This is a genomic window from Sphingobium mellinum (assembly GCF_037860795.1).
In the GTDB taxonomy this organism is placed as follows: Bacteria; Pseudomonadota; Alphaproteobacteria; order Sphingomonadales; family Sphingomonadaceae; genus Sphingobium; species Sphingobium mellinum.
On the sequence record NZ_JBANRK010000018.1, the window covers coordinates 1 to 56,911 of the forward strand.

The 56,911-nt window shown below is 63.4% G+C and carries 51 protein-coding genes and 1 tRNA gene; 32 read left to right on the top strand and 20 right to left on the bottom strand.

The features are described 5' to 3' along the window. Positions 1-68: 68 nt before the first annotated feature. A complete protein-coding gene (locus tag AAC640_RS15170; RefSeq protein WP_340267732.1) occupies positions 69-1,661 on the bottom strand; it encodes a TonB-dependent receptor in 1,593 nt (530 codons plus the stop codon). Between the two features lie 371 nt (positions 1,662-2,032). Here AAC640_RS15170 and AAC640_RS15175 point away from each other — a divergent pair, with 371 nt between their 5' ends. Further along, positions 2,033-2,959, top strand: coding sequence for an AraC family transcriptional regulator ligand-binding domain-containing protein (locus tag AAC640_RS15175; protein WP_340267734.1), 927 nt, complete (start codon positions 2,033-2,035; stop codon positions 2,957-2,959). 293 nt (positions 2,960-3,252) lie between these two features. Here the strand turns inward: AAC640_RS15175 and AAC640_RS15180 are convergent, their stop codons facing one another. Genes AAC640_RS15180 through ligK form a run of 3 tightly spaced genes read right to left on the bottom strand, consistent with a single transcriptional unit; the run spans position 3,253 to position 5,880 of the window. Continuing rightward, a complete protein-coding gene (locus AAC640_RS15180) occupies positions 3,253-4,158 on the bottom strand; it encodes an amidohydrolase family protein (RefSeq protein WP_340267736.1) in 906 nt (301 codons plus the stop codon). Beyond that, positions 4,155-5,213, bottom strand: coding sequence for a 4-oxalomesaconate tautomerase (locus tag AAC640_RS15185; RefSeq protein WP_340267738.1), 1,059 nt, complete (start codon positions 5,211-5,213; stop codon positions 4,155-4,157). Before AAC640_RS15185 ends, AAC640_RS15180 begins: the two co-directional genes overlap by 4 nt. After that, positions 5,206-5,880, bottom strand: a complete 675-nt coding sequence (gene ligK, locus AAC640_RS15190) for a 4-carboxy-4-hydroxy-2-oxoadipate aldolase/oxaloacetate decarboxylase (RefSeq protein WP_340267740.1) — start codon at positions 5,878-5,880, stop codon at positions 5,206-5,208. Before ligK ends, AAC640_RS15185 begins: the two co-directional genes overlap by 8 nt. A gap of 102 nt (positions 5,881-5,982) precedes the next feature. Here ligK and AAC640_RS15195 point away from each other — a divergent pair, with 102 nt between their 5' ends. From AAC640_RS15195 to AAC640_RS15225, 7 genes are all read left to right on the top strand, one after another. Next, positions 5,983-7,146, top strand: a complete 1,164-nt coding sequence (locus AAC640_RS15195; RefSeq protein ID WP_340267742.1) for a LysR family transcriptional regulator — start codon at positions 5,983-5,985, stop codon at positions 7,144-7,146. A 74-nt stretch (positions 7,147-7,220) separates the two neighbouring features. Further along, positions 7,221-8,093 (top strand): NAD(P)-dependent oxidoreductase, encoded by an 873-nt coding sequence (locus tag AAC640_RS15200; protein WP_340267744.1) that lies wholly within the window; start codon positions 7,221-7,223, stop codon positions 8,091-8,093. Then, complete coding sequence (locus AAC640_RS15205) at positions 8,090-9,112, top strand: amidohydrolase family protein (protein WP_340267746.1); 1,023 nt, start codon at positions 8,090-8,092, stop codon at positions 9,110-9,112. Before AAC640_RS15200 ends, AAC640_RS15205 begins: the two co-directional genes overlap by 4 nt. Beyond that, positions 9,109-9,531 (top strand): protocatechuate 4,5-dioxygenase subunit alpha, encoded by a 423-nt coding sequence (ligA, locus tag AAC640_RS15210; protein ID WP_340267748.1) that lies wholly within the window; start codon positions 9,109-9,111, stop codon positions 9,529-9,531. Before AAC640_RS15205 ends, ligA (AAC640_RS15210) begins: the two co-directional genes overlap by 4 nt. Then, a complete protein-coding gene (locus AAC640_RS15215) occupies positions 9,531-10,376 on the top strand; it encodes a class III extradiol dioxygenase subunit beta (protein ID WP_340267750.1) in 846 nt (281 codons plus the stop codon). Before ligA (AAC640_RS15210) ends, AAC640_RS15215 begins: the two co-directional genes overlap by 1 nt. A gap of 5 nt (positions 10,377-10,381) precedes the next feature. After that, positions 10,382-11,323 carry a Gfo/Idh/MocA family oxidoreductase gene (locus AAC640_RS15220; RefSeq protein WP_340267752.1) on the top strand — a complete coding sequence of 314 codons (942 nt, stop codon included), beginning with the start codon at positions 10,382-10,384 and terminating at the stop codon, positions 11,321-11,323. Beyond that, complete coding sequence (locus AAC640_RS15225; protein ID WP_340267754.1) at positions 11,301-11,603, top strand: FAD-dependent monooxygenase; 303 nt, start codon at positions 11,301-11,303, stop codon at positions 11,601-11,603. The genes AAC640_RS15220 and AAC640_RS15225 overlap by 23 nt, the downstream gene beginning before the upstream one ends. Positions 11,604-11,782: 179 nt before the next feature. Here the strand turns inward: AAC640_RS15225 and AAC640_RS15230 are convergent, their stop codons facing one another. Further along, positions 11,783-13,201: an aldehyde dehydrogenase family protein gene (locus AAC640_RS15230; protein ID WP_340267756.1), complete on the bottom strand. Its 1,419-nt coding sequence runs from the start codon at positions 13,199-13,201 to the stop codon at positions 11,783-11,785. Between the two features lie 122 nt (positions 13,202-13,323). Here AAC640_RS15230 and AAC640_RS15235 point away from each other — a divergent pair, with 122 nt between their 5' ends. The 3 genes from AAC640_RS15235 (at position 13,324) to ligA (AAC640_RS15245) (ending at position 16,508) form a co-directional block, all read left to right on the top strand. After that, positions 13,324-13,788: a MarR family winged helix-turn-helix transcriptional regulator gene (locus AAC640_RS15235; RefSeq protein WP_340267758.1), complete on the top strand. Its 465-nt coding sequence runs from the start codon at positions 13,324-13,326 to the stop codon at positions 13,786-13,788. Positions 13,789-13,951: 163 nt separating this feature from the next. Further along, positions 13,952-16,093, top strand: a complete 2,142-nt coding sequence (locus tag AAC640_RS15240) for an acetate--CoA ligase family protein (protein WP_340267760.1) — start codon at positions 13,952-13,954, stop codon at positions 16,091-16,093. Between the two features lie 10 nt (positions 16,094-16,103). After that, positions 16,104-16,508: a protocatechuate 4,5-dioxygenase subunit alpha gene (gene ligA, locus AAC640_RS15245; RefSeq protein WP_340267762.1), complete on the top strand. Its 405-nt coding sequence runs from the start codon at positions 16,104-16,106 to the stop codon at positions 16,506-16,508. Between the two features lie 57 nt (positions 16,509-16,565). On the opposite strand, the gene AAC640_RS15250 is transcribed toward ligA (AAC640_RS15245), so the two are convergent. After that, positions 16,566-17,411 carry a p-hydroxycinnamoyl CoA hydratase/lyase gene (locus tag AAC640_RS15250; RefSeq protein WP_340267764.1) on the bottom strand — a complete coding sequence of 282 codons (846 nt, stop codon included), beginning with the start codon at positions 17,409-17,411 and terminating at the stop codon, positions 16,566-16,568. Between the two features lie 232 nt (positions 17,412-17,643). Between AAC640_RS15250 and AAC640_RS15255 the strand changes: the two genes are divergently transcribed. The 5 genes from AAC640_RS15255 to AAC640_RS15275 all read left to right on the top strand — a co-directional run bounded on the left by AAC640_RS15255 (position 17,644) and on the right by AAC640_RS15275 (position 24,081). Continuing rightward, positions 17,644-18,621 (top strand): AraC family transcriptional regulator, encoded by a 978-nt coding sequence (locus AAC640_RS15255; protein ID WP_340267766.1) that lies wholly within the window; start codon positions 17,644-17,646, stop codon positions 18,619-18,621. A 146-nt stretch (positions 18,622-18,767) separates the two neighbouring features. Then, a complete protein-coding gene (locus AAC640_RS15260; protein WP_340267768.1) occupies positions 18,768-21,377 on the top strand; it encodes a TonB-dependent receptor in 2,610 nt (869 codons plus the stop codon). 75 nt (positions 21,378-21,452) lie between these two features. Next, positions 21,453-22,460: an NAD(P)-dependent alcohol dehydrogenase gene (locus AAC640_RS15265; RefSeq protein ID WP_340267770.1), complete on the top strand. Its 1,008-nt coding sequence runs from the start codon at positions 21,453-21,455 to the stop codon at positions 22,458-22,460. Continuing rightward, complete coding sequence (locus AAC640_RS15270; RefSeq protein WP_340267772.1) at positions 22,457-23,584, top strand: Rieske 2Fe-2S domain-containing protein; 1,128 nt, start codon at positions 22,457-22,459, stop codon at positions 23,582-23,584. Before AAC640_RS15265 ends, AAC640_RS15270 begins: the two co-directional genes overlap by 4 nt. Before the next feature lie 56 nt (positions 23,585-23,640). Continuing rightward, a complete protein-coding gene (locus AAC640_RS15275) occupies positions 23,641-24,081 on the top strand; it encodes an alcohol dehydrogenase catalytic domain-containing protein (RefSeq protein ID WP_340267774.1) in 441 nt (146 codons plus the stop codon). 14 nt (positions 24,082-24,095) lie between these two features. Here the strand turns inward: AAC640_RS15275 and AAC640_RS15280 are convergent, their stop codons facing one another. Both AAC640_RS15280 and AAC640_RS15285 read right to left on the bottom strand, forming a co-directional pair. Next, positions 24,096-24,467, bottom strand: a complete 372-nt coding sequence (locus tag AAC640_RS15280) for a nuclear transport factor 2 family protein (protein WP_340267776.1) — start codon at positions 24,465-24,467, stop codon at positions 24,096-24,098. Then, positions 24,464-25,189: an alpha/beta fold hydrolase gene (locus AAC640_RS15285; protein WP_340267778.1), complete on the bottom strand. Its 726-nt coding sequence runs from the start codon at positions 25,187-25,189 to the stop codon at positions 24,464-24,466. The genes AAC640_RS15280 and AAC640_RS15285 overlap by 4 nt, the downstream gene beginning before the upstream one ends. A gap of 186 nt (positions 25,190-25,375) precedes the next feature. Between AAC640_RS15285 and AAC640_RS15290 the strand changes: the two genes are divergently transcribed. Continuing rightward, complete coding sequence (locus tag AAC640_RS15290) at positions 25,376-26,398, top strand: alpha/beta hydrolase (RefSeq protein ID WP_340267780.1); 1,023 nt, start codon at positions 25,376-25,378, stop codon at positions 26,396-26,398. 189 nt (positions 26,399-26,587) lie between these two features. Here AAC640_RS15290 and AAC640_RS15295 read toward each other — a convergent pair. Continuing rightward, positions 26,588-26,662, bottom strand: a tRNA-Gln gene (locus AAC640_RS15295). Between the two features lie 123 nt (positions 26,663-26,785). Between AAC640_RS15295 and AAC640_RS15300 the strand changes: the two genes are divergently transcribed. After that, positions 26,786-27,307, top strand: a complete 522-nt coding sequence (locus AAC640_RS15300; protein ID WP_340267782.1) for a MarR family winged helix-turn-helix transcriptional regulator — start codon at positions 26,786-26,788, stop codon at positions 27,305-27,307. A gap of 81 nt (positions 27,308-27,388) precedes the next feature. Beyond that, positions 27,389-27,700, top strand: coding sequence for a hypothetical protein (locus AAC640_RS15305; protein WP_340267784.1), 312 nt, complete (start codon positions 27,389-27,391; stop codon positions 27,698-27,700). 49 nt (positions 27,701-27,749) lie between these two features. Here the strand turns inward: AAC640_RS15305 and AAC640_RS15310 are convergent, their stop codons facing one another. Both AAC640_RS15310 and AAC640_RS15315 read right to left on the bottom strand, forming a co-directional pair. Next, positions 27,750-28,754, bottom strand: coding sequence for a TerC family protein (locus AAC640_RS15310; RefSeq protein WP_340267786.1), 1,005 nt, complete (start codon positions 28,752-28,754; stop codon positions 27,750-27,752). Between the two features lie 352 nt (positions 28,755-29,106). Further along, entirely contained in the window at positions 29,107-30,618 is a 1,512-nt protein-coding gene (locus AAC640_RS15315) for a glycerol-3-phosphate dehydrogenase (RefSeq protein ID WP_340267788.1), read from the bottom strand. Positions 30,619-30,685: 67 nt separating this feature from the next. On the opposite strand from AAC640_RS15315, the gene glpK reads away from it, so the two are divergent. Further along, positions 30,686-32,173, top strand: a complete 1,488-nt coding sequence (glpK, locus tag AAC640_RS15320; protein WP_340267790.1) for a glycerol kinase GlpK — start codon at positions 30,686-30,688, stop codon at positions 32,171-32,173. Positions 32,174-32,197: 24 nt separating this feature from the next. Here the strand turns inward: glpK and AAC640_RS15325 are convergent, their stop codons facing one another. Continuing rightward, entirely contained in the window at positions 32,198-33,871 is a 1,674-nt protein-coding gene (locus AAC640_RS15325; RefSeq protein ID WP_340267792.1) for a PAS domain-containing sensor histidine kinase, read from the bottom strand. Positions 33,872-34,029: 158 nt separating this feature from the next. On the opposite strand from AAC640_RS15325, the gene AAC640_RS15330 reads away from it, so the two are divergent. The 5 genes from AAC640_RS15330 to AAC640_RS15350 all read left to right on the top strand — a co-directional run bounded on the left by AAC640_RS15330 (position 34,030) and on the right by AAC640_RS15350 (position 39,393). Beyond that, positions 34,030-34,344, top strand: coding sequence for a hypothetical protein (locus AAC640_RS15330; RefSeq protein ID WP_340267794.1), 315 nt, complete (start codon positions 34,030-34,032; stop codon positions 34,342-34,344). Positions 34,345-34,605: 261 nt separating this feature from the next. After that, complete coding sequence (locus tag AAC640_RS15335) at positions 34,606-35,139, top strand: hypothetical protein (protein WP_340267796.1); 534 nt, start codon at positions 34,606-34,608, stop codon at positions 35,137-35,139. Positions 35,140-35,217: 78 nt separating this feature from the next. Continuing rightward, the gene (gene ppc / locus AAC640_RS15340; protein WP_340267798.1) at positions 35,218-37,917 is read left to right on the top strand and encodes a phosphoenolpyruvate carboxylase; all 2,700 of its coding nucleotides are present in this window, start codon (positions 35,218-35,220) and stop codon (positions 37,915-37,917) included. A 223-nt stretch (positions 37,918-38,140) separates the two neighbouring features. After that, positions 38,141-38,734, top strand: coding sequence for a hypothetical protein (locus AAC640_RS15345; RefSeq protein ID WP_340267800.1), 594 nt, complete (start codon positions 38,141-38,143; stop codon positions 38,732-38,734). Beyond that, complete coding sequence (locus tag AAC640_RS15350; RefSeq protein ID WP_340267802.1) at positions 38,734-39,393, top strand: hypothetical protein; 660 nt, start codon at positions 38,734-38,736, stop codon at positions 39,391-39,393. The genes AAC640_RS15345 and AAC640_RS15350 overlap by 1 nt, the downstream gene beginning before the upstream one ends. A 57-nt stretch (positions 39,394-39,450) precedes the next feature. On the opposite strand, the gene AAC640_RS15355 is transcribed toward AAC640_RS15350, so the two are convergent. After that, complete coding sequence (locus AAC640_RS15355; protein ID WP_340267804.1) at positions 39,451-39,903, bottom strand: peptidylprolyl isomerase; 453 nt, start codon at positions 39,901-39,903, stop codon at positions 39,451-39,453. Positions 39,904-40,057: 154 nt separating this feature from the next. Here AAC640_RS15355 and mgtE point away from each other — a divergent pair, with 154 nt between their 5' ends. Together mgtE and AAC640_RS15365 are read left to right on the top strand one after the other, a co-directional pair. Next, positions 40,058-41,488, top strand: a complete 1,431-nt coding sequence (gene mgtE, locus AAC640_RS15360; protein WP_340267806.1) for a magnesium transporter — start codon at positions 40,058-40,060, stop codon at positions 41,486-41,488. A gap of 41 nt (positions 41,489-41,529) precedes the next feature. Beyond that, complete coding sequence (locus AAC640_RS15365; protein ID WP_340267808.1) at positions 41,530-41,928, top strand: DUF1489 family protein; 399 nt, start codon at positions 41,530-41,532, stop codon at positions 41,926-41,928. Positions 41,929-41,978: 50 nt separating this feature from the next. Here the strand turns inward: AAC640_RS15365 and rpoN are convergent, their stop codons facing one another. Together rpoN and lptB are read right to left on the bottom strand one after the other, a co-directional pair. Then, positions 41,979-43,490, bottom strand: a complete 1,512-nt coding sequence (rpoN, locus tag AAC640_RS15370; RefSeq protein ID WP_340267810.1) for an RNA polymerase factor sigma-54 — start codon at positions 43,488-43,490, stop codon at positions 41,979-41,981. Positions 43,491-43,541: 51 nt separating this feature from the next. Then, a complete protein-coding gene (gene lptB, locus AAC640_RS15375; protein WP_340267812.1) occupies positions 43,542-44,327 on the bottom strand; it encodes an LPS export ABC transporter ATP-binding protein in 786 nt (261 codons plus the stop codon). A gap of 229 nt (positions 44,328-44,556) precedes the next feature. Here lptB and AAC640_RS15380 point away from each other — a divergent pair, with 229 nt between their 5' ends. After that, positions 44,557-45,393 carry a class I SAM-dependent methyltransferase gene (locus tag AAC640_RS15380; RefSeq protein WP_340267814.1) on the top strand — a complete coding sequence of 279 codons (837 nt, stop codon included), beginning with the start codon at positions 44,557-44,559 and terminating at the stop codon, positions 45,391-45,393. Between the two features lie 19 nt (positions 45,394-45,412). Here the strand turns inward: AAC640_RS15380 and AAC640_RS15385 are convergent, their stop codons facing one another. After that, positions 45,413-45,805 (bottom strand): DUF2147 domain-containing protein, encoded by a 393-nt coding sequence (locus AAC640_RS15385; protein WP_340267816.1) that lies wholly within the window; start codon positions 45,803-45,805, stop codon positions 45,413-45,415. A gap of 112 nt (positions 45,806-45,917) precedes the next feature. Between AAC640_RS15385 and AAC640_RS15390 the strand changes: the two genes are divergently transcribed. After that, on the top strand, positions 45,918-46,634 hold the full coding sequence (locus tag AAC640_RS15390; RefSeq protein ID WP_340267818.1) for a methyltransferase domain-containing protein: 717 nt from the start codon (positions 45,918-45,920) through the stop codon (positions 46,632-46,634). On the opposite strand, the gene AAC640_RS15395 is transcribed toward AAC640_RS15390, so the two are convergent. Both AAC640_RS15395 and AAC640_RS15400 read right to left on the bottom strand, forming a co-directional pair. Further along, a complete protein-coding gene (locus AAC640_RS15395; RefSeq protein WP_340267820.1) occupies positions 46,621-47,712 on the bottom strand; it encodes an NAD(P)/FAD-dependent oxidoreductase in 1,092 nt (363 codons plus the stop codon). The genes AAC640_RS15390 and AAC640_RS15395 overlap by 14 nt on opposite strands. Further along, positions 47,712-48,782, bottom strand: a complete 1,071-nt coding sequence (locus AAC640_RS15400) for a type III polyketide synthase (protein WP_340267822.1) — start codon at positions 48,780-48,782, stop codon at positions 47,712-47,714. Before AAC640_RS15400 ends, AAC640_RS15395 begins: the two co-directional genes overlap by 1 nt. Positions 48,783-48,998: 216 nt before the next feature. Here AAC640_RS15400 and AAC640_RS15405 point away from each other — a divergent pair, with 216 nt between their 5' ends. Together AAC640_RS15405 and AAC640_RS15410 are read left to right on the top strand one after the other, a co-directional pair. Beyond that, positions 48,999-49,409: a cupredoxin domain-containing protein gene (locus AAC640_RS15405; protein WP_340267823.1), complete on the top strand. Its 411-nt coding sequence runs from the start codon at positions 48,999-49,001 to the stop codon at positions 49,407-49,409. Between the two features lie 242 nt (positions 49,410-49,651). Continuing rightward, positions 49,652-50,281: a TetR family transcriptional regulator gene (locus tag AAC640_RS15410; protein WP_340267824.1), complete on the top strand. Its 630-nt coding sequence runs from the start codon at positions 49,652-49,654 to the stop codon at positions 50,279-50,281. A gap of 132 nt (positions 50,282-50,413) precedes the next feature. Here AAC640_RS15410 and AAC640_RS15415 read toward each other — a convergent pair whose 3' ends face one another. Then, positions 50,414-51,103: an SDR family NAD(P)-dependent oxidoreductase gene (locus tag AAC640_RS15415; protein ID WP_340267825.1), complete on the bottom strand. Its 690-nt coding sequence runs from the start codon at positions 51,101-51,103 to the stop codon at positions 50,414-50,416. 68 nt (positions 51,104-51,171) lie between these two features. Then, complete coding sequence (locus AAC640_RS15420) at positions 51,172-51,897, bottom strand: Crp/Fnr family transcriptional regulator (protein WP_340267826.1); 726 nt, start codon at positions 51,895-51,897, stop codon at positions 51,172-51,174. Positions 51,898-52,257: 360 nt separating this feature from the next. Here AAC640_RS15420 and gltB point away from each other — a divergent pair, with 360 nt between their 5' ends. Further along, complete coding sequence (gene gltB / locus AAC640_RS15425; RefSeq protein WP_340267828.1) at positions 52,258-56,904, top strand: glutamate synthase large subunit; 4,647 nt, start codon at positions 52,258-52,260, stop codon at positions 56,902-56,904. Positions 56,905-56,911: the final 7 nt, after the last annotated feature.

The window sequence follows — 56,911 nt, forward strand, 5'->3', positions numbered from 1 at the left end:
CATCGCCTCGATCCAACTCTATGCCCGTCGCATCGCAAGATCATGAAATACCAGCTGATAATTTCGAATCAGGCTCTCAGGTCGAAACCGCCCGACTTGAAGCCATGTCGATACGATCCGTAGATCGTGGCGTTGGGAGCCGGCTTATAGGTCAGAGTAATTTCTGGAGAGAAATTCTCGAACGTTCTTTCGCTGGGCGCAAGTATCACGTCATACGCCGTCGGCGCTGAGATGTTTGGATCGACGCCTGCCGCGGCGCGCTTCTTCTCGCGACTGTAGCGTCCACCAGCGGTTAGCTGGACCTTATCGGTGACATCGACGATCGCTTGTCCGAACACCGACCACGCAGTGGTCTTTTGGCTGACATCGCCGGCGAGGAGTATCTGCGGGCTGGGAGGGACGGCAAAGCCGGTAAACAGGCTGGTGTAAAGTGAGTCCGTAAATGTCAGTCCGTTCGCGTTAGCCTTCTCATCCTGATAGAAGGCGCCAACCAAGAAGTTGAACGGAGACGATAAATCTGACGAAAGCCTCAATTCTTGGGTGAACTGCTTATCGTGCAGATCATAGCGCCCGCCAAGATAGGCCTGCCCGCCAAAACTGAAGTTGGACAAATATCTGTTGGTGAGATCATAATAGCCGGTCACCGAACTGAGCGTCATCTGATCGCTTAAATGGAAATTCGTCGCCAGCGAAGCCAGGAACTGGCGATCTTCCACGAATGGCCGACCATTACGGAGCATCGGCGAAAGTGCTGTGACCCCGGCAGGGAAATCGGCGTCATCGACGTAGCGATTGATTCTACAGTCCCTGGATGCGGGTGAATTCAGTAGTTCCGCGTAGAACGGGCCACCGTTGGCGCAAGCGAACAGCTGGTTACCAATCGTCGGGCCGTCCTTCTGATCGCTCCGGGAGTAGCTCATCTTCAGCTTGGCGTCGAAAGCATCGGACGGATCGAAGTTGAGCGTGGCACGGGCGAAATAGTCCTTTGCGCTCGGTCCATGACGGTTGCTCGCTCCGATCTGCGGCGGCGTGGACCCGCCGCCGAGGAAAGCCGGAATTGTCAAGGCGGGAAGCGGCTCAGCGGTATTGATGAACCAGCCTCTGCTATCCGCGAATGCCCCGGTCACGCGGAGGCCCAGCGTGTCCGTCAGCGGAGCGGAAACCATCCCCTCCACATATTTTTTGTGAGCGGCGAATTCATACCCTCCCCGCAGCATCGCTTCGAACTTGCTACCCGGATCCGCCGAGATCAAGGAGATGATGCCACCTGGGCTGTTCTTCCCGAAAAAGAGGGCCTGTGGCCCCTTGAGAACCTCGGTTCGCGCGATATCGAAGACGCCGAGGCGAAGCGCGAAGGCTTTGCTGATCTGCACGCCGTCAATGTTGAGGGAAACGGCCTGGTCAACCATCAGCCCGGTTGCCGGGGACCCGATCCCGCGCAGAGAGATGGTACCGCCAGCAGCGGTGTTGCTGCTGACACCCGCGACAAGCGACGGCACCTGCGCCGCCAGTTGGTTCATCGACTGTGTGCCGTAGCGACTTATGTCCTCGCCCGTCAGCACCGAGATCGCTACTGGCACATCCTGGAGCCGTTCTTCTCGCTTACGAGCGGTGACGATGATGTCTCCGCTATTGACGACCGCTCCATCCTGCTGTTGCATAGCTGATTGAGCCTGGGCATTACTGCCGCATGCTAAAAGGGCATATGCCGTAAACGCTAGAGCCCCGGCCCTAGCAGTGATCGAGTGTGACCCCATGCTGATCCTCCTCCTGATTGATTATCTTTGCTTTTATTGCTGCTCATCAGCCTGATCTGATGAGTTTACTGTGAATATCGACGTGCCTTTGGGAGATGTTGACATCGTTGTTTGACGGCCACCATGATTGCGCGGCTTGCAGGAAATTCCAACGTGGCGGTATAATCCAATCGCGCCATTGTTCATTCCGATCGCGCCATATATTCGAATTAGGAGGGCTGATCGTGCGTATTGCAAATTCCCGGGAGCTCCGCAGCCGGAAGGCGGAACTCTATATGTCGCTGCTGCCGCGTGAAGTCGCACCTGTAACCCCTGATGATATCTCCGACGACCAGGCGTACGCCAGCTATCTGGAAGATGTCGTCCGCCTGGCGCCGGCCGGCTTTGGGTTGGTGGCCGGGGCTCGCCGCCGGTTATCCCAGTTGGGTGTTCTGGGCATTGCTACGTTAAGCTGTGCTACGCTGCGTGAGGTGAGCGAACTGTGGATCGGCTTCGGTCATGGGCTTGCTGAACTTGTGACCACAGAGTCGGGGATCATCGGTGTTGGTGACCGGGCAAAATGGGTGATGCTGCTCAAGCCATCTTCGAAGCTGCCGCGGGCCGTCGCGGAATTCTATGAGGCTGAGCTGTTTGCGGCGACGTTCGCGTTCATAAAAGAACTGGTCAATCGCGATTGCAGTGAATTCCGGGTTGAGCTGACCGCGTTGCGCGACAGATCTGTCAACTACAGCGATGCGTTTCCGGGTCCAGTATCTTTTGGGAATGAACATTCCAGGATCATAGGACCTGCTTCGGCATTTGATTGGCCCGTATCGCACCAGGGGGGATGGGAGTCACAATTCCTTCTCGAGCAAGCAGGAAGTGATCTTACGCGAGCACAGAAAGCGGCTCCCTTAACCTTGCAGATCTACGAATTCTTGATCAACAGGGGAACGGCTCCGCCCACTTTGTTTTCGGCGGCCGCAGCGCTCGGCATAAGCAAACGAACTCTGGTCCGCAAGCTCGCTGTAGAGGAGATGACGTTTGGGATGTTGCTCGATGGATTCCGGCGGGATTATGCTTTAGCCCTCGCTGCCCAAGGAGGACTCAAGGCCAAACAAATTGCTCACCTTGTTGGGCTTCGGTCAGAAAACAGCTTTCGAAGGGCATTCAAGAAATGGACTGGCCTTCCGATCGGTGCTTGGGTGGCTCGCCGACCGTAGAGAGCTAAAAAAGCAGCCATCCCGAGGCAGAAATCCGGGCGAGTTGTCATAGCCGTGCTGTCAAAGCAAATGGCGGAAGGGGGCGGGCAGCTGCTAGCCCGTGTGGATGACGCGCCCCGCCAACCCGTTTCGCTATTTCAATTCATCGCCGGAGGTGAGATGCTGGGAGGCGCCAAGTCAGTCTCGTGCCGTCAGCAAAATTAAGTGTTAACAAGCTTTCCGACCGAAGGTTGCCGTTCCCGTCGGCTTCGTCGAGCAACGGGCCATAGCAGCGACGGCATTTTGACCGCGGGTTACGTCGTTTGCAACTGCTCCTCCGGCCAGTAGAGCTTCATCGGATTGGTCACGAGAAGCTTCTGCTGGAGCTCGGCGGTCACCGCAATACGGGGGATGATGTCAACCAGCGCACCGTCGTCTGGCACCGCGTTCTGCATGTTCGGGTGCGGCCAGTCGGTGCCCCACAGCACGCGATCTGGATAATCCTCGACCAGCGGGCGAACCGCATCGACGAACATATCCCAGGGTGGGCCATTGGGTTCCTCGAGCCGATCGGGGCAGGTGACCTTGGTCCAGATTTCGTCGCGGCTGTCGAGCAGCGCGCGGAATGCCTTCATGTCGGCGCCACCGGAGCCCTGGGTGACGTCGGGGCGGCCCATATGGTCGACGACCATCAGCGTGGGGAGCGCGTCGAGGAAGGGACGCAGCTCTTCGAGGATATCCGCCTCGAAATAGATCACGACATGCCAGCCGAGTTGCTGGATGCGGTGCGCGATCTCGATGAACTTGTCCTTGGGCGCATTGTCAACGAGTCGCTTGAGGAAGTTGAAGCGGACGCCGCGGATGCCGCCGTCGTGCAGCGCTTCCAGCTCCTTGTCGCTGATCGCCGGATCGACCACGGCGACGCCGCGCGCCTTGCCGTTCGATTTGGCGATGCCGTTCAGGGTCGTGGCATTGTCGGTGCCGTGGCAGCTCGCCTGGACGATGACGTTACGCGCGAAGCCGAGCCGGTCGCGCAGGGCGAACAGCATGTCGGGGCCGGCGTCCCCGGGAAGGTACTTCGCCTCCGCGCTGAACGGGAATTCGGCCATCGGGCCGAACACATGGCAATGCGCGTCGACCGCGCCCGGCGGAAGCACGAAGCGTGCCTTGGACGGGTTCGGATGCCAGCTGATGATTCGGTCGCTCACGTTGGCGCTCATGCGAAAACCTCTCCATCCATTAGCTTGCGCGCGGTGCGCAGCATCGCCGCGGTCTTCACCGCGCCGCTTTCGTCTAGTTCCATCACGCAGGTCGTCTCCCCGGTCGGATGTTCGACCGACAGCGTCTTGCGGCTGCCCTCGGGGATCGACGCGACGTCGGCCGCGGGCGATCCCTCGATCAGGCAGGCGGTGGCGACGCTGACCGCGCCGAGCACGCCGATCGAGGCGTGCGCGCGGTGCGGGATGAAGCTGCGCACCGTAACCGCGCCGCCGTTGCGGGGCGGGGCGACGAGCATCATCTTGGGCACCGACTTGTCCTTGACGTCACCCAGGTTCATCCGCTCGCCGACGGCAAGGCGGATCGCCTCGATCCTGTCCTTGAGTTCGGTGGCGTTGTCGAGTTCCTCGCGGCTCTCGTAGCCGGTGACGCCGACATCCTCGGCCTTCATCACCACGCAGGGCATGCCGTTGTCGATCAACGTGACCTTGACGCCATTGACCTCGTCAAAGGCATTGCCGCTTGGCAGCAACGCGCCGCACGACGAGCCGGCGGTGTCGCGAAATTCGAGCGGCACGGGCGCGGCACTTCCCGGCACGCCGTCGATCCGCGCGTTGCCGGCATAGTCGACCACGCCGCCCGGGGTCTGGACGGTCGCGACCGCGATCTGCCCTGTATTCTCCATGAAGATCGAGACGCGGGTCTCGTCGCCCGTCGCAGCGATCAGCCCGCGCTCGATCGCGAAGGGGCCGATGCCGGCGAGGATGTTGCCGCAATTCTGCTGGTCGCTGACGAGCGGCTGATCGACGAAGACCTGGAGGAAGAGATAGTCTACATCGACGCCCTCGCGCGCCGATTTCGAGACCACCGCGACCTTGCTCGTCAGCGGATCGGCACCGCCCATGCCGTCGATCTGGCGCGGATCAGGCGATCCCATCACTCCGAGCAGGAAGGCATCGCGTTCGGCGGTGTCGGCAGGCAAATCGCTCTTGAGGAAATATCCGCCCCTGGACGTGCCGCCGCGCATCCACATGCAGCGGACGCCGCGATCAGGCATATTTGAGGCCCATCTTCTCGAGCTTGCCGCGCAGGTCGTATATGTCGAGGCCGAGTTCGCCCGCGGCCATGCGGGCGCGCTTCGACTCCTCGTTGGCCTCGCGGGCTTGCGCCGCTTCGAGCACCCTGGCGGCGTTCTCGCGCGGGACGATGCAGACGCCGTCATCGTCGGCGATGACGACGTCGCCCGGATTGACCAGCGCGTTGGCACAGACGACCGGAACGTTGACCGAGCCGAGCGTCGCCTTGACCGTGCCCTGCGCATGCACGGCCTTCGACCAGACGGGGAAACCCATCTGTGTCAGGTCGCGCACGTCGCGCACGCCGGCGTCGATGATCATGCCGCGGCAACCGCGTGCCATGGCGGAGGTGGCGAGGAGGTCGCCGAAATATCCGTCGGTGCACGGACTGGTGGGGGCGAGCAGGATGACGTCGCCGGGCTGGAGCTGCTCGATCGCGACATGGATCATCCAGTTGTCGCCGGGCGGGGCGGAGATCGTCACCGCGCTGCCGGCGATGCGCGCGCCCGGATAGATCGGCCGCATATGGGGGGCGAGCAGGCCGATGCGGCCCTGCGCCTCATGCACCGTGGCGACGCCGCAATGGGCGAGGCCGTCGATGACGGCAAGGTCCGCGCGTGCGATGTTCTGGACGACGATACCTGACATGCGATTCCTCTCGGCGTTATTGGCAGCGGGTGATGATCCCGCGCCTCACGGGGCACAAATGCGAATCGTGCGCGCTGCATAAGTTTTTGCTAATGATGTCGAATGGATCCGCTTACCCTTAATAGCCGCCACTTGCGCGCGATGGTCGCGATCGTCGTTACCGGCCGGATCAGCAGCGCGGCGCGTGCCGTCAATCTCACCCAGCCGGCGGTGACCCAGGGCATCGCCAAGCTCGAGGCGCAGATCGGCCTGCCGCTGTTCGATCGTCGACCCGATGGCATGTCGCCGACCGATGCCGGGCTCATCCTCGCGCCACGCGCTGAGGCGGCGTTGCGGCTGATCGGCAGCCGCAACGCGCCGGGGGCGCAAATACGTGCTTTTCTCGCTCTGGCCGACAGGGGTAGCTATGCCGGTGCGGCGGATGCGACGGGGCTGAGCGAGGCCTCGCTCCACCGTGCGGTCGGCGATCTGTCAGTGAGTTTCGCCCAGCGGCTGGTCGAACGGCGCGGGCGCGGGGTGGCGTTGACCGCGCGCGGCGCGGCGGTGGCGCGCAATTTCCGATTGGCGCTGGCCGAACTGCGGTCCGCGCTGGCCGAACTGTCCGCCCTGCAGGGGCGCGAGGTCGGGCGGATCGTGGTGGGCGCCATGCCGCTGTCGCGGGCGCGCCTGCTGCCGCAGGCGATCCGCCAGTTCCATATGCGCCATCCCGATGTCGATCTGTCGATCCTCGAGGGTTCGCACGCCGAACTGGTCGGCCCCTTGCGCGACGGCGAGATCGATCTGCTGGTCGGCGCGCTTCGCCCGCAGGCGCAGGAGGGTATCGCGCAGCGGCCGCTGTTCGACGATCATCCGATCGTCATCGGCCGCGTCGGGCATCCGCTGGCGGGGCCGGGGCAGGTTCCGCCGGCCGATCTGGCACGCTATCCCTGGATCATACCCGCGCCCGGAACCCCCCTGCGCACCCAATGGGCGTCTATGTTCGAGGGTGCCGGAGTCGAGCCGCCGCGAGTGCCGATCGAATGCGGATCGGTGATCATGGTGCGCCAGATCCTCGTCGACAGCGACTTTCTCACCTTGCTGTCGGCCGATCAGGTCAGCGTCGAACTTGAAGCGGGGTGGCTGGTGGCGATCGGTGACGCGCCCGGAGACGTCAGTCGCACCATCGGCATTTCGATCCGCGAGGACTGGCGGCCGACAGCCTTGCAGTCGCGCTTCATCGCGGCGATCTGCGAACAGGTCGAGAAAATCGGCTATGCCGGGATATGATAATTCGCATATTCTAATGGCTATTCTGTCGAATCGATTGGCCGCGCAACGGCAATGACGGCAGAGCGGGCAGCATGGAGAAGATGCTCGGCCTGATCGGCTTCGGTGAAGCCGGATGCACGTTCGCCACCGCAGGTGGTTGGGGCGAGGCTCGTGTCTATGACCGCCTGACCGACGATGTGAGCACTCGCGAAGCCAAGCGCGCCGAATATGCCGCCCTCGGCATGGCCGGTTGCGACAGTCTTGCCGACGCGGTCCATGGCGCCTCGATCATCCTTTCGCTCGTCACCGCCGATCAGGCGATGGGGGTAGCGGCGGCGGCGGCAGCCACTATCGCGGCCGGCACGCTCTATTGCGACCTCAACAGCGTCGCCCCCGATACCAAGCGCGAAGGCGCGAAGCTGATCGATGCGGCGGGCGGCCATTATGTCGACGTTGCGGTGATGGCGCCGGTCGATCCCGCGCGGCTGTCGGTGCCGCTGCTGGTGAGCGGGGGGGAAGCGGACAGGGCAAAAGCCGCACTGGCGGCGCTCGGATTCGCGAAGATCGAGATCGTCGGCAAAGAGATCGGGCGCGCTTCCTCGATCAAAATGATCCGATCGGTGATGGCCAAGGGGATCGAGGCGCTCACCGCCGAATGCGTCCTCGCGGCGCACGCTGCCGGGGTTTCCGCCGAGGTGCTCGCCTCGCTCGACGCTAGCGACAAGCCGAAATCCTGGGTTGAGCGCGCCGACTATAATCTCGACCGCATGATGATCCACGGCCTCCGCCGCGCCGCCGAGATGGAGGAGGTCGTCAAGACGCTCGACGCGCTCGGCACCGGCAGCGCGATGACGCAGGGCACCGTCGAGCGGCAGCGGGCGATCGGCTTGCTCGGCCTCAAGCGCCCGGCGCAGGGGCTTTCCGCCAAGATCGGCCAGATCGACCAGAACAGGGCACAGGCATGACCATGATCATCGATTGCCATGGGCATTACACCACGTCGCCCGAGCCGCATAACAAGTGGCGGGAGGATCAGAAGGCGGCGTTCAAGGCAGGCCAGCCCGCGCCGGCTTATCCCGCCATCTCTGACGACGAGATCCGCGAGAGCCTCGAGAAGAACCAGATCCGCCTGCTCAAGGAGCGCGGCGCGGACATGACGATCTTCTCGCCCCGTGCTTCGACGATGGCGCCGCATGTCGGCGACGAAGGCGTGGCAAAAGCCTGGGCGCGCGCGAACAACGATCTGATCAAGCGCTGCGTCGATCTTTATCCCGACATCTTCGCGCCGGTCTGCATGCTGCCGCAGTCGCCCGCCGCCGACATGCAGGGTTCGATCGCCGAGCTGCAGCGCTGCGTCGACATGGGCTTCATCGGTTGCAACCTGAACCCCGATCCGGGCGGCGGACATTTCAGCCACCCGCCGCTGACCGATCGCTTCTGGTATCCCTTCTACGAGAAAATGGTCGAACTCGACGTGCCGGCGATGATCCACGTCTCGGGCAGCTGCAATCCAGGCCTGCACGCGACCGGCGCCTATTATATCGCGGCGGACACGATCGCCTTCATGCAACTCCTCGAAGGCGATCTTTTCGCCGATTTCCCGTCCTTACGCTTCATCATCCCGCATGGCGGCGGCGCGGTGCCCTATCATTGGGGGCGCTATAGAGGCCTCGCCGACATGCTCAAGAAGCCCGCGCTCGCCGGGCATCTGATGAACAACCTCTTCTTCGACACCTGCGTCTATCACCAGCCGGGGATCGACCTGTTGGCCGACGTGATCGAGAACAAGAACATATTGTTCGGATCGGAGATGGTCGGCGCGGTGCGCGGGATCGATCCCGAGACCGGCTTCTATTTCGACGACACCAAGCGCTATGTCGATGCGCTCGACATCAGCGACGCCGAGCGCCACGCGATCTTCGAGGGCAATGCCCGCAAGGTCTTCCCGCGTCTCGACGCGCAGCTCAAGGCGCGCGGGCTATGAACGATGCCCCCAAGGACTCTGGCGACATCCACGACTATCTCGCCCAGTTCGACGATATACCGGGCACGCGCATATTCACCGCGAAACGCGCGCGCCAGGGCTATCACCTCAACCAGTTCGCGATGAGCCTGATGCAGGCCGAAAATCGCGATCGCTGGAGGGCGGACGAGCGCGGCTATCTCGACAGATGGCCGATGACTGCAGAGCAGAAGCAGGCGGTGCTTGATCGCGATTACAACCGGCTGCTCGATCTGGGCGGCAACATCTATTTCATGGCCAAGATTTTTTCGACCGATGGCCGGAGCTTCCTGCAGGCGGTCAGCACGATGAGCAGCATGAGCCTCGAGGATTATTCGGCGATGATGATCGCCGGCGGCCGCTCGCCCGCCGGTCAGCGCTCAATCAAGGATAGATATTGATGGCCCGCATCACCGCTGGCGTCGCCAGCAGCCACATTCCCGCGCTCGGCGTCGCATCCGATCTCGACAAGACCGCCGAACCTTATTGGGCGCCCGCTTTCGCCGGTTACGACTGGACTAGGAAGTGGGAGGCCGAACAAAAGCCCGACGTGGTTGTCCTGGTCTACAACGACCATGCCACCGCCTTCGACATGAAGATCATCCCGACGTTCGCGATCGGCTGCGCCGAGGAGTTCGTGCCCGCCGACGAGGGCTGGGGGCCGCGCCAGGTGCCGGTGGTGAATGGGCATCCCGATCTCGCCTGGCATATCGCGCAGAGCTGCATCCTCGACGAGTTCGACATGACCATCGTCAACGAGATGGAAGTCGATCACGGCCTGACCGTCCCGCTGTCGATGATGTTCGGCAAGCCTGTCGAATGGCCGTGCCGGGTAATCCCGCTCGCGGTCAACGTCGTTACCTATCCGCCGCCCTCGGGCAATCGTTGCTGGGCGCTGGGCGAAGCGATCGCCAAGGCCGTCGCAAGCTTCCCCGAGGATCTCAACGTGCAGATCTGGGGTACCGGCGGGATGAGCCACCAGTTGCAGGGCCCACGCGCGGGGCTCATCAACAAGGAATGGGACAACGCCTTCCTCGACAAGCTCGTGGGCGACACCGACGAGCTGCGCCGCGTACCGCACATCGAATATCTCCGCGAGGCGGGCTCCGAAGGGATCGAGCTCGTCATGTGGCTGATCATGCGCGGCGCACTCGGCAAAACCACGCGCGCGCTCCACCGTCATTATCATGTGCCCGCGAGCAACACCGCGGTCGGGCACATCGTCCTTCAACCCGAACAGGAATAGTATCCATGCGTATAGCCCTCGCCGGCGCCGGGGCCTTTGGCGAAAAACATCTCGACGGCCTGAAGAATATCGAGGGCGTGACGATCGCGTCGATCGTCAGCCGCGAACTCGATCAGGCGCGCGCGGTCGCCGACAAATATGGCGCGCCGCATGCCACCACCGAACTGGCCGACGCGCTCTCGCTCGGCGATGTCGATGCGGTGATCCTGTGCACGCCGACGCAGATGCACGCCCAGCAGGCAATCGCTTGCATGAAGGCGGGAAAGCATGTCCAGGTCGAAATACCGCTGGCCGACAGCTGGGCTGACTCGCAGGAAGTGCTGCGCGTCCAGCAGGAAACCGGCCTCGTCTGCATGGTGGGCCACACCCGCCGGTTCAATCCGAGCCATCAATATGTCCACAAGCTGATCGAGGCTGGCGAGCTCAACGTCCAGCAGATGGACGTGCAGACCTATTTCTTTCGCCGCAGGAACATCAACGCCAGGGGCGAGCCGCGCAGCTGGACCGACCATCTCCTCTGGCACCACGCCGCGCACACCATCGACCTGTTCGCCTATCAGGCGGGCAAGATCGTCCAGGCCAATGCTATCGAAGGGCCGATCCACCCCGAACTGGGCATCGCGATGGACATGTCGATCCAGCTCAAGAGCGAGAGCGGCGCGATCTGCACCCTGTCGTTGAGCTTCAACAATGACGGGCCGCTGGGCACCTTCTTCCGCTACATATGCGACAACGGCACCTACATTGCGCGCTACGACGACCTGATGAACGGCAAGGAAGAGGCGATCGACGTCTCCAAGGTCGACGTCTCGATGAACGGCATCGAACTGCAGGACCGCGAGTTCGTCGCCGCGATCCGCGAGGGCCGCGAACCCAACGGCTCGGTCGCCAAGGTGATCGATTGCTATCGCATATTGGGCGATCTTGACATGCAGCTCGCATCGTGACCTGCCGCCACTCCGGGGCGCGATCGTCGGGTCGGGACCGCTAGGGCCGTCAGTCGGCCAGCTGCTGCGCGCCGAAGGCGTAGATTGCCTGATCCTGGAACTGCAGGATCGCGATCAAGTCGCGAACCGGATTCGCGCCGTTGTGCTGGAAACGGTGAATACCGATCTGATGCACAGGTTCGAGATCGGCGTACGCATGGACAGCGAGGGCTTCACCAGCCCTACGATGCGGCATCGCCGGTTGTTCTCGCTGGCGACGGGGCGCGCATCGTACCGCTGAACGGGGTGAATGGCCTTGGTCGTGCTGCGCCGCGTATATGCAAGACCGAGCGGTTCGGCCGCACCTTGAGGCGGTGGATAGCTTTCCAGGGCAGAACCTGTTCGAGCGGCGGATGCAGGAAGTCGAACGCAACCATCCGGGCCTATCGATCGCGATACATGCCGCCAGCCATGTTCTTGTCAGGCTTCTTCCAGCGCGACGGCGTTAACGACATGGGCCTGGGTATATTCCAGCAGCCCCGCTTCTCCCAGTTCTGCGCCAAGACCCGACTGCTTGACGCCACGAAACGGAATGGTGGGATCAATGGCCAAATGCTGGTTGACCCAAACGGTCCCTGCATCGATCCGCATGGCCACAGCGGTCGCTCGCGCGACATCCTTGCCCCAGACCGTTCCACCCAGGCCATAATCGGAATCATTGGCGCGGGCGATGACATCATCGATGTCGGTATAGCGCAACACCGGCAGAACAGGGCCGAATTGTTCTTCGACTACCAGCGGCGCTGAATCGTCGAGGTCGCGGACGATGGTGGGCGGGATGAAATAGCCCGGTCGGTCGAGCGCGTCGCCGCCCGCCAAAATGGTCCCGCGACCCCGCGCATCCTCGATCAGCGCCTTGACCTTGTCGAACTGCATCTTGTTCTGGATTGGGCCGATCGTCGTGCCCTGCTTGGCGCCGTCGTCGACGATCGCCGCGTTGGCGAGGGTCGCCAGTTCGTCGCAGAAATCGTCATAGAGGGGCGCCGGGACGTAGGCGCGCTTGATGGCCACACAGATCTGGCCCGCGTTGGTCATGGCGCCCCGATAGACCTTGCGCGCGACCTGGCGCGCATCGACGTCGTCGAGAACGATGGCGGCGTCATTCCCGCCCAGTTCCAGCGTCACACGCTTCACCGTCCCGGCGGAGGAGGCCATGACCTTCCTGCCGGTCGCGGTCGATCCGGTGAAGGCGACCTTGGCGATGCCGGGGTGTCCGGTAATCAGCGCGCCCAGTTCATTCTGGTCGCACAGAATGTTGACCACGCCGGCCGGCAAAATCCGTTGGCACAATTCGCCGAACAGCAATGTGGTGAGCGGCGTGGTCGGCGCGGGCTTGGCAATCATGGTGTTGCCGGTCAACAGCGCCGGAGCCAGTTTGTTCATCAGCAGTATGACTGGGAAGTTCCATGGCGTGATAGCCGCGACCACGCCCAGCGGCGTGCGATGCTCTGTGATGCTGTTGCCGATTTCATCACGTAATGTCCTGGTGTCGATCCGCATCCGGGCGATGGCGCGCAGAGTGAAGACGCTGCCCATGATCTCGTAGCCGGCCTGATCGAGCGGCTTGCCCTGCTCGCGGGTCAGCAAGCTGGCAAATTCCCCGCTCCGTTCTTCCAGTGCATCGGCGAGGGCAAGAATCAGCGCGGCGCGCTCGTCCATCGACCGTGCCGACCAAGCGGGCAGTGCGCGACGGGCAGCTGCGACGGCGCGCTCCAACAGCGCCTCGTCGGCTTTCGGGCAACTGGCGAAAGCGTCCGCCGTGGCAGGGTTGATGACATCGAAGCGGCTCACGCCCGCAACCAGTTCGCCGTCAATCAACATGCGAAATTGATGATCCACTATCGCTCTCCTATGGTCGCCACGATCTTCGCCGGCTTTCGCGATCGCATCTGCCGCGCCCAGATCTCACACCGGAATATGTGCTCCTAGGATACAATTATGGCAAGAGGGTTCTTCACGTCATGAAACAGGGTTCCGATCTTCAGGCGCTGGTGGGGTATCAGATTCAGCGCGCGCACCTGATTATGGAGGCGGACGCGCGGACGGCCCTGTCGTCCTTCAATATTTCGCCCGCGAAGCTCACGGCGCTGATCCTTATCCGCGAAAATCCGGGCAGCGACCAGACTGCGCTGGGTAGGGCGATGAGCGTCAACCGGTCCAGTGCCATGAAACTGGTGAATATTCTGGTCGATCGCAAGCTGATCGAAAGGCGGCCCGGCCGCGACTTGCGCACCAACGCCCTGCATCTGCTGCCCGAGGGCGAGACGCTTGTCACGGCGATGTTGGAGGGCGCGCGCCAGTCGGATGCGCGTATGACGGCGCGCCTGACGAGTGATGAAGTACGCTCGCTCCTTACGCTGTTGCGCAAGCTCGGCCCGGAGACGCCGAAGCGCAAGCCCGTCGCGAATCGTCGCGCCAAGGATTAGCGGGTCTGCGCCCTGCCGAGCGTGGGTTGCGAAAACTGTATCACGGGCGCACAATAGTCATTGGCTTAACAAAGCTGATTCGGGAGGATGCCTGACCGTCCCATGACGGCAGCCGCGCATCGCGGACCTATTCGATGACGCCCATTGCGTAGGAGTTATGCGCTTGACAGAAGGTGCCAGCATTGCCGGACGGGATGCGCGCGATCGTGCGAAGCTGCCACTGGACCGCCTGTTGCGCCCGCGATCCGTGGCGATAGTCGGTGCGTCCGACAAGCTCGGATCGTTGGGAGCCTCCGTGTTGGGCAATCTGGTCAAGCAGGGGTTTGCGGGTGATATTCATCTGGTCAATCCAAAGCGCGCGGACATTGGCGGACGGACCTGCGTGGTGTCCGTGGATGATCTGCCCGAAGGGGTGGATGTCGCCGTGCTGGCGATACCACGCGCGGGCGTTCTGGATGCGATGCGGGGCCTCGCCCGGAGGCGGGCGGGCGCGGCGATTATCTTTTCGGCGGGCTTTGCCGAAGATGGCCCGCAGGGCACGGCCGATCAGGAGGAACTCGGACGCATCGCGCGCGAAGCGGGGATGGTGGTGGAAGGCCCCAACTGCCTGGGCTTCGTCAATTTTGGTGACCGGGTATCGTTGACCTTCATCGAGATGCCCGAAGCGCTGGCAGAGGGTACGCGGCGCGTGGGCATCGTGTCGCAGTCCGGTGCGATGGCGGCCGTGGTTGCGACAACCATGATCCATCGCGATGTGCCGCTCAGTTGCTACATCTCTACGGGCAACGAAGCGGCCAGCGGTGTTGAGGATTATCTCGCCCATCTGGTCGAAGATCCTGAAACCGTGGTCATCGCCATGATTGTTGAGCATTTCCGCGATCCGGCGCGCTTTCTGGCAGCCGCGCGGGCCGCTCGTGCGGCGGGGAAACAGATCGTGTTGCTTCACCCCGGTCGCAGCGCCGCAGGCGCGGCGAGCGCGGCGACGCACACCGGCGCGATGGCGGGCGATTACGCTGTCATGCAGGTCCATGCCGAACGGGCGGGCGTCATATTGGTCGCGTCGCTCGAAGAGCTGGGCGATGTCGTGGAGATCGTCACGCGATGCGCAGCGCTGACGGCGGGGGGCACTGGCGTAATTGCCGAATCCGGCGCGTTCAAAGCGATGATGCTGGACCTGGCCGAAGCCGTTGACCTGCATCTTCCCGTGCTGACCGATGTCGACAGCCCGTTGCTGCGCGCGGCATTGCCGGACTTCGTGCCTGTCACCAATCCGTTGGATATCACCGCGCAGGGTCTGGTGGATTCGGGCCTCTATGGGCGGACATTGGCGGCGCTAGCCGCCGATCCGCGCATCAGCACTATAATATTGACGCTGATCCAGACCGCGACGGGCACGTCGCACATCAAGTTCGCGGCGGTCATGGAGGCGCTCAAGGCGATCGACACGGCCAAGCCGATCATATTGGCCGGCGTCGACGAGGGTGGCGGAGTGCTCGACGAGGACCTCAGGGCACTGCGCCAGGCAGGCGTCACCTATCTGCCCACGGCAGAGAGGGCACTGCGGGCGCTGGCGCGGATCACCGCTCTTCTGAAGCGGGATACGGCCACAGAAATGTCCGACGCAACGCCGGTCACTGGCTTGACGCAGATAGGCAGTAGCGTGCCCGAATATCGGTCGAAGGCGATCATGGCGCCGCATGGGATCGCTTTCCCTGCTTTTGCACTGGCCCGCACCTTGGACGACGCGGCGGAGGCGGCGGAACGGCTGGGTTATCCGGTCGTGTTGAAAGCGCAATCCTCCGAACTGCCGCACAAGAGCGATGCGGGCGGCGTTATTGTCGGCCTGAAAACGCGCGATGAACTAGTCGAAGGCTGGCACCGGCTGCACGCCAACCTTGCAGCGTCGCGTCCGGGTTTGACGCTTGATGGCATATTGGTCGAGGGCATGGCGGCACGCGGCATCGAGATGATCGTCGGCGCGCGCCACGATCCGCATTGGGGACCAACGCTGTTGGTCGGGTTCGGCGGCGTCGCCGCGGAACTGTTGCACGATGTCGCGCTTTTGCCCGCGGACCTTGGCCTTGATGCCATTATCGTTGCAATCCGGAAGCTACGCATGGCGCCGCTGCTGGATGGCTTTCGTGGCGCGCCGGCGATGGACATCGGCGCACTCGCACAGTTGGTGCAGCGGCTGGGGCGCATGGTCGCGGCCACGCCCACGATCCGGGAAGTCGATCTCAATCCGGTGATCGTCTACCCGCGGGGCGAAGGCGTGCTTGCCCTCGACGCACTGATTTCATTGTAAGAGGGCAGCGATGATGACCGACATGCACGGATATCTGGCCGAACTGGAAGATATTCCCGGCACGCGAGTGTTCACTGCCGCGCGAGCGCGGCAGGGCTTTCATCTCAACCAGTTCGCGATGAGCCTGATGCATGCCGAAAATCGCACAAGGTTCAGGGCCGACGAATCCGCCTATCTGGACGAGTGGGCAATAACGCCTGATCAGAAGGCCGCCATACTGGCGCGTGATTATAACCGCTGTCTGGAACTGGGCGGCAACATCTATTTTCTGGCGAAGTTGATTTTCACCGATGGGCTCAGCTTTGCGCAGGCCGTTTCGACCATGACCGACATGAATTTCGAGGACTACACGAAGATGATGATCGCTGGCGGGCGATCGCCGGAGGGACAGCGGTCGATCCGGGACAAGTGCTGACAAGGGGTGCGGCGGCATGGGACCGGTGCATCCCTTTTCCTAGCGACGTTGGCGGGTTCAATTGTCCGCTTTTGCCCCCGCCTTGGTCAGGTCATAGGCGCCGAGTCCAGGCTTGTAGCTTTTTTCGTCGATGAACTGGCGAATACCCTCCTTGCGGCCGTCGGTCTTGTCATGGAAATTGGCGGCCTCCTGCATCCTGACCAGATAATCCTCGGCCTCGTCATAGGTCATCGTGCCGACGCGGCGGACAGCATCCTTGGCGAATTTCAACGCCACAGGGTTCTTCTTAAGTAGGATTTCCGCGACTGCACGGGTCCGGTCCCTCAACTGGTTCAGCGGGATGCTTTCATTCACAAGACGCATGGCGGCGGCCTGCTTGCCGTCGACCAGGTCGCCGGTAAGCGTTAGCCACATGGCGTCGCGCATCGGCAGCAGATCGACGACAACCTTGGTCACGCCACCTCCTGGCAGGATGCCCCAATTGATCTCGGACAGCCCGAACTGCGCCTCGTCTGCGCTGATCGCCAGGTCGCAGGCGAAGAGGGGGCCGAAGCCGCCACCGAAACACCAGCCATTGACCATCGCGATGGTGGGTTTCTGAAACCAGCGCAGGCGGCGAAACCAACCATAGCTTTCGCTCTGCGACTTGCGCACGCCGCGCAGCCCCTGTGATTCGGTTTCGCGGAAATATTCCTTCAGATCCATGCCGGCCGACCAGGCGGAGCCTTCGCCACCCAGGACTAGGACGCCGACGTCGTCGCGAAACTCCAGTTCGTCCAGCACGTCCATCATCCGCCGGTTGAGCGTGGGGCTCATCGCGTTGCGCTTTTCGGGCCGCGCGAAATTAACCCAAGCGATCCTGTCCTCGACATGAACGGAAACGACATCCTTTTCTTCCATCATCGTCTTCCTGATTGGCTTACGGAAATAAGGGGTCGGCATCACCGATGCGACTATGTATCCCTAGCATACAATGAGCGATGATTTAAGCAAGGCGCAAAGCACGCGGCACGCCCACCTGCAAAACGCAGAATCCTGTTGCAGAAATAGTATGCCGGGGATACGTTTGATGTATCAACGAAAAGAACGGCGCCGCGCCGGATCGCCGGCGTGCGGATGGGGATGGATAACGGATATGACATATCCCAATCATGCCGGGCCTTGGCCGGAACGAAAGTCGGTCAGTTCGCTCGAACGCTTTTCCACCAGGCTGGTCCCGCATCAGCGCCGGCACCTGTTCTGGCGTGACGTCGTCGCGAGCGCCTTTCCGGGCATGACGATCGACGCATCGGAGGGCATAGAGGCCGACCTTGCGCGCTGCTTGGTCGGCGGGGTCGGACTGGCGCGGGCACGAAGCGACCGCGCCAAAGTGAGCAGAAGCGCCGCCCAGGGCGAAAATCGGCATCTGCTGCTGCACATTTTGCGTCGCGGTTCGATGATGATGACGCATGACGACAAGAGCGACACCGCGCGGATCGGTGAAATCATCGTCGCAGACGACACGCGTCCCTATGCCATCGACATTTCGCGATCGAACGACTGTCTGATTCTGCAGGTGCCCGTGTCAATGATGGGAGAGGATATCGCCGCGTGCGACTGGCATGGCCGCCTGTTTACTGCCGATAATCCCAAGGTCGCGTTTCTGGGGCATGTGCTTCAGGGCGTCTGGTCGCAGCGGGAGCAACTGTCCGACATGGATGACGATGTCGGGGCATTGATGGCCGATGCCGCGCGCATGGTCTGTCGTTCCGGGCCGGCCAGTTCCTGCGCCATCCCGGCGCGACGCTCGCCGGTAGAGTATGCGCTGGACAATCTGGGCAACCCCGACCTTGGTACGGCGCTGATCGGCGAAGCGCTCGACCTGTCGGCGCGCGCTGTACAAAAATCCTTTTTTCGCCAAGTCGGCCTGACGCCGACCAGCTTCATCACGAAGCGACGGCTGGAACGGGCGACGGTCCTTCTGGCGCGTGACGGCGGGCAGACGATCACCGACATCGCTTTTGAAGTCGGCTTTAATGATTCCGCTTTCTTTGCTCGCTGCTTTCGCCGCGAGTTCGGCGTGTCGCCCATCCAATGGAGGCGGGGTGGCGCGCAGGGGCGCCCCGCGGTGTGAAGGCGCCCGGTCGTCCGGGTGCGGCGACCATGTTCGCGTGCGTCCTGATCGGTCGTTCGCCCGCGTCCAAGACCTGAAGCCGCCCGCATATTAGAAGACATACAAAATCGCCGGAACAGGCGTGCATTTAACGGGAGAGACATTCCATGGGAAAAACGACCATCGCGCTGCTGCTGGCTTCGTCGGCGTTTGTCGCGGCGCCTGCCATCGCGCAGGACGGTCGACAAGTCGCGACCACCGGCGACGGAAACGCCGATCAGGGCGGGATCGCGGACATCGTCGTCACGGCGCAGAAACGCGCCGAAAATGTGCAGGATGTGCCGATCGCAATTTCGGCCTTTACGACCGAGGCATTGCAGGAGCGTGCGATCGGCAGCGTATCGCAATTGTCGGCGATCGCGCCCAACGTCAATCTGGACGCCGGCACGCCCTTTTCCGGTTCGACCGCTGTACTGGCCGCCTATATTCGCGGCATCGGCTCCGATGATTTCGCCTTCAACATTGATCCGGGGGTCGGCGTCTATCTGGATGGCGTCTATCTGGCGCGCACCGTGGGCGCGAACCAGGACCTGCTCGACGTCGCCCGCGTAGAGATATTGAAGGGGCCGCAGGGTACGCTGTTCGGCCGCAATACGATTGGCGGGGCGATCTCTATCGTCACCAGCGATCCGGGCAAGGAATTCAAGGCGACGGGCGACGTCACCGTAGGCAGCTACGACCTGCTTCAGGTTCGCGGATCCGTGACCATTCCGATCACCCAGGGACTGAGTTCGGCGATCACCTTTGGCGTCAAGACCCGCGACGGCTTCCTCAAGCGCGTGCCCTTTCCCGACCAGCGCACCAACAACACACCATCCTTCACCGCCTTTTCCGCAGCCGGCTACGACAGCGCGCGTCGGGAAGGCGAAAACAACAACTGGAACCTCCGGGGTAAGCTGAAGTGGGACAATGGCGGCGCTATACGTGCGACCTTCTCGGGCGATTACAGCAAGGACAAGGGCACCTCGGCCAACAAATTGCTTGCTACAACGGAAAATGTACCCGGCAATTTCGCTGGCACGACCAACCTGCCCGGTACGGCGTTCGATCCAACGGGGACGACCGGATTTTCGTTCGCCGGCCTCTATAATTTCTGCATCGGCAGCACGGCGGCGCAGATCGCCGCACGCAACGCTTCGGCCCTGTGTGGCGTATCGGGCACGCAGTTCAATCCGCAGTTTCAGTTGCCTAGCTATGCGAGTGTCAATGTGGACGGCAACCCGTCCAACGACCGCCTGCCATGGGATGGGCGCTATCTGATTAACGACAAGGACCGCAGCTATGCGACCGGCAACAGCTATTCCAACCTCAGGACATGGGGCTTAAGCAGCGTTGTCGATTTCGATCTGGCGGATAATGTGGCGCTCAAATCGATCACGGCGTACCGCGAACTTCACTGGAATGCCGGACTGGACGCGGATGGATCGCCGCTCAACTTCGGTCAGCTCAGCTTCACCATGAACCAGAAGCAGTTCAGCCAGGAACTCCAGCTGCTGGGTGACGCGCTGGACAAGAAGCTGCATTATGTCCTGGGCGCCTATTATTTCAGCGAATCCGGCGATCTGCACGATTATGTCACCTTCGCCGAGGGACAGGTTCAGGTCGATGGCCCCAACCATCTGTCGACCAAGAACTACGCCTTCTTCGGGCAGGTGGACTATCGCCCGATCGACCTTATCGGCATCACGGTCGGCGGCCGCTACACCAATGAACGCAAGACGTTCGAGGGGGGGCAGCAGGAGCTGAACGGTTTCAACTACAAGCTGTTTGGATGCGCGAACGCGGATGGCACGATCTTTCCGAACGGGCCGTTTCCGCTTGCTCCTATCCCATGTTCAGTGGGGTTGAGCTTCCCGGATCCAACCAATCCGCTGCGGGTCTATACGCCCGGCGTCAATCACAAGAAATTCAGTAACTTTTCGCCCAAGATCGGGCTTCAGGTCCATCCGAGCAAGGATGTCATGCTCTATGGCAGCTGGTCGAAGGGTTACAAGACAGGCGGGTGGACGACGCGTCTGACCAATCCGCAAGGCAATGTCGCCCCGGACTTCAACGAGGAAAAGGCGAGCACCTGGGAAGCGGGCATCAAATCGACCTTGCTGGATCGCCGCCTCCAGATGAACGCTGCGGTATTTTCCACCAAGTATCGCGACATTCAGCTTAATATACAGGTTGGAACATCGCCGACCATCTCCAACGCCGGTGACGCGCGCATCCGCGGGTTCGAACTGGAAGTCCTCGCCGCGCCTGTGGACGGCCTGAAGATCAACGGGTCGGTCGGCTATATCGATGCCCAATATACTTCGGTGTCCCCCGCCACGGCGGCAGTGGGTGGCCCAAGCGCCTTCCAGGCGGGCACGCTGGTGGGTGAAGCCCTTCCCAAGACACCCAAATGGAAGATAAACATCAGCCCGCGCTACGAAGCGAAGCTGGGTAATGGCGGCTCGCTGGTTGTCCTGGCAGACTGGACGCACAGTTCGAGCGCGTGGAACGATACGCAGCGCACGTTCCTGCTGAAGCGTGTGGCCGCCGATATCGTCAATGCCAGCGTCAGCTATCACGAGCCGGGGGGACATTGGTCGCTGACGGCCGGAGGCACCAATCTGACCGACAAAAGATTCCTGACCTCAGGCGGGTCGAACCTTGCGGCGGGCGCGATCTTTGGCACCTATAACCGGCCGCGCGAATGGTATCTGCGCTTCGGCTTCGACTTTTGAGCCGTGGGGGTGCTCACGATAGATGCCGCAGTCATCGACCGGGCGGGAGACCCCATCCGGTTCGAGCACTTGGCCATGGATCCGCCTGGTCCCTGCCAGGTGCGGGTGCGTATCCACGCCTGCGGGATATGCCATACCGACATGGTGATGCGGGAGGGGGCGTTGCCCATCCCCTTTCCCGTCATCCTTGGCCATGAAGGCGCCGGCGTGGTCGACGCGGTCGGCGCGCGCGTCGGCGGGCTGGCGCCGGGCGACCATGTGCTGCTGAGCTTTCACAGTTGCGGCGGTTGCGCCGCCTGCCTCGATCACCAGCCGGGCTATTGTGACGAGTTCGTGTCCCGCAATTTCCTGGGCAAAAGACAGGCTGGCGAAGGCTGCATCCGGCGCGGGGAACAGGCGATCGGCGGCAATATATTCGGGCAGTCGGCCTTCGCGACATATGCGCTGGCTCATCAGGATAATGTCGTGCGCATCGACGCGGATCTGCCGCTCGACCTGCTCGCACCGCTTGGTTGCGGGGTGCAGACCGGCGCGGGCACCGTATTGGAAACACTGAACGTCAAGCCCGGGCAGTCGATCGCGATCATGGGCGCCGGCGCGGTCGGCCTGGCTGCCGTGATGGCGGCCAGGATTGCGGACGCTGCGCGGATCACGGTGCTGGATCGACATGCGCATCGGCTGGATCTTGCTCGCGAACTGGGTGCGAGCGAGACGGCGCCGGATCTGGCGGCACTGGAAGGATTGTTCCATCATATCGTCGATACGACCGGTGTTCCCGCCTTGTTGGAGCAGGCGGTAGCGATGCTCGCCCCGCGAGGGACGCTTGCGCTGGTCGGCGCCTATCCCGGCGATCGCATGGCGATCGACCCGTCAGCCGTGATGAGCATGGGGCGCAGGATCGTCGGTGTGGTGGAGGGCGGGGTCGATCCGCGCCGCTTCATCCCCCGACTGATCGGCTATTATCGTGAGGGACGCCTGCCGCTGGAAAAGCTGGTCCGCCGCTATCCCTTCGCGCAGATTGAAGAGGCGTTCGCCGCATCCGAACGGGGCGAGGTGATCAAGCCCGTGGTCGTGATGCCATGACGGGTGAAGGCGTCGCTGGCGGGACCCCGGAAACAGCCTTGGATATCGAGCAACCCTTCAGGCGGCCCTGGCCCCGCAACGCATGGTATGTTGCCTGCACACCCGACGAGATTAAGGGGAAGCCGCTGGGCCGCCAGATTTGTGGCGAGAGGATGGTCTTCTTCCGCGGCGGCGAAGGCAAGGTGGCTGCGCTGGAAGACTTCTGCCCGCATCGGGGAGCGCCGCTGTCGCTGGGTTTCGTCCAGCATGGAGCACTGGTGTGCGGCTACCATGGGCTGGCGATGGGCTGTGAGGGACGTACTGCCTGGATGCCAGGCCAGCGCGTGGGTGGCTTCCCGCCCATTCGAACCTTTCCTGTAATCGAACGCTACGGCTTCATCTGGGTATGGCCGGGCGAAGCGGATGCCGCCGATCCGGCACGGCTTCACCATCTGGAATGGGCCGAAAGCGATGCATGGGCCTATGGCGGCGGCCTCTATCATGTCGATTGCGATTATCGGCTGATGATCGACAATCTGATGGACCTGACCCACGAAACCTATGTCCATTCCAATAGTATCGGCCAGAAGGAGATCGACGAGGCGCCGGTCAGGACGCGGGTGGTCGGTGAAGAGGTTGTCACCACTCGATTCATGGATGGGATCAAGGCGCCGCCCTTCTGGCGGATGGCGCTGGAAAGTGCGGGTCTGCCGGGCGACGCGACGGTCGATCGCTGGCAGATCTGCCGCTTTTCGCTCCCCAGTCACGTCATGATCGAAGTCGGCGTCGCGCTGGGGGGGAAAGGCGGTTACGAGGCGGACGGCGAGGACAAGGTGTCGAGCATCGTCGTCGATTTCATCACGCCCGAAACTGAAACGTCGCACTGGTATTTCTGGGGCATGGCCCGGCGTTTTGCCGTGGAAGACAAGGCGTTGACTGATACGATCCGCGAGGGGCAGGCCAGGATTTTCGCCGAGGACATGGAGATTTTGCAGCTGCAGCAGCGTAATCTCGAGCGCTATCCGGAACGCAAGCTGCTGCTGCTGAACATCGACGCGGGCGGGGTTCGCTCGCGCAGGATGATCGAACAGGCGATGGCGCTGGAAAGCGGTGCGCATGGACTCCCCGACACCGCCGACTGCTGAGGTGTTGCCTGCCAGTCTGGGGCGCTGACGGAACCGGTTCATAAGCGGAGAGCGTTATGAGCAGCAACAGAGGCGTCGTCTATGTCGGACCCGGCAAGGTCGAGGTGCAGGACATCGCGGATTCCAAGCTGGATGCGCCCGATGGGCGCCGCATCGAACATGGCGTGATCTTCAAGGTCCTTTCCACCAACATTTGCGGGTCAGACCAGCATATGGTGCGGGGCCGCACGGCCGCGCCGGCCGGTTTGGTGCTGGGCCATGAGATCACCGGCGAAGTGATGGAAAGGGGCGTCGATGTCGAGATGCTGGAGGTCGGCGACATCGTGTCGGTGCCCAACGTTGCCTGCGGCCGCTGCCATACCTGCAAGTCGCAAGACACTGACGTTTGCCTGACGGTCAATCCGGCGCGGGCGGGGGTGCTTATGGCTATGTCGACATGGGTGGCTGGATCGGCGGGCAGGCCCGCTCCGCACGGCGGGATATTGGCGGCCGCGTAGCGCCTCCGTTTCCGTCAGAAAGCGAGCGTCCCGCGACGCTCGGCGAACAGCCAGACGCCGTCCTGCAACACCAGCTGGTCGAAGAAATCGCCGACCAGCACCGTGTCTGTCATATGCAGCAGAACGTAGCTGTGCGCGCGCACAGCCCAGTCCGACACGATGTCCACGACCGTGTTGGTCATCACATGACGGGTGATGCGTTTGGGTCGGTCGCGGAAGAAGGCGCGGATCGCTTCCTTGCCAACGATCGGTACGTCCGGTTGCGTGGGGCGGGTAAAGCTTCCATCATCGGTGAACATCGCCGCCAGACTGTCATGGTCGTGCGCGTCGTTTAACATGGCGAAGCGGCGAACCTGCCGTTCGACGACCCATTCGATGTCATTCATATATCACGCCTCCAAGCCTGGAGGGGTTCGTTCAACCAATTTTGCAGCGCCTCGGTAACGGCCTCGGCCGCTTCGATCGGGGCCATGTGCCCGCTTTCAGGAAAGACCACATAGCGGGCATGGGGAATGGCGGCGGCAATCGCTTCATGCTGCGCTGGCGGACTCCAGCGATCCTGTTCGCCCACGCCAATCAGGACCGGGCAGTCGATCTTGGACAGCTGCGCATGGGCATCGGGTCGATCGAGCAGCGCGCGGATCTGATTTTTGTGAATCTGCGGCGACATGCGTTCGACCATCGCATAGAGTTTTTGGCGCAGCGCCGGGTTCGCCATGAGCGCCCCGTCCTTCACCATTGGCGGCAGCCAGCGATCCGCCAGCGCGCGCATTCCGGCTTCCGCGCTGATATCCAGCAGTTCCTGGCGGCGACGGGGTTCTTCAGCCGTTGCGGGATGTACCCCGGTGTCGAGCAGCGCGATCCGCAGTATCCGCTCGGGGGCCCGAGCGACGACGTCCAGCGCGACCCTCGCGCCCATTGAATGGCCGGCAATGGAAAAGCGAGGCGGGGCGTTTGCAAGAATATCCATGGCCATCTGGCCGATCGAAGATTGGCGGCTGAGGTCGGGAATCATCACATCGTAATGGGTGGTGAGCGTCCTACGCTGATGCTCCCAAATGATCCCATCGCACAAAAGACCGGGCACCAGACAGATTGTTTCGCGCATTGCAGAATCCCTAAAACGTCGGTCGATAAGGCGCTTTCGACATGTTCGTGATGGATGGACACCGACCTATATGTATCCTAGAGATACAGTTATCATATAACTTGCCCGATCACAATCGCAGCTATGGTGCGCCCTTTATGTTCAGAAGCCGAGGTGCATCGAAGCTGCATTCGGCTAGATCCGGACGTGAACGGCAAGATGATGGAAAACCAAGCAAAGCCGGTACAAAAACTGGCGAAACAGAGGAGTGTTATCGTGGAGCCGACCGCTGACGTACTGAAGTTTTTCGCGGCGCTTGAGGAAGCCGGCGCTCCCAATTTCACCGAATTGTCGATCGAACAGGCCCGTAAGGCCTATCGGGAGCAGAGCGGCATATTTGGGGGAGCAACGGTCGAAATGGCGGCTGTGCGGGATATTATCGCTGATGGGCCGCTCGGGCCCATCCCGCTGCGGTTGTATCGCCCGCATGGATTGTCTCGGAGACCCGCACCCGCGCTGATCTACATTCATGGCGGCGGATGGGTGATCGGTGATCTCGATTCTCACGACAGGATTTGCCGTCAATTGGCCAGTCGCAGCGGATGTGCGGTTGTTGCCGTCGATTACCGACTTGCGCCTGAACATCCGGCACCTGCCTCGTCCAATGATGTGATTGCCGCCTTTTGGTGGATTGTTGCGAACGCATCGACGCTCGACATCGACCCGGATCGGATCGCTATTGGCGGTGACAGTGCAGGTGGCAGCCTCAGTGCAGTAACGGCCATTGCCGCCCGGAATGCCGGTTTCCCCCTATGCTGCCAGATCTTGATTTATCCAGGAACGGATAACCGGAAACTGGCGTGGGGTTATCCGTCCCGTGTCCGTAATGCCGCGATGCCGCCCCTCACTGGAGAGGTAATGAAATATTTTCTGGATATTTATCTGACAGATGAAACGATCGCGGCGGACTGGCGTGTGTCGCCCCTGGTCGTGGAGCAGACTGCCGGTCTCTGCCCCGCACTCGTCATAACGGCTGGTTGCGACAACCTGTGTGATGAAGGTAGCTTGTATGCAGAAAAGCTCGAACAAGCGGGCGTCGATGTGACACGGCGTGTCTTTTCCCGCATGATTCATGGTTTCGTCGAACTCAGCGGCATCGTACCGGAGGCAAGCGAGGCGATGGACCTGATAGCGCTGACGCTTCGGCAGCGCCTTTCCGCAACTCCATGATGTTCATTTGAAGCCTTCGACAGCCTGCTCGGAGAAGTTGACGCCTAGACGCCCCCGCGCCGCACCGTATTCGGGATGCCTCCCATGCCCACACAGCCCCAACTTTGTAGCAGGTTTCTGTAGCAAACGCCCCACCACAGTTCCGGCGTCGTCCGAAAAGCCAGGTTTGGCAGTATGTTGGGAAAAACTTGGCTGGGGCGGCAGGATTCGAACCTGCGCATGGCGGTACCAAAAACCGCTGCCTTACCGCTTGGCTACGCCCCAACTGGTTCCGGCCCGGGCCGGTGCGGCACGGCATATAGCGTGTCCGGCGGGAAAGGAAAGCCTAGTCATGGCTTCCGCCCATCGCCATAGAGGGTCTCGAAATCCTTGCCCTGGATAGCCGATATGAGCGCGAATAATCCCTCAATTCCCTCCGCAGCCTCACAGATTACGCCCGCATCGCCCTTATTCTTGCGGGAAGACGAGATACGCCGGGGCATTGAAATGCTCTATTTCGGCTATTCCGCGCTGACACGTTCCATCGACGAAGGACTCGTCTCACAGGGGCTCGGGCGGGCGCATCATCGCGCGCTCTATTTCATATCGCGCCAGCCGGACCTGACAGTTAAGGAGCTGTTACGGTTGTTGGCGATCACCAAACAATCGCTTGGCCGGGTCCTGGGCGATCTTGTCGAACGGGGCTATATTGAAACGCGGCAGGGCGCCAGCGATCGACGGCAGAAGCTGTTGCGCCTCAGTCCGGCCGGTGTGGCTCTAGAGGCCGAACTGTTCCGGGCGCTGCGCGAAAAGATGGCGGCCGCCTATGCGCAGGCGGGACAGGGATCGGTCACCGGTTTCTGGCGCGTGCTGGAAGGGTTGATCCCCGACCAGGACCGGTCGATGGTCTTCGGCCTGAGAAGCAGATGAGCGGCGGCGAGCACCGTTACGCAACCTTATCGCGGCTCGGGCGGTTATTGCGGACCAGTAATGGCCATTGGGGACAAAAGCATGAAATCACCATTTCTCGTCGGACTGACCATCCTATCGGCGGCGGGGCTGAGCGCCTGTTCGCAAAAGGCGAGTGACAGCGTCGAAAATGCCGGATCGGCGATCGGCAACGACATCAGCTCGGTGGCAAACAAGGCCGGCGACAAGATCGAGAACGGCGTCGACGAGGCGGGTCGTGCGATCAACAATGGCGCCGAAAAGATAGGATCGGCCGCCGACAATGCTTCACGCGATGCCAAGCAGGAGGCATCCAAGGCCAAGCATGATGTCGGATCGGCGGTGGAGCGCGCCGGCAACGACATGAAGCACTGATCGTCTGACGCGGCCGCCGGCAGTCCTGACGGACTGCCGGCGGTTCGCGCTACAGGCTTTCCAGCCCGCCTTTCGCACCGTTGCCCGATTGACCGCGTGTCTTCCACAACGACCAGCCGACGCCGGCGGCGATCAAGGCGAAGGTTATGCCCAGGCTGAGCAGCGGGGGGAACTTTCCCCCATCCAGCAGAAAGTCCGCGATAAAGATCTTCGCGCCGATATAGACGAGCACCGCCGCCATCGCATATTTGAGATAATGGAAGCGGTCGACCATGGCCGCGAGCGCGAAATAGAGCGCGCGCAGGCCCAGAATGGCCATAACGTTCGACGTGTAGACGATGAAGGTGTCGGTCGTGATGGCGAAGATCGCCGGCACGCTGTCGAGCGCGAAGACGAGGTCCACGAAATTAATGACAATCAACGCCAGCAGTAGCGGCGTGGCAGCCGTGACCATGTTCCCCGTGCGCGGATGCCTGACCCTGGCGAGGAAATGTTCATCTCGCACGTCGGCTGTTACCGGCATGTGGCGGGAAACAAACCGGACAATGGGATTGGCGCCGATGTCCATCGGCTTGTCCCCTGTCAGCATCATCTTGATACCGGTGAAGATCAGGAAGGCGGCGAAGAGATAAAGTATCCAATACGCTTCCTGCAACACCATCGCGCCGCCCGCGATCATCAGCCCGCGCAGCACGATTACGCCGACTATGCCCCACAGCAGCGCGCGATACTGGTAGCGCGGCGGAATGGCGAAATATGTGAAGATGAGGCTGATTACGAAGACATTGTCGATCGAAAGCGCCTTCTCGATGAAGAAGCCCGTGAAATATTGCATCCCTGGTTCGGGCCCGCGGGCGATCCATACCCATGCGCCAAACAATAGCGCGACGCTGATATAAAAGGCAGAGAGCTTCAGGCTCTCACCGACGCCGATCTCGCGATTTTCCTTGTGCAGGAAGCCGAGGTCGAAGGTCGTGAGCGCGACGACTATGACCAGGAAGGCCAGCCAGAACCAGGCAGGCGTTCCGAGCCAGTCGGCGAAGAGAAATTCCATGGCATATGCTCCTCTTGTCCAACGGGAGTGGATCGGAGGATTCGTTGCGATGGAGGAGGCGCCTGACGCCCATCGGTCGCATCGGTTCATCCGATGCGGTCCGACATCACGCGCTCACGTCAAGACAGGCAGCGCGCCAGAGGGGCCCGGTCCGCACCTGCGAGCATAGGGAAGGGATTAGCCAAGATCAACAGCGGCGTTGCGCTATTCGGCGGCCACTTGCGCCGGGGCCGAGTTCTCAGTCCCGCCGCTGTCGTTGATGCTGTTGCTCACCTAAAACCGCAAGGTGGCGGGAGCGCGGACGGTCGGCCGCCGCTGCGGTGCCAGCGTCAGGCGCGGGCCGCGACGCTGGTCACCTTCCCTTGCGCAACGGGGCTGAGAGCGAACTGGATGCGTCAAGATATTCGTCGATCCGCGCGGCGGCTTCGCCGGCCAGGTGCAGGCCCAGCTTGCTGCGGCGATAAAGGATGTCCTCGCTGGTTCGCGCCCATTCCTGCGACACGAGATAATCAACCTCCGCGGCGCTCAGGTCTCCCGCAAGGAGCGGACCCAGATCGTCCAGACATTGAGCGTTGCCGAGCAGCCGGCCCGCCCGTGTCCCATAAGCCCGCGCCAGCCGTCGAAGCAGCGTTGGCGGCATTCCGGGGCGCCCGGCGATTAAGCGGTCGAGAAAGGCGTCGAAGTCACCGCTTGTCATGTCGCCGCCTGGCAGCACAGCTCCGGCCGTCCACGCGCTGCCTGTTCCGAGCAGGTCGAGCGCGTGCTCCGCAAGCCGCCGATAGGTGGTGATTTTGCCGCCAAAGACGCTGAGCAAGGGCGCGCCCTCCTTGTCCAGGTCCAGCATATAGTCTCGCGTTACGGCCGAGGGGTTGCCCGCCTGGTCATCATAGAGGGGGCGGATCCCGGCATAGGACCAGACGATGTCGCCCGAGCCGATCTGCTGAACGAAATAGCGGTTCACCGTGTCCAGCAGATAGGCCGTCTCCGTCGCATCGATGCCGACCTTCGCAGGGGCGCCTGCCCATGGCTGGTCGGTCGTGCCGATCAGGGTGAAGCGCCCCTCATAGGGGATCGCGAACACGATGCGACGGTCGGCGTTCTGCAGCATGAAAGCATGGTCGCCGTCATAAAGACGCGGCACGACGATGTGGCTGCCCTTGACCAACCGCACCCCGCGTTCCCTCGCCAAGCCCGCAGCCCGGATCACCTCGGCCACCCAGGGGCCGCCCGCGTTGACAAGGATGCTCGCGCGCACCTCCGTCGTACCGCTGTGGTCCACGATTTCGGCACGCCACCGGTCGCCATCGCGCCGGGCACGTACGAGCCGGGTTCGGGTGCGGATGTCGGCGCCGCGTTCGGCTGCGTCCATCGCGTTCAGCACGACCAGCCGGCTGTCCTCTACCCAGCAATCCGAATAGACGAAGCCCTTGCCCCGCCGGTTCGCTAACCCCGACCCCAAAGGCGAGCGATCGAGCGCGATCGTCTGTGTCGCGGGGAGCGCGCGTCGTCCGCCCAGATGGTCGTAGAGGAACAACCCCAGCCGCACCATCCAAGCCGGGCGCGGCGACCGGGTCTGTGGCAGTACGAAACGCAGCGGCCGGATAATGTGGGGCGCCATGCGCCACAGCCGTTCCCGTTCCATCAGCGATTCCCGCACCAACCGGAACTCGCCATATTCCAGATAGCGCAATCCGCCATGGATCAGCTTGGTCGAGGCGGAGGATGTATGGCCGGCCAGGTCGTCCTGTTCCACCAGCAGCACCGAGAGGCCGCGACCTGCCGCATCCCGCGCGATGCCCGCACCGTTGATGCCGCCCCCCACGATCAGCAGGTCATAGGTCGCAGACAGTTCGTTCCCGCTCATCGCGTCCCTTGCTATACCCTATTCGGGCCGAACGAAATGCGCGGATCGGGCCCAGGAGGATAAGCCCATGGCCGCTACCCACATTCTTGCCATCGACCAGGGCACGACATCGACCCGCAGCCTGCTGTTCGACCACGAAGCCCGCCGGGTGGCGACGGCACAAAAGGAATTTCCCCAACATTATCCGCAGGCCGGATGGGTCGAACATGACGCGGAGGATATCTGGCGCGATACCCTCGCCACCGGCCGGGACGCGATCGAGAAGGCAGGGGTCGCCGCCGGCGACATCGCGGCCATCGGCATCACCAACCAGCGGGAAACCACCCTCGTCTGGGATCGGCGCACCGGCGAGCCGATCCATCGGGCCATAGTCTGGCAGGACCGGCGCACCGCCGCCTATTGCGCCGACCTGAAGCGCCAGGGCGTCGAGGAAGAGGTGCGCCGTCGTACCGGCCTGCTGCTCGACCCCTATTTTTCCGCGACCAAGCTGCGCTGGCTGCTCGACCATGTGGAGGGCGCCCGCGCGCGAGCGGAACGCGGCGAGCTTGCGTTCGGGACGGTCGACAGCTTCCTGCTGTGGCGACTGACCGGCGGACAGGCGCACGCCACCGACGTGACCAACGCATCGCGCACCTTGCTCTGGAATGTGTTCGAAGGACGGTGGGACGGGGAGATGTGCCGGCTCTTCGACATACCCGAAGTCATGCTGCCGCAGGTGCATGACAATGCCCATTTCTTTGGGACTACCGCGCCCGGCCTGTTTGATGCGCCAATCCCGATCACGGGGGTGGCCGGGGACCAGCAGGCGGCGCTGTTCGGTCAGGCCTGTTTCGCGCCGGGTATGGCCAAGTCTACCTATGGCACCGGCTGTTTCATGCTGTTGAACTGCGGCGAGATCACCGTCCGGTCCGAGCACCGCCTGCTGACCACGCCTGCCTATCGGCTGAACGGGCGAACCCATTATGCGCTGGAGGGATCGATCTTCGTCGCCGGAGCGGCCATCAAATGGCTGCGCGACGGAATCGGCGTGATCACCCATGCCAGCGACACCAACGACATGGCGACACAGGTGCCCGACAGCCATGGTGTGTATATGGTGCCGGCCTTTGTCGGGCTTGGCGCGCCGCACTGGGATCCGGATGCACGCGGCGCCATTTTTGGGCTGACGCTGGGAACGACCAAAGCCCATCTCGCCCGCGCGGCGCTGGAGGCGGTGGCCTATCAGACCGGCGACCTGCTCGACGCGATGGCGGCAGACATGGGCGTCCGCCCGGCTATGATGCGGGTCGACGGCGGCATGGCGGCGAATGACTGGCTTTGCCGTTTCGTCGCCGATATCGTCGATCTTCCGGTGGAGCGGCCTAACGACCTGGAGGCGACCGCGCGGGGCGCGGCCTTCCACGCCGGGCTTGCCAGCGGGCTTTGGTCCGGTCTGCCGGCACTGGAGCGCCTGTGGCAACAGGATCGATGTTTCTCACCGTCCATGGAGGGCGCGCAGCGCGAGCGGCTGCTTGCCGGCTGGCACGATGCGGTTCGACGAACCAGCAGTCGATGAGCGCCGCTTGGGCGGGCCCATTCCTCAAACGCTGGGAATCTTCAGCGGAATCGCTACGTCATGACCGGCGGCAAGCGTCGCTGATCGATCCGTGTCAGTATCAAGAGGCACAGAGATGAGGCAGCGGACGCCGCCACCCCGAAATTCAAGCCTGGTCGTGGCGCCCAGCCGGTAAGGCAGAGCCTGTTCGATAAGCTCCCGACCAAAGCCTTCCCGCAAACCGGTGAGCGCGACTGCAGGCACCCCCGATTCGTTCCAGTGAAGGTCAAGGCGGTCCCGCCCACCGGGGTCTGTCCGCACCGACCATCCGATCTCCAGCCGTCCACCTTCGCCCTTCAAGGCCCCGTATTTCAGCGCATTGGTGGTCAGTTCATGAACAGCGAGGCCGAGCGTTTCGGCGACACAGGAATCAAGCAGGATATCCGGGCCGTCGATGCTGACGTTGGGACCGTCGCACACCCCTACGCTGATCAGTTCGTCGCGAACGAGATTTTGCAGGTCCGCCGTGCCGGCCGCTGTCTGCGTCACAATCACCTGGGCCCGGGCGAGCGCATCCAGCCGGCCCCGGAAATGGTCCACCATGTCGTCCAATTCCCGTCCGGATTCCATTGATCGCGTGAAGACGGACCTGACGACCGTCAGGATATTGCGGACACGGTGCTGCAATTCCGCCACCATCAGGCGCAGTTGCTCTTCGCTGCGGCGCAAGGCAGTTTCCGCCCGGGCCCGTTCCACCGCGTCCCATATGCGGTGGGCGACGGCGGCCATCAGGTTCAGTTCCTCATCGGACCAGCGTCGAGGCGTCTGGAAGTCGACGCTTATCACGCCGGCCAATTTTCCATGCTTGCGCTGAGGAAAGCCGATCGCCGCCCGGGTGCCAGCGCGCCGAAACGCATCCCGCGCGAGAAGATCGATGCGGGGATCTTCCTCACAGTCCTCGATGATCACCGGTCGATCCTGCGCGAGCGATTCTAAAATCCATTCGCCGAAATCACGAAGGCGAGGGTGCGCAGAAAAGGGGGATCGATACGGAGCGACGTCCACGCCTTGGGCGGATATGATTGTGTCGCCGTCCCCGCCCAGTTCGATATAGTAGGATCGGACCGCTTTCAGCCTGTCGTTCACCATACGCATCGCCGTGCGCTGCACTTCGGCGGGATCCGCGAGAGGACGCAACGCGTCATTCAGGCGCAACAGAAAAAGATGACGCTCCTCCTCTTGGCGTATGCGTTGCTCCGCCGCCTTCCGTTCCGTTGTTTCCAGCACGGTCAACAATATGCCGTCCACCAGCCCGTTCGGGCCACGCACGGGGCTATTGGCGATGGTATACCAATGAACTTCCATCCTGCCGGTGGCGGGATGGCAATGGGACACATCATCGATCAGCACGGACTCGCCCGCCCGGATCCGCGCGATCAGGGTCGGGTTCAGCGGTTCGGTTGCGGCCCAGCTCGCCCGATGCGGCCTGCCGAACCGCGTGGGATGCTGCTGCCCGACCAGCTTGGCATATTGGTCGTTATATATTTCGACAAGCGCGTCGCCCCACAGAAGCGTCATCGGCATCGGATGATCAAGCAGAAGGTCGAGGGCGTAACGCAGGCTGTCCGGCCATCCGCTGATCGGACCAAGCGGAGTTGCCGCCCAATCATGCTCCCGCACGCGCGCCGCCATCTCGCCATTGCCGCTGGGCCAGGTCATGAGCGGACCCTCCTCCTCTCTCCACGTTACGTCAATAGCACAAGATAAGTCCGGCCGGGCATTTCTGCGGCCGGGGCGGTGAGCGTTCCAGGGGTCGGGGGAACGCCCGCGCCGTCTTGGCCGTTAGCTCGGGGGCTGACCCCTTGCAGGAGGATGTGATGGACGCCAAGCGCATGAGTTTCGGCCTCGGCCTCTTCTCAATGGCTCTCGGCCTCGCCGTACGACAGGCTTCCCGCCATCGTGCCCTGTGGGGCGCGCTGGCCTTCGTTGCAGGTGCCACGGTAATCGACGCGCTGGTGGCCCGCACACTCGACAGGAACAGGGGCAGGGCGCTACCCGTTCGTTCATCAAGCAAATTGCGCCGCACCGCGATGTACCGATCGCCTCCACGGCGCCATGCAGCCAAGCCTGCCACCACCATCGAGCCCGAGCATATGCCCCTCATCAGCACTCCCGACGTCACGCATCATTGAGAGATATCGCTCATGATCCGAAAACACGTCCGGGTCGTGGAGTGACAGCGCTGTCACTTTACCGGCGGGGTAAAGTGACATTCCCGTTTTTCCCCAATGAGCGCCGGCCGGACAAGGGAAGAGTGGCCGATCCACGTTGATCGCGGCGCATTCGCTTGCCATTCCGGCGCGGGACCAGGGGTGAAGTGACACGGATGTTTTTTGTTGTTTCGCCCTGACAAAGGGGATTCACAGCGAGTCGGCCTGTGCTAGAATCCCCTTATGTTCCACCAGCCCGACCTTTTCGACCAGCCCATGGCGCTTGTCCCCAAGTCGAATCTGCCGGACCTTGTCGACCGGGTTTCGCTCGTGTCGAAGCGTCCGCGCTACGCGCTGCTCGTCCTGAAGCTGATTGCCCAGGGGGTGGGCCATAATGACAGTATCGGCCCCTATGTACGAAGCGACGAGGGGCGAATGCCAGTCCGGGACTGGCTTTGTCAGGCTCTGGCGCCGCTCGCGCAGCGGGATTGCCGCCGCCTGGCGATGGTCGAGGCGGTTCGCGCGGAGGTGAGGGCAAAGCTGTCCCATCGCGATGACTCCGCGGCGCTCGACCGCGCGATCGAAGAGGAGGTGCGGGCTCGCATCATGCGATCTGGCCGCACCAGCGTGAGCCGGGCCGTGTCCGACCTCGTGCGCGCCGGGCTGCTGCGGCGGCATTATCAGGGCTATCGGGTCGATCATCATAATCGCGGCGCGCAGCGGGAGGCCGTATACACCATCATGCCAGAGGTCCGGCGCGCCTTTTCCCGGCATTGACCCGCCGAACCCCGCCCAGGTCGGCAATAGGGCGGGAATCGCCTTGACCGGACGATTGGTGCGGCGCAGCATCGATCTATGGAGACTCCTGCACCCTCTGCCGCGCCCGCCATCACGCAAAACCCCGACATCCGCTATCTGGGGCGGCTGCTGGGCGATGTGATCCGTGCCTATGGCGGCGACAGCCTTTATCGGCAAACCGAATATATCCGGTCGGCATCTGTGGATCGGGCGCGGGGACTGCATGGCGCAGACCTGGTCGACACCGGCCTGGAAGCGTTGAGCCTGGACGACACGCTCTCCTTCGTGCGGGGTTTCATGCTCTTTTCGATGCTCGCCAATCTGGCCGAGGATCGGCAGGGCATTGCCGCCGATCCCGACGCCGACATGGCGTCGGCGGTCAAACGGCTGGCGTCCCACGGCATCGGCCATGATGCGGTAGCCGAACTGCTGAACCACGCGCTGATCGTGCCGGTCCTGACCGCCCATCCTACCGAGGTGCGGCGCAAAAGCATGATCGATCACAAGAACCGAATCGCCGATCTGATGATGCTGAAGGATGCCGGGCGCATCGAAACCGACGAGGGCGAGAATGTCGACGAGGCCATTTTCCGGCAGATCGCGCTCCTGTGGCAGACGCGCCCCCTGCGGCGGGAAAAGCTGTTCGTGCAGGATGAGATCGACAATGTCCTGACCTATTTCCGCGACATTTTCCTGCCGTTGTTGCCCGCCCTTTATGCCCGGTGGGAACGCGTCCTGGGGGCGCGCCCGCCCAGCTTCCTGCGCGTGGGCAACTGGATCGGCGGCGACCGGGACGGCAATCCTTTCGTCCAGGCGCCGCAGCTGCGCTCCGCCCTGGCGCGGGGCTGCGAGGCGGCGCTCGCTCATTATCTGGACGCGGTTCATGCCCTGGGCGCGGAGCTGTCGCTCTCGACCGAGCTGGCCCAGGTGCCCCAGGCCGTACTCGACCTTGCCGATGCCAGCGGCGACCGCTCCGCCAGCCGCCAGGATGAACCGTATCGCCGGGCGCTGACGGGCATTTATGCGCGCCTGGCGGCGACCTACCGGACGCTGGTGGGACAGGAGCCGCCGCGTCCATCGCAGCTGGAGGGCGATGCCTATGACAGCCCTTCCCAGCTGCGGCGCGACCTCGCCATGGTCGCGCAGGGCCTTGCCAGCGAAGGGGATGGTGCGCTGGCCACCGGCGGCGCGCTCGGCCGGCTTATCCGGGGGGTCGAGACCTTCGGCTTCCATCTCGCCACGCTCGACATGCGGCAGAACAGCGACGTGCATCAGCGCGTTGTCGCGGAACTGCTGAAGGTGGCCGGGGTCGAGCCTGATTATGGCGGGCTGGACGAATATGCCCGCATCGCCCTGCTGCGCCGGGAACTGGCGACGAACCGGCCCCTTGGCACACGCTTTTCCGAATATTCGGAGGAAACCGCGTCGGAACTGGCGATCGTCGAGGCGGCGGCAGAAGCGCATCGCATATATGGACCCGCCTGCATCAGCCACTATATCATTTCCAAGGCGGAAAGCGTGTCCGACCTGCTGGAAGTGAACATCCTGCTCAAGGAAGCGGGCCTGTGGCGGGCCGGCACGAACGGCACCGCGCCGACTGCGGCGATCATGGCGGTTCCGCTTTTCGAAACCATCGCCGACCTGGAATCCGCGCCCAAGATCATGTCGGCCTATTTCGGCTTGCCGGAAATCGCCGGGGTGGTGAAGGAACGCGGCCATCAGGAAGTGATGATCGGCTATTCCGACAGCAACAAGGACGGCGGGTACATCACCTCCACCTGGGGTCTGTTTCAGGCGAGCAAGGCGCTGGCACCAGTCTTTGCCGCTGCCGGAACGGCAATGCAGCTGTTCCACGGTCGCGGCGGCGCTGTGGGACGCGGGGGCGGGTCGTCCTTCGCGGCGATCCAGGCGCAGCCCAAGGGAACGGTGCAGGGACGCATCCGCATCACCGAGCAGGGCGAGGTGATCGCCGCCAAGTTCGGCACGCGCGACGTCGCCATGGCCAACCTTGAAGCGATGACCAGCGCCACGCTGCTTGCCAGCCTGGAGCCGGCGGGCATTTCCGATCGCGACGCCCAGCGTTTCGCCGCCGCGATGGACCAGCTGTCGCAGACCGCGTTTCACGCCTATCGCGACCTTGTCTATGGCACCGAAGGGTTTCGGGACTTTTTTCGGCAGCTGACCCCGATCCAGGAAATTTCCGGTCTCAAGATCGGCTCACGCCCCGCGAGCCGGACCAAGAGCAGCCGGATCGAGGATCTGCGCGCCATTCCATGGGTGTTCAGCTGGTCGCAGGCGCGCGTGATGCTGCCTGGCTGGTACGGCGTCGGCCACGCCCTGGCCGCTTTCGACGACAAGGCGCTGTTGGCCGACATGGCGCAGAGCTGGTCATTCCTTCAGTCGGCGCTTGCCAATCTGGAAATGGTGCTGGCGAAATCGGACCTTGGCATAGCGGCGCATTATCTGCCGCTGGTGGAGGATCAGGCAATGGGCCGCGCCATATTCGACCGCATCCGGGAAGGATGGGATCTTGCCCATGACGGTCTGCTCGCCGCCACCGGCCAGTCGCGGCTGCTGGAAAAGAATCCGAAGCTCGACAGCTCGATCCGGCTGCGCCTGCCCTATATCGAACCGCTGAACCTGTTGCAGGTCGAACTGATGAAGCGCCACCGCGGCGGGGAGGACGACCCTCGCATCAAGGAAGGCATCGAACTTTCAATCAACGCCATTGCCACGGCGTTGCGCAACAGCGGCTGACATCCCGCAGGATCGATGGCGAATCCGGGACGGCCGCAGTCCAAAGGCCGCCCCGAACCCCCAGAGCCCGCCAATGCGGAAGGCTCAAGAACTGCACGCAAGCCTCTGGATTGCCGCCGCCGCATGAAGCCAGGATGAATCGGCATTGCTGATGTGTCATTCACAACCAATTCAACCACCAGACGTTATCGTCATCAGCAACGGAGAATTGAGGAGAAAGGCGATGACGTGGACCGGACGAGGATTGCTGGCTGCGATAAGCCTTGCTGGCGCGTCCGCCTTGGGCGGTTGTGCCTATGACGACGGCTATTATGGCGGCGTGAGTGTCGGCACTGGCTATTATGGCGGCGGCTATTATGACAATTATGGAGGGCCTGGCTATTACAGCCCAGGCTATTATTCCGGCTGGTATAACGATTTCTATTATCCGGGCAGTGGCTACTATGTTTATGATCGCGGCGGTCGCCGGCAGCGGTGGAATGATGGGCAGCGCCGCTATTGGGAGGGACGTCGCGAGGCGCGTCGTCCCGACGATCGCCGGAACTGGGATGGCGGTCAACGCCAGTGGCGTGGTGATCGCAATGGCCAGGGCGACCGCAATGTGCAGGGCGATCGAGGCAACTGGCAGGGCCGGTGGCGCGATCGTGACGCCAATGCCGCCCCGGCCACACCGCCTGTGACGCAAAGCGAGCCTGGTGCGACGACCCCGCGCGCTGGTTGGGGCAGACGCTCCGACGGCGCGCGCTGGCGCGGCAATGATGGGCCGGATCGTGATGACCGGTCGCGGGGTGACGGCCGTAGGGACTGGCGTCGCTGATGCAGAATGCGGTCGGCGCGGCGGCGCTTCTCGCATGTCTGGTCCTAACCGCCTGCGACGGGCGGGAGGAAAGCGCGATCGACAATCTGGCCAACGGCGCCAACGCCACGCAGGTGGATAATAATTTCCGGGCGGAAGCGCAGGCGGTATTGGAGCCGCTGACGCCTCCCGCGCCGGGGACTCCGGGCGGCTTGCCGATCACGGCTGCTCCTCCGGAGGAGGACGCCATCGATCCCAAGAGCGCGCAAGGTGCCGCCCAGGTCGTCCAGGGCTATTATGGGCTGCTGGAGGAAAGGCGGTTCAACGACGCACAAGACCTGTGGAACGAGCATGGCGCCATCGGATCGGAAGACGATGACAGCTTCGCTCGCCGCTTCCGTAACTTCAGCGAGATCCACGCCAATGTCGGGGCGCCGGGCCAAGTCGAAGGAGCGGCTGGATCACTTTATATCGTCGTGCCGGCACAGGTCTATGGACGCCTCGCCGCGAACGGAAAGCCCTGGTACAGGCTGCGGCAGGTGACTCTGCGCCGGGCCAATGACGTGCCGGGCTCCAGCAAGGCGGACAGGCGCTGGCACATCGAGTCGATAGGACCCTATATTCCGCCTGCGGAAGGCGCCCCAGAGGCGGACAACGCTGTCAGCAATGACATAAGGTAATTTCTCCCCTCCGCCCTGGAGTGCAGTCCGGAGCGAAGGGAAGATCGGGTCAGGCCATCAGGAAATTGTGGCCTTCAGAATCTTGCCGGGCGTGCGCGGCGGTTCGCCCTTGGGCAGCGCGTCGACATGTTCCATGCCGGACGCGACTTCGCCCCAGACCGTATATTGGCCATCCAGGAAGGTCGCATCATCGAAGCAGATGAAGAATTGGCTGTTCGCGCTGTTGGGGTTGCTGGAACGCGCCATGGAACAAACGCCGCGCACATGCGGTTCCCGGCTGAACTCGGCCTTCAGGTCAGGCAATTTTGACCCGCCCATGCCGGTGCCGGTCGGATCGCCGCCCTGCGCCATGAAGCCGGGGATGACGCGATGGAAGACGACGCCGTCGTAAAAACCGTCCTTCGCGAGCGCGGTGATACGTTCGACATGGCCGGGCGCCAGATCGGAACGCAGCTTGATGACGACGTCGCCGCCGCTGTCGAGGGTGAGTGTCAGGGTGTCGTCGGCCATGGAAGTCCTCTCTTTCGGGCAAGTGGGAATGGATCGCCCATAGGAGCGTTAGGGCAGCGATGGAAGCGCTTGATCAACCTTTGAGGCATTGCATTTATCCGGTTCATCGGCAAAAGCAGCGGAATGTTACAGGAACCGGACAGTAGGGGACGCGATGAGCGAGCGAGCCGATATGGCCGAACCCCGGCCGGACGAAGAATTTGACGCCGGCCGGACGGAGCAGGCGGAATCGCGTCATGACGAGGACGACCGGCTGAAGTCCGAATTCGTTTCCGCCGTGCTCGACGCGGTGGAGGACGACGATCGGGACTTGGCGCGCGACCTGGTGTCGCCGCTTCATCCCGCCGACATCGCCGACCTGCTGGAACTCACGCCATCCGACCGTCGCGGAAAGGTGGCGGCAGCGCTCGGCGACCTGGTCGGGGCGGAGGTGCTGTCCGAACTTAACGACTATGTGCGCGATGACCTGCTCGATTCGCTTGAGCCGCAGCAGGTCGCGGATTTCGCCGCCGAGCTGGATACCGACGACGCGGTCGCAATCATCGAGGATATGGAGGCGGCCGATCAGCAGGCCGTCCTCGATGCACTGGACCCGGAGGACCGGGCGGCCATCGAAAGCGCGCTGTCTTATCCGGAGGAGTCCGCCGGCCGCCTGATGCAGCGCGACCTGGTCGCGGTGCCAGAGCATATGACTGTCGGCCAGGTCATCGACTATCTGCGCGATAATCATGATCTTACGACCGACTTCTGGGAAATCTTCGTAGTTGACGAAGCGCATAAGCCGATCGGCACCTGCCAGCTCAGCTGGATACTGACCTGCCCCCGCTCGATCGCCATGACTGACCTCATGAAGCGCGAGCAGACCCTGATCCCAGTTGACATGGACCAGGAGGAAGTGGCGCTAAGATTCCAGAAATACGCCCTTATTTCGGCCGCGGTCGTCGATGCCAGCGGAAGGCTGGTCGGCATGATTACCGTGGACGACGTCGTTCACATCATATCTGAAGAAGCCGGTGAGGATATCCTGCGGCTGTCGGGCGCCGGCGAGGGCGACATCAACCAGCCGATACTGGAAACGGTAAGGACCCGCCTGTCCTGGCTTGTCGTCAATCTGGGAACGGCGGTGCTGGCCGCCTCGGTCGTCGGCCTCTTTCAGGGAACCATTTCAAAATATGTGGTGCTTGCCGTCCTGATGCCGATCGTGTCGGGGATGGGTGGCAATGCGGGCACGCAAACCATGGCGGTGGCTGTCCGCGCGCTGGCCACCAACCAGCTCACCAGTTCCAACACCATCCGCCAGATCATCCGCGAATTCCGCATCGCGAGCGCGAATGGCACGGCGTTGGGGATATTGATCGGCGTGGCCGTAGGGTTGATCTACGGCAATCATGACCTGGGTCTGGTGATTGCGCTCGCGATGCTCATCAACAATCTGGTGGCGGGCCTTTCCGGGATATTGGTGCCCGTGACGCTCGACAAGCTGAACATCGACCCCGCCGTGTCCTCTGCCGTGTTCGTCACGACCATGACAGATGTGATGGGCTTTTTCTCCTTTCTAGGGCTGGCGACCATCTGGGGATTGTAGCGATATCTTGACGGCAGGTGCCAAGCGCCCATCTTCACCCCATGCCGCTTCATCTCACCAAAATTGCGTTCGGCAGCGAAAGCCCGACGACCTTGCGCAGCTGGCTGGAAAGTCACGCGTCCGAAGCGCGGTTGACCACCCGCTATCTGCCCAAGCGCGTGGCGGAGATGGAGGGCGGCTCGCTGTACTGGATACACCAGCATCGGCTGGTGGGCCGCAGCCCGCTGATCGGGTTCCAGGAGACCGGGGAGGGCCGTTTCTGGATCAGGCTGGAGCCACGGCTGGTCCTTGTGCGCGGGACGCCCAAGCGGGCGCATCAGGGCTGGCGCTATCTGGAGGAAAAGGATGCGCCGCCCGACCTGGATGGCGGCGAGGCGGATGATCTGGACGCCATGCCGGCGGTGATGCTGGGCCAGTTGACGCGGCTCGGGCTGCTCTAAGCTTCGGGCGTTTCCGGGTCAGCAGATGATCCCAGCGGCTTGGAAATGCTCTAAGCGGCCTTGCCTTGCAGCGCCTTCTGCCGCCGTCTTTGAACCGATGAGCCCATACCTAAGGATTCCCGATATTTGGCGACGGTGCGGCGGGCGATATCCATGCCCTTCGCCCGCAGCAGATCGACCAGCGTATCGTCCGAGAGGATGGCGTCGGCCGTTTCACTGGCGATCAGGGCCTTGATATGGCTTTTCACCGCTTCTGCGGAAACGGCGCCTTCACCGTCGGCGGCTGCGACGCCGCTGGTGAAGAAATATTTCAGCTCGAAAACGCCCCGCGGGCAGGCGAGATATTTGTTGGATGTTACGCGGCTGACGGTCGATTCGTGCATGTCGATCGCCTCGGCGACAGTCTTGAGCGTCAGGGGCTTGAGATGCGCGACGCCTTTCCGGAAGAATTCTTCCTGGCAGCGGACGATTTCAGTCGCAACCTTGATGATCGTCTTCTGCCGCTGGTCGAGCGCCTTGACCAGCCAGTTCGCGCTTGCGAGGCAATCGGCAAGCCAGGCCTTCGACGTGCGATCCTGCGCCCCGCCGGCCAGTTCGACATAATAGCTGCGGTTGACCAGAACACGCGGCAGCGTCGCCGTGTTGATCTCGATCGACCAGCCGGTGCGGGTCGGACTGACGAACAGGTCGGGCGTTATGGGAACGGGTCGGTCGGTTGAATAGCGCAGGCCGGGCTTGGGATCATAGCCGCGCAGCTCGCGGATCATGTCGGCCATGTCTTCCTCGTCGACCCCGCAAATGCGGCGCAACTGCGGCAGCGCGCCCCTGGCGAGCAGGTCGAGATTGGCGAGCAGTTTCGCGATGCAGGGATCGTACCGATCCGCTTCCTTCGCCTGGAGCGTCAGGCATTCCGCCAACGACCGCGCACCCACACCCACTGGGTCGAAACCCTGTATCACCGCCAGCACCTTTTCCACCCGCGCCAATGGCACCGCCAGGGCGTGGGCGGTTTCGAGCAGATGCGCCCGCAAATAGCCGGCCTCGTCGATCTGGCCGATCAACTGCGTCGCGATCAGTATATCCTGGCTATGGAGGCAGGCCCGGGCCTGGTCCATCAGATGTTCCTGGAGCCCCTTGTCCGGACTGGCGAAGCTGTCGAAATCGGGTGCTTCGCCACTACCCGACCCAGGGTCGAACGCGCCGCCCGTCCCGCCATGGCCGGCAAGGCGATCGGCAGGGCCATCATTGATGAAGGTTTCGACGCCATAGTCGACATCCAGCGGAGCATCCGTTTCGCCCATCCCCTGACGCATCAGATCATCGGCGGCGCCGGTTTCGGCCGCCAGCGTGGGCCGTTCTAGCTGAGCGTCAACACCATCAAGGGAAAGAACAGGCGAGGGCGCCTCGCCCGCTTCGAGCAGCGGATTCTTTTCAAGTTCGCCGGCGACGAAAGCCTCGATCTCGAGATTGCTCAGTGCCAGCAGCTTGATGGCCTGCTGGAGCTGCGGCGTCATCACCAGCGACTGGCTCTGCCGGATGTCGAGACGTGGCCCGAGCGCCATCAGCCGGTGCCCCGCTCCAAGACTTCGGGGATGATGTGGCGGACGGTCATGTCAGAGCGAGAAATTCTCGCCGAGATAGAGCCGTCGGACATCGGCGTTCGCGACCAGCTCTGTCGGGCTTCCGGTGAAGAGCACCTGCCCACTATAGATGATGCAGGCGCGATCAACAATTTCAAGCGTCTCACGGACATTATGATCGGTGATAAGGACGCCGATGCCCCGCGTCCTGAGCTGCTTTACCAGGTCGCGAATGTCGGCAATCGACAGCGGGTCAATCCCAGCGAACGGTTCATCCAGCAGCACGATCGAGGGATTGGCCGCGAGCGAGCGCGCGATCTCGCATCGGCGACGCTCGCCGCCTGACAGCGCCATGGCGGAGGAGTTGGCGAGCCGCGTCAGACCAAATTCTTCAAGCAGCTGCGCCAGCCTCGCCTCCCGCGCGGCCTTGTCCGGTTCGGCCAGCTCCAGCACCGCGCTGATATTCTGCGCGACCGTAAGCCCCCGGAAGATGGAGGTTTCCTGGGGGAGATAGCCCAGGCCCAGAATGGCCCGCCGATACATGGGAAGGCCAGTGATGTCCTGGCCATCCAGGATGATGCGGCCATGGTCGGGGTTGACCAGGCCCATCACGGAATAGAAGCAGGTGGTCTTGCCCGCACCGTTGGGGCCAAGCAGTCCGACCACTTCCCCCTTGCCCACGGTCAGGGACACGTCGGTCAGCACCGGGCGCTTGTCATAGCTCTTCGCGATCGAAATGACCGACAGTCCCTCGCCCACTTCCTGTGGAGGAACCGGCGCCGGGATGGCTGGCCTTTCCTGGATCGTCACGTCGTCCATCACTTATCCTTGCTGCCGCCGAGTTGAACCGGGGTGAAACATGGTGCCGCTGCTGCAACTGGCAAGCTTTGTGCATGGGATTGGCGCTGGAGCAAGGAGAAAATGGCGCTGCGCGGCGGGGGGACCACCAACGACTGGAGTTTTATCCAAAGAAGGGGTGGGCAGGGCCGGCAAGGCTGGGATGCAGACGAGCCTTGTCCCCCGCTGTCGGGCGACCGATAAGGACGACATGATCGTGCCTGACATCGCGCCGACCGCCGCAAGCGTCGCTCGGCATTATGACGAGCTGGACCTCGCCTATCGGCGCTTGTGGGGCGAGCATGTCCATCATGGCTACTGGGAGACTGGCCGTGAAACGCCCGAGGAGGCCGTCACGGGTTTGGTCGGACTGGTCGACCAACGCCTGGCGCTGGCGGATGGGCAGACGGTCTGCGATATTGGTTGCGGCTATGGTGCCACTGCCGCTGAACTGCTGAAACGGTATCGGCTGACCATCATAGGGCTGACCTTGTCGGCCGCGCAGCAACGGATCGGCACGGCCCGGGGCGATGGTTTCACCTGCCTGCGCCGCGACTGGCTGGACAATGGCCTGGAAACCGCCTCGTTTGATCGCGCCTATGCGATCGAAAGCAGCGAACATATGGTCGACAAACCCCGCTTCTTCAGTGAGGCGCGGCGAGTTTTGCGGCCCGGCGGGAAGCTGGTCGTCTGCGCCTGGATGGAAGGCCCAGCGGTTACGGCCTGGCAGGCCCGGCATTTGCTGCTGCCCATCTGCCGGGAAGGCCGCCTGCCCAGCATGGGCAGCCGCGCCGATTATGAAAGATGGGCGGCGGAGGCGGGCTTTCGGCTTGCCGGGTATCAGGATATCAGCCGCAACGTTCGACGGACCTGGACCATATGCCTGCGTCGGCTGATGGGCAGCATCGTCACCGACCCGGCAGTTCGCCGGCTTGCGCTTAGCGCAGGAACGCAGAGCCGGGACTTCATGCTGAGCCTGCCTCGCCTGATCCTGGCGCTGCGGACGGGGGCCATGCGCTATGGTGTGTTCCAGTGGGAGGTTGCATAGCCGCCGGCCCGGAGCCGCTTCAGTTTGCCCGCGTCCAGCGGCGGGATTCGCAGATGAAGAGCACGCAGCCGGTCAGCTTGAGCGAACCGTCCGGGTTCAGTTCCAGCGTGGAACGATAGCTTTTGCCGCTCTTGGGATCATAGGCGCGGCCCCCTTTCCAGACGGGTCCCGCGCGGCTGAAGCCCCATAGGGTGACGAGCCCTGTCAGGGGCCGGTCCCGCAGGCTTTTGTCCGGGTTGTTGATGTCGGTGCGGGGGACCGCAGGGCCGTTGTCGAGGACGCGGGCGATCCGGCCGCAGACATGCGGGCCGCACGGCTCGATGCGGACCAGCCCCTTGCGATCGTCGGTCAGCCACAGGCCGCTGACGTTCGCCGCCGGACCCGCGCCGGCCGCCATGATAAGCAATGGCACTACCAACCCCATTCCCACCACCACTTCCTGTTGCAGAGCTTCGGAATGACATCGAAAAGGACGGGCTGCAAGCGTCGGCGGCGTGCTATAAGTTCAGAAGGAAGGATGCCCGATGGTCAGCCTGGCGATACGGTCGCGGCAAGAAGAGCAGATGGACGCGCCCGACCTGGACGCGGCCACCTATGAGCGGGTCCTGCACGATCTCGCCCGGGTCAATCGGTGGACCTTCACCGCCTGGCCCACCATCGCTTTCCTCAACCGGGCGGTAGGGGACGCCACGCGATTTCGGCTGCTGGACGTAGGCTTTGGCGACGGCGACATATTGCGGGTAATTGCCCGCTGGGCGCGGCGCCGGGGAATCGACGCGCAACTGGTCGGCGTCGACCTCAATGAAAAGAGCGTCCGGGCGGCGCGCGCGGCAACGCCCGCCGATCTGGATATCGACTATCGGGCAGGCGATTATCTCGACCAGCCCGAACCGTTCGATTTCATCATTTCCAGCCAGGTTACGCATCATATGACCGACGGGCAGCTGATGCGCTTCCTGCACCATATGGAAGGACGGGCGCGGTGGGGCTGGCTGATCTGCGACTTGCATCGCCACGGCTTTGCCTATCGTGGCTTTCCGCTGCTGGCGCGGCTGCTGATGGTCCACCGGATCGTGCGGGAGGACGGGCAGCTGTCGATTGCCCGCAGCTTTCGCGCGGAGGAATGGCGCCATTATCTGGGATGCGCGGGCATCGGGCTGGACCAGGTGCGGATCGTCCGCCGATTTGCCTTCCGCCTCTGTGTCGAACGGGTCAGAGATCAGCCGATCAGTCCCCGCTGATACGGGTGAGCGCGGCAGCCTGGGTGCCAAGGGCCGGCAGGACATGCAACAGCTGCAACAGCGCGCCGCGGCTCGCCGGCGCGGCCGCGGCATGGCGCAGCGCTTCGGCGATGGTGACGGGGCGGCGGGTCTGGCGGTTGAGCTGCCGCTGCCAGCGGGGTGCGCCATCGGGACCATGGCGCAGCAGCGCCTGCCCTGCGCTCGTGCCGCTGGCAAGGGCGATGGCGATGCCGTCGCCGGCAATCGAGGCGATGACCGCTGCCTGGTCGCCCACGCGGAAGATGCCGTCATTGCTGCCGCGCGCGCGCCAGCCATAGGGAACGCCGGCGACGGCATCGAAATGGGCGGGGAGTTGGTCCCCCACGCGAACGGCGAGGGCGGGCGCTTCGCCGAGCAGTTGCGCCAGCAGCGCCGGGACACTGCCAGCCTTAGCCAGCCGATCGCGCGATACGGACAGGCAGAGATTGGCGGAGCCATCCTCCTGGAGAAGCAGGCCGGCATAGCCTTGGTCGAACAGGTGGAGTTCCACGACATCCGCCAGCCCGTCCAGTCCGGCCGAAGAAGGCGGGAGGGAAGCGCGCAACCCCACCGAGGAATGTGCGAAATGTCGGGAGAGGCCGCGCAGGTCATGCTTTCCGGTCGCGAGGAAGAGCGCCTTTGCCGTCATCCTGTCGCCATCATCGAAGCGGACGGCACGCGTCAGCGGATCGGCCGCGCGAACCGAGCGGCCGCGCGTGACGATGGCGCCGGCTCGTGTCGCGGCCGTGAGCAGGGCAGTGTCGAGAGTCTGGCGCGAGAGTCCGGCCGCTGTCCGGGGGAGGCGGGCTTCCACCGATCGGCGGCCGGCAACGAGGCGGAAGCGGGAAATGGGACGGGCGCCCAGGCTCCATGGATCGACGCCGAGCCGGTTGAGCGCGGCGAGCGCGTCCCAGCCGAGGAAACCGCCGCAGACGCAGGTGCGGGCTTGCGGATGACGTTCGACGAGGTGCGGGGTCATGCCGGCGCGGGCGAGGGTGAGGGCGACGGCGGAGCCGGCGGGACCACCGCCGATGATCAGCGCCTGCACGTCGGGCGGCATCAGTTGGCGGCCGAAAAGCGGAAGCCTTCGGCAGCGAGGCCGGGGCCGAAGGCGAGCGCGACGCCGTTCCCGCTGGCGCCATTGTCGAGCAGTTCGGCGAGGATGAACATCAGGGTTGCCGACGACATGTTGCCAAAATCATGAAGGATATAGCGAGAAGAAGCGAGTTTTTCGGGAGAGAGGCCGAGGCCATGTTCAACGGCGTCCAGGATGGAGCGGCCGCCGGCGTGCACCGCCCAGTTATCGATAACCAATGGATTATCGGAAGCGCAGATGCGGCGGCGGATGTCGGGGTCAGAAAGCGCGGTCTGGATGCGGCCGGGGACTTCGCCCGAGAGGTGCATGAGGAACCCCGTGTCGCCGATATGCCAGCGGATGAGATCGGCGGAATCGGGGAGGGTGATCGCGAACGGCGCGTCGATCGCGAGGCCGCTGGCGTCGGCGGTCACGAGCGCGGCCGCCGCGCCGTCGCCGAATTGGAGCATCATGAGCAACCGTTCGACCTGCTGTTCGACCTGCAGATGCAGCGAGGAGAGCTCGACGGTCACGACCAGCACCCGCGCGTCCGGTTCCGACCGCACGATATGGCGGGCGGCACGGAGCGCGGCGACGGCGGCGTAGCAACCCATGAAGCCGATCAGCGTCCGTTCCACGCTGGAAAGCCCGAGCGCATCGGCGATGATCTGGTCCAGGCCGGGCGCGACGAAGCCGGTGCAGCTGGCGACGACAAGATGCGTGATGCCGCCAAGGTCCGCCTGTGCGCGCAGCCGTTCAATGGCGCTGAGGGCGAGGGCGGGGGCGAAGCGGTGGTAAAGCTCCATGCGGCGCGACGTCGTCGGCATCCCGTCGCCGTAGAAGCCGCCCGGATCGACCGGCGATCCCCCGCCCGGCGCGACCGGCAGCACCGACCAGCGATGGTCGATGCCGCTGCGGTCGGCCATGCGGACGAAGAGGGCGCGGGCGCGATCATCCTCCAGCTGGCGGCTTGCCCAGCCTATGAAGGGGCGGTGGACATCCTGTTCAGGCACGGCGCAGCCGATGGCGTTAATGCACGGAAGTGTTTCAGTCATCGAGTTCCACTTTGTCGGCGCGTCTGATGGAAACGCCGCGCCTGGGGTGAATGATCCCCCCTGTCGACCCACCACAAGGCCTTCGCTGCACGAGGACGCGGCAAAGGCCAAGCAATTCTTGCACGGAGCGGGCGGGCGGAGCGAAATTGCGCGGCGGGGCTGAACGCGAGCGTGGCTTTGTGCTAATCTCCCGCCGTCCACAGGGAGGTACGAGCGATGCCCCGGTTGCGAACCCTTATCCCGCTATGCGCCGCCTGCGCGCTTGCCTCGGCAGGGGCGGCGCAGCCCGTCGCGGACAATTGGGCCAACGCACGCCCGTTGACGGTGACATTGTCGAGCTTCAGGTTCGAGCCGTCCGACATCCGCCTGGACCATGGCGTCGCCTATGACCTGCGGCTGGCAAACAGATCGACGGGCGGACATGACTTCGCCAGCCCGGCCTTCTTCGCCCAGGCGCAGCTACGGTCCGATGACATGGCAAAGGTCAGGAACGGGCGGATCGAGGTGGATGGCGGCGACAGCGTCGAGATCCACCTGATCGCGCCCGCGCCCGGCACCTACAAGGTCCACTGCACCCATTTCATGCACAGCGCCTTTGGCATGACGGGGCATATCATTGTGCGGTGACGTCAGGTGCGGCGAGCGGTCGCCTGGACCTCCCCCTTTTTGGCCGGCAGCGGGGCGACAGCGCGCAGCCGGCGGAGATTTTCGCCCCGTTGGGCGGGCCGGGCGCTTGAACGGACCGATGATGAAGAAGCGGAAACATCCCGATCATGCCGCGTCCGGTCAGCGACGGTTGACGAGGCGGGCAGGGGGTGCCACTTGTCAGAGGCCTTCTGATCCTTTGCATGCGCGGGATTTCCAAAGCTATGCGCCATAAAATTCACCGCCCGGAACCCGCACGCACGGCCGGCCGCCCCCGTCGGTTGACGCTGGAGGCAATCGTCGACGCCGCCTGCGAGGTCGGCGTGGCAAATCTGGACATGGCGATGGTGGCTGACAGGCTGAACGCGGGCGTCGCGACGCTTTACGGCTATGTGCGCGGCCGCGAACATCTGCTGGAACTGGTCGCGGAAAGGCTGGCCGGCGAGTCCCAGCTCAAGGATCGCGGCCAGAGCTGGCAGGATATCCTGCGGGAACATGCGGCGGTCACTTACGCCCTTTTCCAGATGCAGCCGCAGCTCATCACCAACCTCATGTGCCATGAATTACAGGCCGGTTCCGCCAGATATTGGGAGAGGCTGTCCGACCTGCTGAAAGATCGCGGCATGACCATGGAGGAAGCCACCGACAGCTGTGTCGAGGTCAATCAGGTCGTGATCGGCGCCGCTGTCTGCCAGGCGCGGCGCACGGCTGTGGAAGCGCGGGCGGCGGGCGGGGAAGAACTGGCGCTCAATCTGCCGGCGATAATGGGCGATTACAATCAGACGCTGGAGCGGATCATCGCCGGCTATGAAGAGCGGATGGTCGAGCGCTGCGAGGCCGGCGGGCAGGGGTGATCGGCCGGCGTCGGAGGTGGTTCGTCCGACGATCGTGTCAAGGTCCTGATGAGCGCGGCGGCGCGTTCGGCCGACCCGAAGGCGCGCCTTTGTCGACTGGGCGGCCGGTATCCCGCGCCTGCTGCGGCGAGATCAGTCGGGTTGACCGCGCGTTACCGGGATCAGGGCGCCGCTGATCGAACGGGCGGCCGGGGAGGACAGAAAGAGGATCACATCGGCGATCGCGCCGGGCTGGACCCACTGGCTGGTGTCCGCATCGGGCATGTCCGCGCGATTGGCAGGCGTGTCGATGATGCTCGGCAAAATGGCGTTCACCGTCACGGAACTGCCGGCAAGCTCGCCGGCGAGCGCTTCGGTCAGGCGGTGGACGCCTGCCTTGGACGCCGCATAGGCGCCCATACCGCTCGCCGCGTTGATGGCCGCGCCCGCCCCGATATTGATGATCCGTCCAGCCGCGCTGCGCGTGACAAGCGGCAGCACGCGCTTCGTGATCGTCGCCGTCGAGCGCAGGTTCATGGAAAACATCTTTTCCCAGCTTGCGATGCTGCCGCCTTCCAGCGTTTCCCACAGGAAGCCGCCGGCGATGTTGACCAGGACATCGACACCGCCATGCTTTTGCGTCACCATTGTGATGGCAGCATCGACATGGCCGGCATCGGTCAGGTCAACGCCCGGCAAGTCCAGCCCTCCATGAATCGCGTCGGGGGCGGCCGGGGCGAAATCGATGCGGGCAACGCGGTCGCCTTGTGCCGCGAATTTGGCCGCCACGGCCCGGCCCAAAATGCCAAATCCACCCGTCACAATGACGCTTCGCCCCGCCATGGCCGCTCCTTTGACTGCGTTGCGCTTTCAATCATGTGCCCCTGCGCGGGGCGATGCCCCGGGAGCGTTCACACCATGGGGCGGGACACGCGAATTTTCAGCCGACCGACCTTGCGCCGGATCGCCTTGGGATCGTGAAGGATCACTTCGCCTCCGTGCCAGCTGAGTTCGCCTGCCTGCCGTGCTTGCTGCAGCATCCGGTTGACATGCACCGGCGTCAGCCCCAGCGCGTCCGCCAGCATCTCCTGGGTCAGGGGAATGGGATATCGGCCGTCCCGGGCGAGCCCGGCCAGCTCCAGCCGTTCGAGCAGCTCCAGCAACAGATCCTGGATGCGTTCCTGCGCACTCAACCGCCCAAGGCGCGTGATCTGGCCGAGCAGATGCGCTTCATCGAGCGCCCGACTGACGGCGTAGGCATCGTTCAGGGACGCGGACAAAGACGGATCGGGCAGGGGGCAAAGCGTTGCATCGGTGATCGCGACGATCGTCGAGGAGGCCAGCGGCTGACCAAGGCCGGTGAAGCCCACCAGGTCGCCGGGCAAGACGAAGTTGATGATCTGGCGACGTCCGTCTTCCAGGCACCGGGTCCGCGCGGCCCAACCGGAAACCATCACCGCGGACCGACTGATCGGTTGACCTTCACGCAGCAGTTCATGCCTCGGGGCCACGGAAAAGCTGCACTCAAGCGCGTGCTGCAAGGCGTGAACGGCCTGCTTGTCGAGGGGGGCGAGCGCCCCTAGGCGCCGTATCACCGGGCTGCTCGCAAGACCCCTGGCACCAAGCGCTCTTATCATGCCGCCCTCCCCGTTAGGCGATGGAGGATCATGCTACCGCAAGTGCATCCCGTTGCGAAGAGCCATGCAACGAAAACTATCATGGGTGCACCTGCCATGTCACCGTCACCAGACAGGATGCCGCGCCGGGCGGCTCGGGAATAACGGATGGAGCAAGGGATTGATCCGCCCTGGCGTGATGGCATGCGACATTTTGCCGGATATCGCCGACCGAAGCTGATCCGGTATCGTTGTCGGCGCGGGGACCTGCGCTGACGGGGCCGGCAGGCGGCGCGCGTCGAACATTGAACCGGGGCCTATTCCATCCGCCGCCTTGCGCGTGTAAGGGCGCATGCGAAATAGGCCCAGAACGGAACTTGAATGGCATACCCGGACAAACAAGGTTTATACGATCCCGGCAACGAGCATGACGCCTGTGGCGTTGGCTTTGTGGCGCATATAAAGGGCCTGAAAACACACGATATTGTTCGGAACGGCCTGGAAATTCTGCGGAATATCGACCATCGCGGCGCCGTGGGCGCGGACCCGCTGGTCGGCGATGGCGCGGGCATCCTGATCCAGATTCCGGATTCGCTCTACCGCGAATGGGCGACCGGCGTGGGCATCGATCTGCCCCAGCCCGGTGAGTATGGCGTCGCCATGTGCTTCCTGCCGCGCGATGCGGCGGCCCAAGCCGCCGCCGTCCAGCAGCTTGAGCGTTTCATCGTCAAGGAAGGCCAGATCCTGCTCGGCTGGCGCGACGTGCCCGTGACCCTGGACGGGCTTGGCCAGACCGTGCTCGACGAGATGCCGACGATCCGGCAGTGCTTCGTTGGCCGGGGCGCCAACATGAAGGATCAGGATGCGTTCGAGCGCAAGCTGCTCTCCATCCGCAAGCAGACCCAGAACCCGCTCAAGGAGATCGCCGAAAAGCAGGGACTGCAAAGCCTCGCCGACTTCTACGTGCCGTCCTTTTCGACTCGCACCGTGGTCTATAAGGGCCTGTTGCTGTGCGACCAGGTCGGCAGCTTTTATGACGACCTGCGCAACCCCCTGACGACATCGGCGCTGGCGCTCGTCCACCAGCGTTTTTCGACCAACACCTTCCCATCGTGGAAGCTGGCCCATCCCTATCGCTTCATCGCGCACAACGGCGAAATCAACACCGTGCGCGGCAATGTGAACTGGATGAACGCGCGCCGCCGCACGCTGGAATCGCCGCTGCTGGGCGCCGACCTCGACAAGATGTGGCCGCTCATCCCGCACGGCCAGTCGGACACGGCCTGCCTGGACAATGCGCTCGAACTGCTGGTCGCGGGCGGCTATCCGCTGGCGCATGCGGTCATGATGCTGATCCCCGAAGCCTGGGCCGGCAATCCGCTGATGGACCCCAAGCGCAAGGCCTTCTACGAATATTTCGCCGCGTTGATGGAGCCGTGGGACGGCCCGGCCGCCATCGCCTTCACCGACGGCCGCCAGATCGGCGCGACGCTGGACCGCAACGGCCTGCGCCCGGCGCGCTTCATCGTCACCGACGATGACCATATCGTGCTGGCGTCCGAAAGCGGCGTGCTGCCGTTCAAGGAAGAGAATATCGTCCGCAAGTGGCGGTTGCAGCCGGGCAAGATGCTGCTCATCGACCTGGAGCAGGGCAGCATCATCGAGGATGAGGAAATCAAGGCCCAGCTGGCCGAAGCCCATCCCTACGAGGAATGGCTGACGCAGACCCAGTACAAGCTGGAAGAATTGCCGGAATATGTCGGCGAGGACCTGGTCCCCGCCCGAGCGAACGACGCGGCCGCCTTTCTCGATCGCCAGCAGGCCTTCGGCTATACCCAGGAAGACCTGCTGAAATTCCTGGAGCCGATGGCGCGCAATGCCGACGATCCGATCGGGTCGATGGGCACCGACACGCCGATCGCGGTGCTGTCGGGCCGTTCGCGCCTGCTCTACGATTATTTCAAGCAGAATTTCGCCCAGGTCACCAACCCGCCGATCGACCCGATCCGCGAGGAATTGGTGATGAGCCTGGTGTCGATGATCGGCCCGCGCCCGAACCTGCTTGGCCACCATGCCGGCACGCACAAGCGGCTGGAAACCGCGCAGCCGGTGCTGACCGACGCGGACCTTGCCAAGATTCGCGGCATCCACGAGTCCATGGACGGCGCGTTCCGGACCCAGACGATCGACATCACCTGGCCCGCCAGCGAAGGCACGGCCGGGCTGGAGCGCGCGCTGGACCGCATCTGCGGCCAGGCGACCGAGGCGGTCCTGGCGGACCAGAACATCCTCATCCTGTCGGACCGCACCGTGTCGCCCGAACGCATCGCGATGCCCGCAGCGCTCGCGACGGCAGCTGTGCATCACCACCTGATCCGCCAGGGCCTGCGGATGCAGACCGGCCTGGTGGTCGAGACCGGCGAGGCGCGGGAAGTGCATCATTTCTGCGTGCTGGCCGGCTATGGCGCGGAGGCGGTGAACCCCTATCTCGCCTTCGAGACGCTGGAGCAGATCCGGGTCAAGCAGAACCTGCCCCTCAAGCCCTATGAAGTGCAGAAGAACTATATCAAGGCTGTCGGCAAGGGCATATTGAAGGTCATGTCCAAGATGGGCATTTCGACCTATCAAAGCTATTGCGGCGCGCAGATCTTCGACGCCGTCGGCCTGAACAGCGCGTTCCTGGACCGCTATTTCACCGGCACCCAGACAACGATCGAGGGCATCGGCCTGGCCGAGGTTGCGGAGGAGACGGTAAGCCGTCACCGCGACGCCTATGGCGACAGCCCGGTCTATCGGAACATGCTGGATGTCGGCGGCGCCTATGCCTATCGCGTCCGGGGCGAGGAACATGCCTGGACGCCGCAGAGCGTCGCCAGCCTGCAACATGCGGTGCGGGGCAACAATCCCAAGGAATATGAAGCGTTCGCCGCGTCCATCAACGAACAGAATGAGCGGCTGCTGACCATTCGCGGCCTCATGGAGTTCCGCTTCGCCGACAAGGCCATTCCGATCGAGGAGGTCGAGCCGGCCAGCGAAATCGTGAAGCGTTTCGCCACCGGCGCGATGAGCTATGGATCGATCAGCTGGGAAGCGCACACGACGCTCGCCATCGCCATGAACCGGATCGGTGGCAAGTCGAACACGGGCGAGGGCGGTGAGGACCCGATCCGCTTCAAGCCCCTGGCCAACGGCGATTGCATGCGCTCGGCGATCAAGCAGGTCGCGTCGGGGCGCTTTGGCGTCACCAACGAATATCTGGTCAATGCCGACGACATCCAGATCAAGATGGCGCAGGGCGCAAAGCCGGGCGAAGGCGGCCAGCTGCCCGGAGACAAGGTCGACAAGACCATCGGCAAGACGCGTCATTCGACTCCGGGCGTCGGCCTGATCTCGCCGCCGCCGCACCATGACATCTATTCGATCGAGGATCTGGCGCAGCTGATCCACGACCTGAAGAACGTCAATCCGGGCGCGCGCATTTCGGTCAAGCTCGTCTCCGAAATCGGCGTCGGCACGGTCGCGGCGGGCGTTTCGAAGGCGCGCGCCGATCATGTCACCATTTCGGGCTATGAAGGCGGCACCGGCGCGTCTCCTCTGACCTCGCTGACCCACGCAGGCAGTCCCTGGGAGATCGGGCTTGCCGAAACCCAGCAGACGCTGCTGCTGAACGGCCTGCGCACGCGCATCGCCGTACAGGTGGACGGCGGCCTGCGCACCGGCCGCGACGTCGCGATCGGCGCGCTGCTGGGTGCGGACGAGTTCGGCTTTGCGACCGCGCCGCTGATCGCGGCGGGCTGCATCATGATGCGCAAGTGCCACCTCAACACCTGCCCGGTGGGCGTGGCGACGCAGGACCCGGTGCTGCGCAAGCGCTTCACCGGCCAGCCGGAACATGTCATCAACTATTTCTTCTTCGTCGCGGAAGAGCTGCGTGCCATCATGGCGCAGTTGGGCTTCCGCACCGTCGACGAGATGGTGGGCCGCGTCGACCGGCTCGACATGCGCAACGCGATCGATCATTGGAAGGCCAAGGGCGTGGACCTGTCCCGCCTGCTGCATCAGGTCGAACCGGACAAGGGCCTGACGCTGCGCAACACCGAAGGGCAGGATCATGGCCTGGATGCGGCCCTGGATCAGGATCTGATCAGGGCGGCGTCCGACGCGCTTGAAAAGCGCGAGCCGGTTCGCATCGAGCGCCCGATCCGCAACGTCAACCGCACCGTCGGCGCGATGCTGTCCGGTGAGGTGGCCCGTCGGTACGGCCATGCCGGCCTGCCCGACAACGCCATCCTGGTGAAGCTGACGGGCGTCGCGGGCCAGAGTTTCGGCGCGTTCCTGGCGCATGGCGTGACGCTGGACCTGACCGGCGACGCCAACGACTATGTCGGCAAGGGCCTGTCGGGTGGCCGCATCATCGTGCGTCCGCCGGAAGGGTCGCGGCGGGTTCCGACCGACAATATCATCGTCGGCAACACCGTGCTCTATGGCGCCATCGCGGGCGAAGCCTTCTTCCGCGGCGTCGCTGGCGAGCGCTTCGCCGTCCGCAACTCGGGCGCGATCGCGGTGGTCGAGGGCGTGGGCGACCATGGCTGCGAATATATGACCGGCGGCGTGGTCGTCGTGCTGGGCCAGACCGGTCGCAACTTCGCGGCCGGCATGTCGGGCGGCATCGCCTATGTCTATGATCCCGACGGCAGCTTCCGATCGAAGGTCAACGCGGCGATGGTCGATGTCGAGCCGGTGCCGGCGACGGCGTCCAATGACGATGGCCTGGGCCGTCCATTGCAGCGCGGCGTCGACGTGCAGGATTGGGGCATGGGCGACATGCTTCGCCATGACGCCGACCGTCTCCGCATCCTGCTGGAGCGGCACAAGCTGCATAGCGGATCGGAACGCGCGGCGGCCCTGCTGGCCGACTGGGACAACGCCCTGTCGCGGTTCGTGCGCGTCATGCCGAAGGATTATCGCCGGGCCTTGCAGAGCCTTGAGAATGAACGACTGGCCATAGCCCCTGTGGCGGCCGAGTAGCCGCGAG

Bases quoted from the DNA above. Each gene is read 5' to 3' on its own strand.
- AAC640_RS15170 (WP_340267732.1), bottom strand. From the start codon at position 1,661: ATGCAACAGCAGGATGGAGCGGTCGTCAATAGCGGAGACATCATCGTC.
- AAC640_RS15175 (WP_340267734.1), top strand. From the start codon at position 2,033: ATGTCGCTGCTGCCGCGTGAAGTCGCACCTGTAACCCCTGATGATATC.
- AAC640_RS15180 (WP_340267736.1), bottom strand. From the start codon at position 4,158: ATGAGCGCCAACGTGAGCGACCGAATCATCAGCTGGCATCCGAACCCG.
- AAC640_RS15185 (WP_340267738.1), bottom strand. From the start codon at position 5,213: ATGCCTGATCGCGGCGTCCGCTGCATGTGGATGCGCGGCGGCACGTCC.
- ligK (WP_340267740.1), bottom strand. From the start codon at position 5,880: ATGTCAGGTATCGTCGTCCAGAACATCGCACGCGCGGACCTTGCCGTC.
- AAC640_RS15195 (WP_340267742.1), top strand. From the start codon at position 5,983: ATGGATCCGCTTACCCTTAATAGCCGCCACTTGCGCGCGATGGTCGCG.
- AAC640_RS15200 (WP_340267744.1), top strand. From the start codon at position 7,221: ATGGAGAAGATGCTCGGCCTGATCGGCTTCGGTGAAGCCGGATGCACG.
- AAC640_RS15205 (WP_340267746.1), top strand. From the start codon at position 8,090: ATGACCATGATCATCGATTGCCATGGGCATTACACCACGTCGCCCGAG.
- ligA (WP_340267748.1), top strand. From the start codon at position 9,109: ATGAACGATGCCCCCAAGGACTCTGGCGACATCCACGACTATCTCGCC.
- AAC640_RS15215 (WP_340267750.1), top strand. From the start codon at position 9,531: ATGGCCCGCATCACCGCTGGCGTCGCCAGCAGCCACATTCCCGCGCTC.
- AAC640_RS15220 (WP_340267752.1), top strand. From the start codon at position 10,382: ATGCGTATAGCCCTCGCCGGCGCCGGGGCCTTTGGCGAAAAACATCTC.
- AAC640_RS15235 (WP_340267758.1), top strand. From the start codon at position 13,324: ATGAAACAGGGTTCCGATCTTCAGGCGCTGGTGGGGTATCAGATTCAG.
- ligA (WP_340267762.1), top strand. From the start codon at position 16,104: ATGATGACCGACATGCACGGATATCTGGCCGAACTGGAAGATATTCCC.
- AAC640_RS15250 (WP_340267764.1), bottom strand. From the start codon at position 17,411: ATGATGGAAGAAAAGGATGTCGTTTCCGTTCATGTCGAGGACAGGATC.
- AAC640_RS15255 (WP_340267766.1), top strand. From the start codon at position 17,644: ATGACATATCCCAATCATGCCGGGCCTTGGCCGGAACGAAAGTCGGTC.
- AAC640_RS15260 (WP_340267768.1), top strand. From the start codon at position 18,768: ATGGGAAAAACGACCATCGCGCTGCTGCTGGCTTCGTCGGCGTTTGTC.
- AAC640_RS15265 (WP_340267770.1), top strand. From the start codon at position 21,453: ATGGATCCGCCTGGTCCCTGCCAGGTGCGGGTGCGTATCCACGCCTGC.
- AAC640_RS15270 (WP_340267772.1), top strand. From the start codon at position 22,457: ATGACGGGTGAAGGCGTCGCTGGCGGGACCCCGGAAACAGCCTTGGAT.
- AAC640_RS15275 (WP_340267774.1), top strand. From the start codon at position 23,641: ATGAGCAGCAACAGAGGCGTCGTCTATGTCGGACCCGGCAAGGTCGAG.
- AAC640_RS15280 (WP_340267776.1), bottom strand. From the start codon at position 24,467: ATGAATGACATCGAATGGGTCGTCGAACGGCAGGTTCGCCGCTTCGCC.
- AAC640_RS15285 (WP_340267778.1), bottom strand. From the start codon at position 25,189: ATGCGCGAAACAATCTGTCTGGTGCCCGGTCTTTTGTGCGATGGGATC.
- AAC640_RS15300 (WP_340267782.1), top strand. From the start codon at position 26,786: ATGAGCGCGAATAATCCCTCAATTCCCTCCGCAGCCTCACAGATTACG.
- AAC640_RS15305 (WP_340267784.1), top strand. From the start codon at position 27,389: ATGAAATCACCATTTCTCGTCGGACTGACCATCCTATCGGCGGCGGGG.
- AAC640_RS15310 (WP_340267786.1), bottom strand. From the start codon at position 28,754: ATGGAATTTCTCTTCGCCGACTGGCTCGGAACGCCTGCCTGGTTCTGG.
- AAC640_RS15315 (WP_340267788.1), bottom strand. From the start codon at position 30,618: ATGAGCGGGAACGAACTGTCTGCGACCTATGACCTGCTGATCGTGGGG.
- glpK (WP_340267790.1), top strand. From the start codon at position 30,686: ATGGCCGCTACCCACATTCTTGCCATCGACCAGGGCACGACATCGACC.
- AAC640_RS15325 (WP_340267792.1), bottom strand. From the start codon at position 33,871: ATGACCTGGCCCAGCGGCAATGGCGAGATGGCGGCGCGCGTGCGGGAG.
- AAC640_RS15330 (WP_340267794.1), top strand. From the start codon at position 34,030: ATGGACGCCAAGCGCATGAGTTTCGGCCTCGGCCTCTTCTCAATGGCT.
- AAC640_RS15335 (WP_340267796.1), top strand. From the start codon at position 34,606: ATGTTCCACCAGCCCGACCTTTTCGACCAGCCCATGGCGCTTGTCCCC.
- ppc (WP_340267798.1), top strand. From the start codon at position 35,218: ATGGAGACTCCTGCACCCTCTGCCGCGCCCGCCATCACGCAAAACCCC.
- AAC640_RS15345 (WP_340267800.1), top strand. From the start codon at position 38,141: ATGACGTGGACCGGACGAGGATTGCTGGCTGCGATAAGCCTTGCTGGC.
- AAC640_RS15350 (WP_340267802.1), top strand. From the start codon at position 38,734: ATGCAGAATGCGGTCGGCGCGGCGGCGCTTCTCGCATGTCTGGTCCTA.
- AAC640_RS15355 (WP_340267804.1), bottom strand. From the start codon at position 39,903: ATGGCCGACGACACCCTGACACTCACCCTCGACAGCGGCGGCGACGTC.
- mgtE (WP_340267806.1), top strand. From the start codon at position 40,058: ATGAGCGAGCGAGCCGATATGGCCGAACCCCGGCCGGACGAAGAATTT.
- AAC640_RS15365 (WP_340267808.1), top strand. From the start codon at position 41,530: ATGCCGCTTCATCTCACCAAAATTGCGTTCGGCAGCGAAAGCCCGACG.
- rpoN (WP_340267810.1), bottom strand. From the start codon at position 43,490: ATGGCGCTCGGGCCACGTCTCGACATCCGGCAGAGCCAGTCGCTGGTG.
- lptB (WP_340267812.1), bottom strand. From the start codon at position 44,327: ATGGACGACGTGACGATCCAGGAAAGGCCAGCCATCCCGGCGCCGGTT.
- AAC640_RS15380 (WP_340267814.1), top strand. From the start codon at position 44,557: ATGATCGTGCCTGACATCGCGCCGACCGCCGCAAGCGTCGCTCGGCAT.
- AAC640_RS15390 (WP_340267818.1), top strand. From the start codon at position 45,918: ATGGTCAGCCTGGCGATACGGTCGCGGCAAGAAGAGCAGATGGACGCG.
- AAC640_RS15395 (WP_340267820.1), bottom strand. From the start codon at position 47,712: ATGCCGCCCGACGTGCAGGCGCTGATCATCGGCGGTGGTCCCGCCGGC.
- AAC640_RS15400 (WP_340267822.1), bottom strand. From the start codon at position 48,782: ATGACTGAAACACTTCCGTGCATTAACGCCATCGGCTGCGCCGTGCCT.
- AAC640_RS15405 (WP_340267823.1), top strand. From the start codon at position 48,999: ATGCCCCGGTTGCGAACCCTTATCCCGCTATGCGCCGCCTGCGCGCTT.
- AAC640_RS15410 (WP_340267824.1), top strand. From the start codon at position 49,652: ATGCGCCATAAAATTCACCGCCCGGAACCCGCACGCACGGCCGGCCGC.
- AAC640_RS15415 (WP_340267825.1), bottom strand. From the start codon at position 51,103: ATGGCGGGGCGAAGCGTCATTGTGACGGGTGGATTTGGCATTTTGGGC.
- AAC640_RS15420 (WP_340267826.1), bottom strand. From the start codon at position 51,897: ATGATAAGAGCGCTTGGTGCCAGGGGTCTTGCGAGCAGCCCGGTGATA.
- gltB (WP_340267828.1), top strand. From the start codon at position 52,258: ATGGCATACCCGGACAAACAAGGTTTATACGATCCCGGCAACGAGCAT.